This window comes from Bartonella sp. AA97HXZ, assembly GCF_042196985.1.
In the GTDB taxonomy this organism is placed as follows: domain Bacteria; phylum Pseudomonadota; class Alphaproteobacteria; order Rhizobiales; family Rhizobiaceae; genus Bartonella.
The window spans coordinates 57,672-104,738 of record NZ_JBHIRC010000008.1 but is presented as its reverse complement, the minus strand read 5'-3'; the positions used below and the strand labels follow the sequence as shown (position 1 = coordinate 104,738).

Annotated in this window: 41 protein-coding genes, 2 tRNA genes and 1 pseudogene; 25 read left to right on the top strand and 19 right to left on the bottom strand. The window is 35.9% G+C overall.

Annotated features, from left to right (window positions below; genetic code table 11):
* The 4 genes from ACFINE_RS06090 to ACFINE_RS06075 all read left to right on the top strand — a co-directional run.
* Positions 1-381, top strand: a 381-nt coding sequence (locus ACFINE_RS06090; RefSeq protein ID WP_375621394.1) for a phage tail protein, incomplete at its 5' end; no start/stop codon positions are given.
* Positions 378-632 carry a tail protein X gene (locus ACFINE_RS06085; protein WP_375621393.1) on the top strand — a complete coding sequence of 85 codons (255 nt, stop codon included), beginning with the start codon at positions 378-380 and terminating at the stop codon, positions 630-632. The genes ACFINE_RS06090 and ACFINE_RS06085, both read left to right, overlap by 4 nt.
* Positions 632-1,654 carry a phage late control D family protein gene (locus ACFINE_RS06080; RefSeq protein WP_375621396.1) on the top strand — a complete coding sequence of 341 codons (1,023 nt, stop codon included), beginning with the start codon at positions 632-634 and terminating at the stop codon, positions 1,652-1,654. The genes ACFINE_RS06085 and ACFINE_RS06080 overlap by 1 nt, the downstream gene beginning before the upstream one ends.
* Positions 1,611-3,074, top strand: a complete 1,464-nt coding sequence (locus tag ACFINE_RS06075) for a replicative DNA helicase (RefSeq protein WP_375621392.1) — start codon at positions 1,611-1,613, stop codon at positions 3,072-3,074. The genes ACFINE_RS06080 and ACFINE_RS06075 overlap by 44 nt, the downstream gene beginning before the upstream one ends.
* Before the next feature lie 175 nt (positions 3,075-3,249).
* Here the strand turns inward: ACFINE_RS06075 and ACFINE_RS06070 are convergent.
* Positions 3,250-3,326: transfer RNA gene (locus ACFINE_RS06070), tRNA-Met, on the bottom strand.
* A gap of 164 nt (positions 3,327-3,490) precedes the next feature.
* On the opposite strand from ACFINE_RS06070, the gene ACFINE_RS06065 reads away from it, so the two are divergent.
* Together ACFINE_RS06065 and ACFINE_RS06060 are read left to right on the top strand one after the other, a co-directional pair.
* Positions 3,491-4,447, top strand: coding sequence for a Gfo/Idh/MocA family protein (locus ACFINE_RS06065; protein WP_375613400.1), 957 nt, complete (start codon positions 3,491-3,493; stop codon positions 4,445-4,447).
* A gap of 49 nt (positions 4,448-4,496) precedes the next feature.
* Positions 4,497-5,615: a DegT/DnrJ/EryC1/StrS family aminotransferase gene (locus ACFINE_RS06060; RefSeq protein WP_375621391.1), complete on the top strand. Its 1,119-nt coding sequence runs from the start codon at positions 4,497-4,499 to the stop codon at positions 5,613-5,615.
* A 324-nt stretch (positions 5,616-5,939) separates the two neighbouring features.
* Here ACFINE_RS06060 and ACFINE_RS06055 read toward each other — a convergent pair whose 3' ends face one another.
* The 3 genes from ACFINE_RS06055 to ACFINE_RS06045 are packed head-to-tail and all read right to left on the bottom strand — an operon-like array spanning position 5,940 to position 7,206.
* The gene (locus tag ACFINE_RS06055) at positions 5,940-6,206 is read right to left on the bottom strand and encodes a hypothetical protein (RefSeq protein WP_375611955.1); all 267 of its coding nucleotides are present in this window, start codon (positions 6,204-6,206) and stop codon (positions 5,940-5,942) included.
* The gene (locus ACFINE_RS06050) at positions 6,196-6,582 is read right to left on the bottom strand and encodes a hypothetical protein (RefSeq protein WP_375611956.1); all 387 of its coding nucleotides are present in this window, start codon (positions 6,580-6,582) and stop codon (positions 6,196-6,198) included. Before ACFINE_RS06050 ends, ACFINE_RS06055 begins: the two co-directional genes overlap by 11 nt.
* A gap of 27 nt (positions 6,583-6,609) precedes the next feature.
* Entirely contained in the window at positions 6,610-7,206 is a 597-nt protein-coding gene (locus ACFINE_RS06045) for a DUF1134 domain-containing protein (protein ID WP_375613340.1), read from the bottom strand.
* Positions 7,207-7,420: 214 nt separating this feature from the next.
* On the opposite strand from ACFINE_RS06045, the gene chpT reads away from it, so the two are divergent.
* A complete protein-coding gene (gene chpT, locus ACFINE_RS06040; RefSeq protein ID WP_375621390.1) occupies positions 7,421-8,059 on the top strand; it encodes a histidine phosphotransferase ChpT in 639 nt (212 codons plus the stop codon).
* 223 nt (positions 8,060-8,282) lie between these two features.
* Here chpT and ctrA read toward each other — a convergent pair whose 3' ends face one another.
* Positions 8,283-8,984: a response regulator transcription factor CtrA gene (gene ctrA / locus ACFINE_RS06035; protein WP_273790819.1), complete on the bottom strand. Its 702-nt coding sequence runs from the start codon at positions 8,982-8,984 to the stop codon at positions 8,283-8,285.
* Between the two features lie 564 nt (positions 8,985-9,548).
* Here ctrA and ACFINE_RS06030 point away from each other — a divergent pair.
* Entirely contained in the window at positions 9,549-9,935 is a 387-nt protein-coding gene (locus ACFINE_RS06030; protein ID WP_375606932.1) for a flagellar export protein FliJ, read from the top strand.
* A 139-nt stretch (positions 9,936-10,074) separates the two neighbouring features.
* Here the strand turns inward: ACFINE_RS06030 and ACFINE_RS06025 are convergent, their stop codons facing one another.
* Positions 10,075-10,350 carry a DUF1153 domain-containing protein gene (locus tag ACFINE_RS06025; protein ID WP_273790817.1) on the bottom strand — a complete coding sequence of 92 codons (276 nt, stop codon included), beginning with the start codon at positions 10,348-10,350 and terminating at the stop codon, positions 10,075-10,077.
* 45 nt (positions 10,351-10,395) lie between these two features.
* Here ACFINE_RS06025 and ACFINE_RS06020 point away from each other — a divergent pair, with 45 nt between their 5' ends.
* Both ACFINE_RS06020 and mnmA read left to right on the top strand, forming a co-directional pair.
* Positions 10,396-10,608 carry a hypothetical protein gene (locus ACFINE_RS06020; RefSeq protein WP_375621389.1) on the top strand — a complete coding sequence of 71 codons (213 nt, stop codon included), beginning with the start codon at positions 10,396-10,398 and terminating at the stop codon, positions 10,606-10,608.
* 131 nt (positions 10,609-10,739) lie between these two features.
* Positions 10,740-11,963 (top strand): tRNA 2-thiouridine(34) synthase MnmA, encoded by a 1,224-nt coding sequence (gene mnmA, locus ACFINE_RS06015; protein ID WP_375621388.1) that lies wholly within the window; start codon positions 10,740-10,742, stop codon positions 11,961-11,963.
* 277 nt (positions 11,964-12,240) lie between these two features.
* Here the strand turns inward: mnmA and ACFINE_RS06010 are convergent.
* A pseudogene (locus tag ACFINE_RS06010) lies at positions 12,241-13,050 on the bottom strand (TrmH family RNA methyltransferase).
* Positions 13,051-13,817: 767 nt separating this feature from the next.
* On the opposite strand from ACFINE_RS06010, the gene ACFINE_RS06005 reads away from it, so the two are divergent.
* Positions 13,818-14,726 carry a cation diffusion facilitator family transporter gene (locus tag ACFINE_RS06005; RefSeq protein WP_375621387.1) on the top strand — a complete coding sequence of 303 codons (909 nt, stop codon included), beginning with the start codon at positions 13,818-13,820 and terminating at the stop codon, positions 14,724-14,726.
* 711 nt (positions 14,727-15,437) lie between these two features.
* Here the strand turns inward: ACFINE_RS06005 and ACFINE_RS06000 are convergent.
* Complete coding sequence (locus ACFINE_RS06000; protein ID WP_375611962.1) at positions 15,438-16,277, bottom strand: DUF1460 domain-containing protein; 840 nt, start codon at positions 16,275-16,277, stop codon at positions 15,438-15,440.
* 527 nt (positions 16,278-16,804) lie between these two features.
* On the opposite strand from ACFINE_RS06000, the gene ACFINE_RS05995 reads away from it, so the two are divergent.
* Positions 16,805-18,025 (top strand): MFS transporter, encoded by a 1,221-nt coding sequence (locus tag ACFINE_RS05995; protein ID WP_375621386.1) that lies wholly within the window; start codon positions 16,805-16,807, stop codon positions 18,023-18,025.
* A gap of 888 nt (positions 18,026-18,913) precedes the next feature.
* On the opposite strand, the gene carA is transcribed toward ACFINE_RS05995, so the two are convergent.
* Positions 18,914-20,110, bottom strand: coding sequence for a glutamine-hydrolyzing carbamoyl-phosphate synthase small subunit (carA, locus tag ACFINE_RS05990; RefSeq protein ID WP_375621385.1), 1,197 nt, complete (start codon positions 20,108-20,110; stop codon positions 18,914-18,916).
* A gap of 214 nt (positions 20,111-20,324) precedes the next feature.
* Here carA and ACFINE_RS05985 point away from each other — a divergent pair, with 214 nt between their 5' ends.
* Positions 20,325-20,822, top strand: coding sequence for a GatB/YqeY domain-containing protein (locus ACFINE_RS05985; RefSeq protein WP_375621384.1), 498 nt, complete (start codon positions 20,325-20,327; stop codon positions 20,820-20,822).
* A gap of 678 nt (positions 20,823-21,500) precedes the next feature.
* Here the strand turns inward: ACFINE_RS05985 and ubiC are convergent.
* The 4 genes from ubiC to ACFINE_RS05965 all read right to left on the bottom strand — a co-directional run bounded on the left by ubiC (position 21,501) and on the right by ACFINE_RS05965 (position 27,254).
* Positions 21,501-22,007 carry a chorismate lyase gene (gene ubiC, locus ACFINE_RS05980; protein WP_375621383.1) on the bottom strand — a complete coding sequence of 169 codons (507 nt, stop codon included), beginning with the start codon at positions 22,005-22,007 and terminating at the stop codon, positions 21,501-21,503.
* A 1,159-nt stretch (positions 22,008-23,166) separates the two neighbouring features.
* A complete protein-coding gene (locus tag ACFINE_RS05975) occupies positions 23,167-23,418 on the bottom strand; it encodes a GlsB/YeaQ/YmgE family stress response membrane protein (protein ID WP_375611967.1) in 252 nt (83 codons plus the stop codon).
* Between the two features lie 857 nt (positions 23,419-24,275).
* The gene (locus ACFINE_RS05970; RefSeq protein WP_375621382.1) at positions 24,276-25,967 is read right to left on the bottom strand and encodes a Na/Pi cotransporter family protein; all 1,692 of its coding nucleotides are present in this window, start codon (positions 25,965-25,967) and stop codon (positions 24,276-24,278) included.
* A gap of 69 nt (positions 25,968-26,036) precedes the next feature.
* Positions 26,037-27,254 (bottom strand): mechanosensitive ion channel family protein, encoded by a 1,218-nt coding sequence (locus ACFINE_RS05965; protein WP_375621381.1) that lies wholly within the window; start codon positions 27,252-27,254, stop codon positions 26,037-26,039.
* A 134-nt stretch (positions 27,255-27,388) separates the two neighbouring features.
* Between ACFINE_RS05965 and dnaG the strand changes: the two genes are divergently transcribed.
* The 3 genes from dnaG to ACFINE_RS05950 all read left to right on the top strand — a co-directional run bounded on the left by dnaG (position 27,389) and on the right by ACFINE_RS05950 (position 32,808).
* Positions 27,389-29,326, top strand: a complete 1,938-nt coding sequence (gene dnaG / locus ACFINE_RS05960) for a DNA primase (protein ID WP_375621380.1) — start codon at positions 27,389-27,391, stop codon at positions 29,324-29,326.
* A gap of 393 nt (positions 29,327-29,719) precedes the next feature.
* The gene (gene rpoD, locus ACFINE_RS05955) at positions 29,720-31,735 is read left to right on the top strand and encodes an RNA polymerase sigma factor RpoD (RefSeq protein WP_375611971.1); all 2,016 of its coding nucleotides are present in this window, start codon (positions 29,720-29,722) and stop codon (positions 31,733-31,735) included.
* A gap of 611 nt (positions 31,736-32,346) precedes the next feature.
* On the top strand, positions 32,347-32,808 hold the full coding sequence (locus tag ACFINE_RS05950; protein WP_375621379.1) for a YcgN family cysteine cluster protein: 462 nt from the start codon (positions 32,347-32,349) through the stop codon (positions 32,806-32,808).
* A 29-nt stretch (positions 32,809-32,837) separates the two neighbouring features.
* Here the strand turns inward: ACFINE_RS05950 and ACFINE_RS05945 are convergent, their stop codons facing one another.
* A complete protein-coding gene (locus tag ACFINE_RS05945; RefSeq protein WP_375621378.1) occupies positions 32,838-33,581 on the bottom strand; it encodes an SIMPL domain-containing protein in 744 nt (247 codons plus the stop codon).
* Between the two features lie 170 nt (positions 33,582-33,751).
* On the opposite strand from ACFINE_RS05945, the gene ACFINE_RS05940 reads away from it, so the two are divergent.
* Positions 33,752-33,828: transfer RNA gene (locus ACFINE_RS05940), tRNA-Ile, on the top strand.
* A 1,697-nt stretch (positions 33,829-35,525) separates the two neighbouring features.
* Entirely contained in the window at positions 35,526-35,708 is a 183-nt protein-coding gene (locus tag ACFINE_RS05935) for a hypothetical protein (RefSeq protein ID WP_375611974.1), read from the top strand.
* Here ACFINE_RS05935 and ACFINE_RS05930 read toward each other — a convergent pair.
* Entirely contained in the window at positions 35,632-35,946 is a 315-nt protein-coding gene (locus tag ACFINE_RS05930) for a helix-turn-helix domain-containing protein (RefSeq protein WP_007347852.1), read from the bottom strand. The genes ACFINE_RS05935 and ACFINE_RS05930 overlap by 77 nt on opposite strands.
* A 609-nt stretch (positions 35,947-36,555) precedes the next feature.
* On the opposite strand from ACFINE_RS05930, the gene ACFINE_RS05925 reads away from it, so the two are divergent.
* From ACFINE_RS05925 to ACFINE_RS05910, 4 genes are all read left to right on the top strand, one after another.
* Positions 36,556-36,681: a hypothetical protein gene (locus tag ACFINE_RS05925; protein WP_375611975.1), complete on the top strand. Its 126-nt coding sequence runs from the start codon at positions 36,556-36,558 to the stop codon at positions 36,679-36,681.
* Positions 36,682-36,696: 15 nt separating this feature from the next.
* A complete protein-coding gene (locus ACFINE_RS05920) occupies positions 36,697-36,951 on the top strand; it encodes a hypothetical protein (RefSeq protein WP_375611976.1) in 255 nt (84 codons plus the stop codon).
* Between the two features lie 305 nt (positions 36,952-37,256).
* Positions 37,257-37,568, top strand: a complete 312-nt coding sequence (locus ACFINE_RS05915; RefSeq protein ID WP_375611977.1) for a hypothetical protein — start codon at positions 37,257-37,259, stop codon at positions 37,566-37,568.
* A gap of 52 nt (positions 37,569-37,620) precedes the next feature.
* The gene (locus ACFINE_RS05910; RefSeq protein ID WP_375621377.1) at positions 37,621-37,791 is read left to right on the top strand and encodes a hypothetical protein; all 171 of its coding nucleotides are present in this window, start codon (positions 37,621-37,623) and stop codon (positions 37,789-37,791) included.
* A 530-nt stretch (positions 37,792-38,321) separates the two neighbouring features.
* Here ACFINE_RS05910 and ACFINE_RS05905 read toward each other — a convergent pair.
* Both ACFINE_RS05905 and ACFINE_RS05900 read right to left on the bottom strand, forming a co-directional pair.
* Positions 38,322-38,501: a DUF1508 domain-containing protein gene (locus ACFINE_RS05905; RefSeq protein WP_142416545.1), complete on the bottom strand. Its 180-nt coding sequence runs from the start codon at positions 38,499-38,501 to the stop codon at positions 38,322-38,324.
* A 388-nt stretch (positions 38,502-38,889) separates the two neighbouring features.
* On the bottom strand, positions 38,890-39,429 hold the full coding sequence (locus ACFINE_RS05900) for a helix-turn-helix domain-containing protein (RefSeq protein WP_375621376.1): 540 nt from the start codon (positions 39,427-39,429) through the stop codon (positions 38,890-38,892).
* Between the two features lie 357 nt (positions 39,430-39,786).
* On the opposite strand from ACFINE_RS05900, the gene ACFINE_RS05895 reads away from it, so the two are divergent.
* Entirely contained in the window at positions 39,787-40,839 is a 1,053-nt protein-coding gene (locus ACFINE_RS05895) for a DUF475 domain-containing protein (protein WP_375621375.1), read from the top strand.
* 450 nt (positions 40,840-41,289) lie between these two features.
* Here the strand turns inward: ACFINE_RS05895 and pncA are convergent, their stop codons facing one another.
* Together pncA and ACFINE_RS05885 are read right to left on the bottom strand one after the other, a co-directional pair.
* A complete protein-coding gene (gene pncA, locus ACFINE_RS05890; protein ID WP_375621374.1) occupies positions 41,290-41,898 on the bottom strand; it encodes a bifunctional nicotinamidase/pyrazinamidase in 609 nt (202 codons plus the stop codon).
* Between the two features lie 46 nt (positions 41,899-41,944).
* Positions 41,945-42,481 (bottom strand): hypothetical protein, encoded by a 537-nt coding sequence (locus ACFINE_RS05885; protein ID WP_375611982.1) that lies wholly within the window; start codon positions 42,479-42,481, stop codon positions 41,945-41,947.
* A gap of 160 nt (positions 42,482-42,641) precedes the next feature.
* Here ACFINE_RS05885 and ettA point away from each other — a divergent pair, with 160 nt between their 5' ends.
* Positions 42,642-44,291 (top strand): energy-dependent translational throttle protein EttA, encoded by a 1,650-nt coding sequence (gene ettA, locus ACFINE_RS05880; RefSeq protein WP_375611983.1) that lies wholly within the window; start codon positions 42,642-42,644, stop codon positions 44,289-44,291.
* Positions 44,292-44,932: 641 nt separating this feature from the next.
* Complete coding sequence (locus tag ACFINE_RS05875; protein ID WP_375621373.1) at positions 44,933-45,871, top strand: ArsR/SmtB family transcription factor; 939 nt, start codon at positions 44,933-44,935, stop codon at positions 45,869-45,871.
* The last annotated feature ends 1,196 nt before the right edge of the window (positions 45,872-47,067 follow it).

Here is a 47,067-nt window from a genome sequence, read left to right as displayed (position 1 = left end):
TCTGCCTCATGGGTTTGTATGGAGCGTTTTGGCAGGTCCCCCAGTTTGCAATTTACCGGCTATGGCAATGATGCAAAAACCATTCATGGGGTGTTGTTTCCAGAAGAGTTTGGTGATCGTGTAGCCATTGATGCCATCACTACAACTATCCGAAGAGCAAAGCCGGTCCAGATGCTTCGTTGGATTAATGATACGACCTATAGTGTCCTTCTCCATGGACCCGTAGTAATCACCAGTATCACAAAAGACCACGACTATATCAGTCGCTCTGGTCAATCTCAGCGCATCCGCTATTCCATTACGCTCTTGCCCTTTTTTAATGGCGGAAAACCACAAGGACAATACCAAGAGGGACAAATCCAAGTGGGACAAACTCTATGAAGATACCAGAAAAGCATGTTGTTGTAGAGCTAGAGGATATGAGTCTCGATCTTATCTGCTTTCACCATGCCATGGCAGTGTTCAGAGACCGGAGGCAAGCTGGTTTACTCAAAGGCTATTTAGAAGCCACACTGGAAGCTAATCCAGAGATTGCCAAATATGGTGTGTTTTTACCGCGGGGCTTAAAGGTCGTTTTGCCTGAATTTGTGTTGTCTAATCCCCAAAGCATGGTGAAGCGGTTATGGGATTAATGCGTACACACCCCTTTATTGTGGTCAAGGTGGGAGACAAACCTGTTCATGAGGTTTTTTACCAGCGTCTTTTAACCGCAACCATTACGGACCATGCCGGGAATGAAGCCGATACATTTGAAGCAGAGTTTGATGATCGTGGCAATGATTTAGAGGTTCCCTCAAGCAACAGTGCGCTACAGGTGATCTTTGGTTATGAGAACAGCATCAGTGCCTTTATGGGGTGTTTTGTTGTGGAGTCAGTGGTCAGTTGTGGTGGCAGTGATGGAGAGATTTTGCGCCTTTGTGGCAAAAGCGCCTCGATGCGTAAAGAACTCAAAGAACAAGCGAGTGAACATTTTGATCACAAAACTGTTGGTGAGATTGTTGAGACACTTGCCAAACGCCATGGCTATCAAGCAAAGGTCAGTCCTCAGTTCACTCAACAAACTTTGCCTTATGTGATTCGTACAGATCAATCGGCTGTTGATTTTTTAACCCGCCTTGCCGATCGCATGCGGGCACGTTTTTTGATCAAGGACAATAAGTTTTTATTTTTAAGCGGGGACAATTTACCAGCACTCGACATCCATAAGCACGACTGTTCCAACTGGGAATTCACGTTAGAGCCACGCACGCAATATGGCACCATTGAAGCTTCTTATTTTGATTGCTCAAAAGGGCAGCAATGCCAAGTCAAACATCAGACAGGGTTTAGCGGTCCCGTGCGGCGTCTTCGCACTTGTTACACTTGTGAGGAGGAAGCACGAGCTGCTTCTGCTTCCGAGTCGGACAGGTTGTGTCGTGCTGTGGGCAGTGGTTCTTTGACCCTTGAGGGACGCCCTGAAATCATGGCGGATCAACCTCTCATCCTTCAAGGGTTTTGTGGGCAAATCAATGGGCCATGGAAAGCCGCAACCGTCACCCACCGCTATGAAAAACAAAGCGGATACACAACAGAAATCACACTCGAGGCACCAAACAAGGGAAAAGAAAGCAATGAGAACACTGAACATGCTAAAAACAGAAAATCCAAGAGATAATTTTGCTTCTTCTTTTCGTCAACTTCCCCATAATATTGAAGCTGAACAAGCATTGCTTGGAGCTATCCTGATTAATAATAATGCACTCGATCGCGTTTCAGACTTTCTCAAAGCAGAACATTTTTTTGAAAGGCTACATCAAAAGATCTTTGAGATTGTCTTACAAATTATTCAAAAGGGTCATCTTGCAAACCCAATTACAATCAAGCCCTATATCCAAATGGAAAAAAAAGTTGGAGATATTACTGTATACCAGTATGTTGTTCGCTTAGCCACAGAGGCAGTCACTATTATTAACGCTGAAGATTATGGACGCGTCATTTACGATCTGTTTATCCGACGCTCTTTGATTAATCTTGGCAATGAAGTTGCCAATACAGCCTTTGATGCGCCTGTCGAACTTACACCTTCTCAACAAATTGAAACAATTGAAAATCAATTATTTGAGTTAGCCGAAAAAGGAAAATATGGAGGTGGGTTTGAAAACTTTGATACAGCCATTGCAAAAGCACTTAACATGGCAAGCGCTGCGAAAAAGCGTTCCTCACAGCTTTCAGGGATAGCTACCCATATCAAAACCCTTGATGAAAAAATGGGGGGGCTACAGCCATCCGATTTGATTATCATAGCTGGACGCCCTGGAATGGGGAAAACCTCTCTGGCGACCAATATTGCTTTTAATATTGCCAATGCTTGCAAGCGTCATGATAACAGCCAAACCAATGAAGGGGGTATTGTAGGTTTCTTCTCACTTGAAATGTCAACTGAACAGCTTGCAACTCGTATTATCTCAGAACAAATAAAGGTTTCTTCTTCTGATATGCGTCGTGGTAATATCTCAGAAGAGCAATTTACCAACATCATTTACGCAATGCGTTCCTTACAAACAATCCCTCTTTATATTGATCAAACGGGGGGTGTATCCCTTGCACAATTGGCCGCCCGTGCAAGGCGTCTTAAACGACAACATGGTTTAGATGTCTTGATTATCGATTATATCCAACTCATGACAAGCGGTTCAAAGCGTTCATTAGAAAACCGCGTTCAAGAAATTACAGCCATTACCACCGGATTAAAAGCACTTGCAAAAGAACTCAATATTCCCATCATTGCTCTGTCACAACTTTCGCGTCAAGTTGAAAACCGAACCGATAAACGTCCACAACTCTCCGACTTACGTGAATCTGGTTCAATCGAGCAAGATGCCGACATTGTTCTGTTCGTTTATCGTGAAGAATATTATCTCAAAAATGAAGAACCCAAAGAAAGCACTGCTGAGTATAACAAATGGCAAGAGGCAATGGAGCAAGCCAAGGGTAAAGCCGAGGTTATTATAGCAAAGCAACGCCATGGTCCGACAGGAATCGTCCCCCTTGCATTTCAATCCGACTTTACACGCTTTAGTGATTTGGAAAAATAGGAGCAGAAAAATGCGTTAAAGAGAGCTTTAAATACCCTTTGAAAAGCATTTGAAGACCCTTTGAGAACCCCTTAAAAACTCTTTGAGAAAAAATAAATTGGTACAAAACCTAGTGGCAAAATATACAAAACCCGCTGGCAAGCTACAGTAAGCTACACACACAATAAAAAAGTAATGGTAGCGGAGGAGGGATTTGAACCCCCGACACAAGGATTATGATTCCTCTGCTCTAACCTACTGAGCTACTCCGCCAAAATAAGCAATCATAATTGTCAATAATTACATCTTTTGCGGATATAAGGGGTAGAATAGTAAGATGTCAAGCATCGTTTTTAAGCTTTTCTCTTGTCATTCTATTTTATCCTCGATATGTAAAAGTGTAATTTTCATATGATAAAGTAAGGTAAGGCATGAAAATGGTGCCACGTGTAGCGGTTTTAGGATGCGGTCATTGGGGTGAAAATCATATACGGACACTCCACTCTCTCGGGGCTTTAGCAGCAGTTTCTGATATTGATAATGATCGTGCTGCTAGTTTTGCAACACTGTATGGTGTAGAGGTTGTTACACCAGATGATCTTTTTACTCATCGAGATATTGATGCGCTGGTATTAGCGTTGCCGCCACAATTGCATACGCAAAATGTGCTCCGTGCTGTTAAAAATGGTAAAGATGTTTTGGTGGAAAAACCAATAGCCTTGAATGTTTCTGATGCTAAACGCCAAGTTCAGGAGGCTGAGGCCTATGAGCGAGTTTTTATGGTGGGCCATATTTTGCGTTTTCATCCAGCTTTTGAAAAAATGTGTGAATTGGTGAAAAACGGAGATGTGGGAGATGTGCGATATATTTATTCTCATAGATTAGGCTTTGGAAAATTTCACACACACAGTGATGCTTTATGGGATCTTGCCCCTCATGATCTTTCAATGATTTTGGCGTTGACAGGATGTGAACCTTCCGAAATTCGCGGTGAGGGGGCTGCTGTCGTTGATCAGATTTCTGATTTTTCTCATATTCATATGATTTTTCCAAATGGTGTGCGTAGTCATCTTTTTACTTCACGCTTGAGTTCTTATCGTGAGAGGCGTTTAATTGTTGTTGGAACAAAGGCTATACTCGTTTTTGATGATATGGAACCGTGGAGTCGTAAATTGGCAATGCACCATTTTGCCGTTTGGAAAGAAAATCAAGAGTGGGCTTTTAGCATGGATGAGCTGAATTACATTGATGTTTGTGAAGATTTGCCGCTTACTTGCGAATTACGGCATTTCCTTCATTGTATTGAAACGCGTCAATCACCTCGTACAAATGGTGATGATGCTATTGCGGTTTTACGGATTTTAACAGCTGCTGATGTCAATTATAATAGATAAAAGAGATAGGTAGCGCTTTTGCATTCTTGTGATGATCAATGGAGTTAATATGCAATTCATCGACCTTGGGGCGCAGCGTGCGCGTATTGAAGATAAAATTAATTCTGCAATTGCGCATGTAGTCGCTAGTGGTAAGTATATTTTGGGGCCAAAAGTAACAGAATTTGAAGAGAAATTGGCAGAATATCTTGGCGTTAAACATGTGATTGCATGTGCTAATGGAACAGATGCTTTGAAGATGCCTCTTATGGCTAAAAATATTGGTCCAGGCGATGCTGTTTTTTGTCCTAGTTTTACATTTTCAGCAACGGCTGAAGTGGTTGCTTTGGTGGGGGCTAAACCTGTTTTTGTTGATGTTTTACCTGATACATTCAATATTGATGTTGAAAAACTTTCTCACGCTATCGAAATGGTAAAAAAAGAGGGACGTCTAAAGCCAAAAGCTATTATTGCCGTTGATTTATTTGGACTTTCTGCTGACTATGTGCAAATTGCTCAAGTGGCTGCAAAGGAAAATCTTTTTGTAATTGAAGATGCTGCTCAATCTATGGGGGGGAGAAGCGGTAATACTATGTGTGGTGCTTTTGGTGATGTGGCTGCTACAAGTTTTTATCCTGCAAAACCATTAGGATGTTATGGCGATGGAGGCGCTATGATGACCAATGATGATCATTTTGCAGAACTTTTACGCTCTATTTTGTTTCATGGTAAAGGTGAAACGCAATATGACAATGTACGTATTGGTATGAATTCGCGCCTAGATAGCATTCAGGCTGCAATTTTACTAGAAAAGTTTGCGATTTTTGAAGATGAAATGGAAAAGCGTGTGGAAATTGCTCAACGCTATTCCAATGGCTTAAGAGATATTGTTACAGTTCCAGAAATAGGAGAAAATATTCGTTCTGCTTATGCACAATATACGATTAAGGTAAAAGAGCGGGATAAATTAAAAGATTTTTTACAAAAAAATTCTGTCCCTACAATGATTTATTATAAAACTCCTTTACATCAACAGCCAGCTTATAAACACTTCCCTTATGTAAAAGATTCCCTTTCTGTTTCAGAGTCTTTAGGAGAGTGTGTTTTAAGTTTACCAATGCATCCTTACTTGACACAAACGGATCAGGATATGATTATCAAAAAAATAAGAGATTTTTATCACTCTTGAGAGCGTGTTTTTATCCTTAAAATTATGGTCAAAGCTCTATTGGTGATCCATCTTAGAAGGTATTTTTTGTTAAAGTGTGTGGCCAATATTTTGGTATTATTTCCTTTCTAGTACCTATGAAATGTTGTCCTTTAGAGCGGTGATATGATTAGAAAGTGAAGCTTCTAGACAAGAAGATATTTTTTAACAGAACGGTATGGGCTAAGAAACTTTGTCCTTTAGCTTAGCAAAAAAGTCACGTTTAGTAAAAAGGATTTGGGTTACGAACGTGACAATGAACCTTTGTTGATTTTACTCTTCATTTAAGGTGTTTTAAAAGATAACTTATTTAACAGGGCTTTTGGAGAGAAAAGTTATTTTTTGGCGAATACGTGATGCTAGGTCATTTTTGCTTTTGGATTTTTGAATCAATGTGTTGATGGGTGATGTATTCCCCTCTTGTAGCGCTATTTGAGCTGCCAATGTTGCTGCAAGTTCTTTTGTTTCTTCTCGGAGTTCTTCTAGCAATTGGTGGTTAGCGGTCGTGTCCAGCTCATGAGTTTGGATTTTTTGTAAGCGTTGCTGATAGTGTGCGACTTTTTCACGCATCATTTGTCTTTCCTTTGGAAGTGTGTAGTGTGGCGATATTTTGTTTGATTGCTATCGCTTCTTTGGTGAGAGTATCTTTTGTGGGGAGGCATAGCCGATAAAATTGTTCTGTTACTTGGCTCAGTTGTATTTTTTGTTGGACATATTTTTTTTGCAAAAATTCGTACTTTTGTTGGTTGTTTGCTAATTCTACAGCATGTTGTGCACGAAGAAAATCGTGATTTGCTTCTATTTCCGCGAGTGATAATGGCATTTTCGCACAAACATCTTTATACGCAAAATGAACGGCTTTACGCCAAATAAAAGGAGATAAAAGCACCAGTAACCAGGAAGTGAAAGCAACTCCAAGTATAAAAAAAAGAAATGATTGAATAAGCATAATACCCCTTTTCAAATAAGAAACCGTTTAAAACGGATTCCATGTCGGTCTATGTGTTAATTTTAAATATCCTATATTGATACCAAGGCGTGCGCCGACTCCTGTACGTATTGGGATTAACAAGGTATTATGGTATTTTAGGACATGAAAACCAACACCTGCAATTAAATAGGCCGAACCTGAAATACCACCATAGCGTCTCCATAAATTATTTATGCCATTAAGATTGTAAACTAAGATCATTAAACGGGAGCCTTGGCCGCCAAAATCCCATCCTACTGAGGGACCTTGCCAAAAAACTTTATGTTGACCATAGCTTTTGGTAAAAACCATTCCTTCGCCATAGGTTAATCCAGCAAAAAAGGCACCAGAAGCTTCTTCTCCTAAAATATAGGCATTGGGATAACCGTATTTTGAAAAAATATTTTGAATTGCAACAGCCAGACCACTGGCTGTTTTTCCAAAAAAAATATGACCAGAATCAATAATTTCTTGGAGTGAATAATGAGGTTCGTTTTGCTCTATTGGTTTTAGTCGAGCTTGTGTAGTGTTTATGGTGATGAATAAAAGGAAGATTAAAGATATAATATTTTTGTACCAGTATTTGAGCAGAGAGAGAGCCATGGAGTTTTCTCCTTTTATTAGTGATAAACAAAAAGATAATATTAGAATTTTCATTCTATTCAAATAAAAAATAAGATATAAGGTTATTTAAATTCTTGAATTTATTTCTGAATTTTTTAGCATGATTGTTAATGTTTCCTATTATGCATCAGATGTTAAGAGTTTTTCTTTAAAATAAATTTTGTTTTTTTGAATCTAGGAGTTTTCAATCATTATGACGTTAGATATTTCTTTGAAGCCTATGGATCTTGCTGCTTTGCTTTGTAGTCGTATTTGCCATGATTTGATTTCACCTGTGGGGGCTATTCAAAATGCAATGGAGCTTTATGATGAAGGAGGAGCTGAAGAAGATGCTTTACAATTGGTGCGTTTATCCGTTGCGAGTGCTGCTGCACGTCTACAATTTGCGCGATTGGCTTTTGGTTTTGCTGGTGCAAGTGGAGGACAAATAGATACACGGGCTGCAGAGCAGGTTGCTCAACAATATATGAAAGAAGAAAAAGCAACGTTAAAATGGCAAGCTTCTTCTTTATTGTTAGAAAAAGATGAAGTTAAACTTTTGCTTAATTTATTATTGATTGCAAACGCAACAGTTTCTCGTGGTGGTGAAATTGTTGTTATGATTTTGCAAGAAGAAAATAAACGTTCTTTTCGATTTGAGGTTTTCGGTAGAACTCTCCGTATACCCCCTCATTTTCTTGCGTTATTTCGTGGAGAAGTTCAAGAAGAGCTTATTGATGCACATGTCATCCAATTTTATTACACAATGTTACTTGCTCAGATGACAGAGATGAAAATAAATATTGATGAAAGTGATGGTTGTATTGTTTTAGAAAGTGTAAAAAAGCTTTGAATAAGAGAGAAGCGCTTAAGCTGTGTTGGGAAAAGTGGCTTCGATTGAACTTATGAGCGATAAGGTTATATGTGTAAATTGGGTGTGGTTACTTCTTAAGCTTTAAGCGCTTTCTATATGAGATTTTTAGTGCGCGAGTTCTCTACTTTTAATAGAGAAAAGATCCCGGGAAAAAATCTCGGCCCGCTACACTCCGAGATTTTACAATGTGCATGTTCACTGCTTAAGCGGTTTTTCGTACGTTCTCTTCAACTGGATCACGTAATACATAACCACGTCCCCAAACTGTATCAATGTAATTTACACTGGAAGAGACTGCTTCCAATTTTTTCCGCAATTTACAAATAAAAACATCGATAATCTTTAGTTCTGGTTCATCCATTCCACCATAGAGATGATTGAGAAACATTTCCTTGGTAAGGGTGGTACCTTTGCGTAAAGAGAGAAGCTCTAACATTTGGTATTCTTTACCGGTTAAGTGAACAGGGCGCCCTGCAACTTCGACAGTTTTTGTGTCAAGGTTAACGGTGAGATCCCCGGTAACAATAACCGATTGTGCATGTCCTTTTGAACGACGAACAACTGCATGGATACGTGCAATGAGCTCATCCTTATGAAAAGGCTTCGTCATATAGTCGTCTGCTCCAAAGCCAAAACCACGAACCTTGTCTTCAATGGCATTCATACCAGAAAGGATTAGGACAGGAGTTTTTATTTTTGCCAACCTTAGAGTCCGCAAGACATCATACCCTGACATGTCAGGCAAATTCAGATCAAGCAAAATGATATCATAATCATAGAGTTTTCCTAAATCGATACCTTCTTCACCCAGATCAGTGATATAAACATTAAAGTTTGCCGACTTTAACATCAACTCAATGCTTTGAGTAACTGCTCTATCATCTTCAATTAATAATACGCGCATTTTAGATCCCTCACTTTGCTCCTTCACGAATCATAAGGAGCATTTCTATTTTATATCAGTTAGCAAAACCACTGTTATAAAAACAATTCATTAAATCAAACACTTATAAAAAAGCGTTTATGAACATTTCAGTAGTACGCGTAACAATCACTACTAAATTCCCCACTATCCATGATAGTGGTTAACAAAATATTTTTATTTTTGAAAGAGGCTACAAAATTATTTTAGAAAAATCTTATATTTTTTAACATAATAAAAAAGGAGGGCTTTTTCTATAAACTTTAACTTAAAAAAATTTGTAAAAGAGCTTTATAAATTACTTTTTTACAATTTCAGTGTTTATTTACTGAGCTTTAAACCTCTTCAGTTTATAATGGGGGGAAAAGTTAAAGAAATAGTTATTGCTCTTTAAAGCAGATTGTATTTTCAGATGCTTTAATGCAAGGCAAAAATTATTATAATTTCAAGTTAAGAGACTGTTTTTGTCGGATAGATATATAACTAAAAGATATTTATTGGGTGTGAATACGAGTTTTGAGTTGGCGCAATCAAGGAGTAGTGAGTATGAAGCCACGAGAAAATATGGTGCGATTGAGGATGTTTCAAGTGCGTGGAAAGCGCCGTGAAATTGCACAGCTTGAGATGATGATCGCAGAATTTGAACGAATGGTGTTAGAGTTGGAAGCACAGATTACTCATGAAGAACGTAAATCTGGAAACAATGATGTTCACCATTTTGCTTATTCTGCTTTTGCGCGTGCAGCGCGGCAAAGACGTGATAATCTGATCAATTCAATTCGTGATTTAGAACTTCAAAAAACAAATGCTGAAATTGCTCTCCATGAAGCTAATACAGAGCTGCAACGTGCACAGCTTTTGGAAGCACGAGAAAAGAAGATTGCTGCGGATGATAAGGATATTTTGATTCAATCTAATTCAATGGTTGGCTAATTTAATGGCTGGATGATAAAAGCAATTATTGAAAAATCCATTCTTTTAGGTTTATCTTTTGGATATAGTATAAAACAGCCAAACTTCTATCAAGTTTGGCTGTTTTATAGATTGCTTTATGTTATTAATCAATGGCAACTTAATGCCTATAGTGTTGAATCTTGGTCGTTCGTAATCCCGCTAAACCGTGTTCATCGATTAAACTTTGCCATGAAAGAAATTCTTCTACAGTCAAAGTATAACGGTGGCATGCTTCGTCAAGACTTAACAATCCACCTCTGACAGCCGCAACAACTTCAGCTTTGCGACGAATCACCCAGCGCCGTGTTGTTTGCGGCGGTAGGTCGGCAATTGTAAGCGGACTTCCATCTGGCCCAATAACATATTTCATTTGTGTTTTTATCAAGTTGCTCATTCGTATCCTCTACCTTTAGTCAAGGACTTGATTCGTTTATAGAGCATGAAATTTAAAAAAGAGCTAAAAGCGCTGAAAGAAAAAATTAATAAAGTGATTGGGTATGTAAAAGAAGCTCAAGTTGAAGTGTGTAGAAGAGATTCTTGCAATATTTTACCGGATTTTTCAAAAGAGAAAAAAGGTTTTCTCCTAAACGATTACCATTATGCCTTATTTCCATCATTCTTTTTTTGTTTGCAGCAGCTTTTAAGAAAGTAATGCCTATGGTTGTGGAAAGGATAAAAAAATAATATAAAGACAATCAATCGTGTAAAAGTGCTAAAGAGCGTGCATCAGAATGTCAACATATGGCTAGCCATTAAACAGAGCATTAAATAGAGAATGAATACATGTTTTTAAACAGTCTTGATTTACCAGGACAACCTGAGGATTCTCGCATTGTTGTTGCAATGTCGGGGGGGGTTGATTCATCGGTTGTTGCAGGTCTTTTGAAAAAGGAAGGGTATAATGTTATTGGCATTACGTTGCAGCTTTATGATCATGGGGAAGCAACGCATCGGGTGGGGGCGTGTTGTGCAGGACAAGATATTGAGGATGCACGCCGCGTTGCAGAAACATTAGGAATACCGCATTATGTTCTTGATTATGAAAAGCGCTTTCGCGAAGCTGTTATTGATCCTTTTGCAGAAAGTTATGCTCATGGAGAGACCCCAGTACCATGTATTGCATGTAATCAAACGGTTAAGTTTGCTGATTTATTAGCAACCGCACGCGAATTGGGGGCGGATGCTTTGGCTACGGGACATTATATTCGTTCGCGTTCCAACGGAGCGCATCGAGCACTCTTTCGTCCTCTCGATAATGATCGTGATCAGAGTTATTTTCTCTTTGCAACGACACAAGAACAGATTGATTATTTGCGTTTTCCACTTGGTGACCTTCCAAAAGCCCGCGTTCGTGAAATGGCAGCAGAAATGGGCTTTGTGGTTGCCAATAAGCATGATAGTCAGGATATTTGTTTTGTTCCACAAGGAAAATATTCAGATGTTATCGCAAAACTGCGTCCAGAAGCAGCTAATCCTGGCGTTATTGTCCATATTGATGGAAAGATTTTAGGTAAACATTCGGGAATTGTTAATTATACGGTTGGTCAACGTCGTGGTATTGGGGTGTCAACGGGTGAAGCGCTTTATGTAGTTTATCTCGATGTGGAAAATGCACGTGTTATTGTTGGACCGCGTGAAATGTTAGAAACGCATAAGCTTTTTTTACGTGATGTGAATTGGCTTGGTGATGAGTCGTTAGATAATTTCCCTTCTCAAGGTATTGAGGTGGCTGTAAAGGTGCGTTCAACGCGTCCTCCTCACCTTGCGCGCTTACATTATAAAGAAGGTATTTTTTCTGTTGATTTATTGGAATGTGAAAATGGTGTGGCACCAGGGCAAGCTTGCGTTCTTTATGATGGAAATGGTCATGAGGCGCGTATTCTTGGGGGAGGATTTGTAACACATTCAGAACGTGCAGCTGATACTGAAATGATGTTGAAGCGCGTTTTATGCAATCTCGAAACAAAAGATCCTGTTTCCTCAGAACTAAAAACAACAGCTTTATAAAGCATAGTAGATTGATTTATAATGATATTTTTTAATCTTAAACTTGAATGAGAGACTTCCGGAAGATTTTCTCATTGAAAGTTTGTTTTATGATTGAATCCATCAAAATTATATCTTCTGCACGTCATAAGCGGGGTTAGGGTGTGGAAAGTGATGAAAAAAATGTAAAAATGTTTTTTATCAATGCTTTCAAAGGCTAGGGAACGGCAATATTATTGGAGACTGGTAGATAACATACAACATTAGGTATGTTCTATAACTTGAAGTGTTATCATCTTTAGTGGTCAAAGTTGGTAAAATGAGCAAGTGCAATACCTGAGGCTGTGGCAACATTAAGGCTGTCAAAACCGTCAGTCATGGGAATACGTAAGGTGTTTGATTGTTTTAGTATGTGGAGTGGTAAGCCATCGCCTTCTGTTCCAAAAATAAGTGCTATTCTTTTGCTTTTGTTGGCTTGTTTGAGAGTGTGTGAGGCAGAAGGGGAGAGTGCATAAAGATGAAAGTTTTCATCGTTTAGAGCAGCTATAATGTCATCTATATCAGCGTTTTACGTATAGGGTACTTTTAAAGCAGCGCCGGCAGAAACTCTTATTGATTTGCGATAAAGTGGATCGCATGAGGTTTTGTCGACAATAATGCCATTACTGGCAAAGGCTGCTGCATTACGAAAAATTGATCCCATATTATCGTGATTTGAGATACCACATAAAACAAGAATCAAAGCTTTTTCTGGAAGATATTGTAAAAAACTTTGTAAGGATGGCAGTATTTTGCGTTTACCAATACCCAGAACACCACGATGAACATGGAAGCCGGTGATATTATCCATAACTTTTTGTGGAACGCAATAAATGGGACATAGGGGCTGTGTTTTTTCTAAAAGCGGTAGAAGTCCAGAGAGACGGTTTGCTACGATGAGCAGTGAGATGGCAGAAAACTCTTTCGAATGTAGTAATGCGGACAATGTTACTTTGCCTTCAGCAATAAATTGATGTTGCCGTCCAACAAGATCTTTTTCACGGATATTATGATAGGCTTTTAGGCGTGGATCATCTGTTTCATTGATTGTTATGATATTCAAATGCATGCGAGATTTTTAGTGCTTTTTTCTTATGATTTCCAGATGTTAGAATTTGTTTTATTTAAAAAGAAGAGATAAAAAAATATTTTTTAAAACTTATGGTAGAATTTGTATTGACAATATGCAACCATAGGTATAATGTAAAAATACTGATACGGAATCATATATTTTTTCTCGTATCGGGTGCAGTGTCTTGGGTCCCCGCTATTTCCCAAGTTCTGTATGCCCTTAGTTTTTAAGGGAAAAGAATCTGGGTCCCCAATGCCCAGATTCTTTTTTTTTGAGGGTAATCATTGTTCTTCTTTTTATATCTAAATTTTTCAGTAAATCATATTTTAAAATCCTGTTGACCTGTAAAGTTACCGTAGAGTGCTAAGATATTTTTTCTAAGGTGCAAAGATGGCTTATAGATGGGTTATAATGCACATCATAAGACTGAAAAATAATGCATGATCATGATAGATTTGAGCAAAAACAAGTTTTTCGTTTATGAGAAGTGAGATGGCTTTAAGTTATTCAGAAAACGATTAATAATGAAGGTTATGTGTTTGATTGCTCTTGGGAAAGCTCTTTTTTCTATTATTTTCTCTCTTCTTTATTTATTGGTGCTGTTCGTGTAACTGAGCAGTTTTTACGATAATAATGGTGAGCTGAGGCGTTTATTGTATGATGAAGCTTCTGTAATATTGAGGAAAGATCGTCGTTATGCCAAAAGTATAATGATATGGTTGAAAATATTAATTCCCTATTTCGTGAAGAAAAGGATGAGGTTCATGGATGTAAAAATCAATATACAAAGCTTAACTTTATACTCTATTTTTATTGCGTGTATTGTTTTTGCTTTGAAATATTGGGCATATCACATCACAGATTCGGTTGCACTTTATTCTGATGCATTGGAATCAATCGTTAATATTCTTGCGTCATTGGCAGCATGGTGGGCTGTTAAAGTGAGTATGAAGCCAGCAGATCATGATCATCCCTTTGGGCATCATAAAGCGGAATATTTTTCCGCAATTCTTGAAGGGGTACTCATTATTATTGCGGCAATTGTTATTTTAAGAGAAGCATGGATAGCTCTTTCTACCGTTAAATTGTTGCAGAAACCTGGAATATGGCTTGTTATTCATCTTATTGCAACTGTCATAAACTGTATGTGGGGAATGGTTCTTATTGGGCAGGGAAAACTCCATCGCTCACCGGCTCTTAAAGCTGATGGAGTACATTTTATAACTGATGTTTTTACGTCGCTTGCAATTTTAATTGGTTTGATTGCCGGTTTTGTCGGAGGATGGGGAGCTTTAGATCCAATTTTAGCGATAATCGTTGCCGTTAATATTCTCTTACAGGGCTGGAAGGTGATTAGAAATGCTGTTCAGGGATTAATGGATGTTGGCGTTGAATTGAATGAAAGCATGCGGATTCGTGAGCTGATTTCTGCAAATGCATCGGGTGCGCTTGAGGTCCATGATTTGCGGACGCGTGTTGCTGGGAGGGTTACTTTTATAGAGTTTCATTTGGTTGTGCCTGCTATAATGCAGGTAGGAGAAGCACATAAAATTTGTGATAAAATCGAAGCTGTTCTTCAAAAAGAATTTGATAATGTGCGTATTTCTATTCATGTCGAGCCTGAAGATGAGGCAAAATTGCCTCCTGGTACAACGGTGATCCCTTTTATATAAAAAGATTTTTTCAAATGGGTTGTCATGTTACGAACATTAATTTTTTACGGTGTGGCAACTCATATCTCTTGAAAATACGATGATGCTCTTTTGTTGATTGTATTTTTGCATCAATAAAGGGGAAGATTAAACAGAGTCTCTTAAGGCAAGATTTATTTCGTACACTGTCATTTAAGGTGTGGTGAGATAAGACCTATAAAATTTGATCTCTTAAGCATTTTTTGAGTGCGCGGTCAATGCCGAGCAGTAAGGCTTGCTGGTGGCGTTTAATTGAATTACATGAAATGGTTATCCGCTGAAATTGGCTTAAGAAGATGTATTGTTTACGGGGCTGTCAAGAATAGATCTCTTGGTTTTGAGGGCGAGAGGAAATAGAGCTTAATTATAAATTTTATATAAAATACTTTGTGAGACAATAATCATAACATACCTTATTTTACTTATGCTTGCAAAAAAATATTTTTTATATTCATAAAGATTAGAATGGCGGTGGTCTATAGATAATTCTTAGCTCGAGCATATGAAAAGAAAGTATGATACAAGAAATAACAGAGTTTTGCTTGCTTTCAGCCTTCAGTCAGTAAAGGTAATTATAACCGCCATTCTTCAAATATGATTTTATCCGTGTAGATTATACAAAGTTAGACGTTTATCTGAATAGCTTCAGTATATCTATTAAGAATAGAAAAGCTATTTCATATCGCTATGATGTTATTCAAGGGCTCTTAAAACGACGATTCCTGGTGTTTTTGCAACATAATCCATAAAAGGGGTATCGACGACTTTTTCATTTTCTTTGTGTGAAGGAGCATGTCGTAACATCGGCCCTTTATCTGTCATGATAAAGAAACTCACATGTGTTACATCCAATCCAGCAAGTTTTGCATAAATACCAATGAAATCCCCTGATTTTAAACGGCTTATAACCTCTTCATTAATAAAGTTACTTGGAATATACGTTATTGTGCGTTTCACAACTGGAAGTCCAGGAAGATAGCTTTCACCATCAGCTTTTTTGTTGAGATATTTTTCTATTTTTACCGCATGGGGACTTATTTCAGCGGTAATATCAGTGGCGAGTTTATATTCTCTATAAGCCCAATCCGTAAAAAAATGTTTCCGATTTAAAAAATCAACATTACCGTTAATATAACGCGTTTTTATGACGTTATTTATGAATTCTGTTTGGGATGTTGATTTGCGCAATGCTTCAACATAATCCATACAAGTGAAGTTATCTAAGCTTCTAAAATCAATAATCAGTTTTTCTGGTGTATTTTCTGAGCCATGTAACATATTAGCTTTGTAAGGTGTTCCTAAAAAAGCTTCAGAAAGAAAGTCAATCACGGCTCCTTTTTCGTGATCATTTATTTCTGAACGCTTTTTGAGAAGAGCATTTAATTTATTTAAAGTATAGGGATCTAGCTCTACGCTGGTTGTTTGTTGTGTTTCTATTTTATTTTCTATCCCCCCCTCTTGTGAATAAGAATTTTGGACATCACGTCCTATCACTAGCATTAAAGTGAGAATTAATAGGGATATTTTTTGCATTTTACACACCATTTTTAAATTTAACAATTCACGGACAACACGTACTAAAAGAACTGTTTTCTCATGCTTATTAGATTTTAATGTATTAATAACATATAATATTGATTGATTCAATAAATATAATCAGTTTTTACAGTATTAATATATTTTACGATGATTATTAAATATTTAAATTATTATATGGCATTGATTTATCTAATAGAGTTGATGTTTTAAAAATTAGCAGTATGATAAGTTGTAATAATGTATTATAAAATTATTTTGACATTCTATGTCTTACGAGTAATTGTTTAATGATTTATTCTCATAAGTATTTTTTTAAATTAATATAAAATATATTTTTTATATTTTGATAATGATATATCAAGTAAAAAATAATTTTATATTTTTATCTTGACTCTTTTTGTAATTTTTAATTTTTTATTATTTCATATATGAAAATTATACAGCATAGAATACTTTTAAAAGGAAAAGGGAGTTAAAAGAGAGCGGGGGAGTCATTGTATGCGTAAAATAGTGTGTATGTTATGCAAGACCAAATGCTCAATCCGAAATTTGTTCAGCGTGGGCTCATTTTAGTGTTCATCACTTTATTGTTAGATATTCTTTGTATTGCGATCATTTGTCCTGTTTTGCCTGAATATTTTTCTCAATTAACTGGAAAAGAGGTCAGTACATCTTTTGTAGAAAGAGGAAAATTACTTGCAGCTTATTCAGTGATGCAGTTTTTGTTTGCTCCTGTTATTGGCAATCTCTCTGATCGTTATGGTCGTCGTCCTATTTTGCTTCTCTCTATTATTTGCTTTGCTCTTGATAATCTCATATGTGCTATAGCATGGAGCTATTCTATGTTATTTATCGGGCGTCTTTTGTCAGGGATAAGTGGCGCTAGTTTTGCAACTTGTACAGCTTATCTTGCGGATATATCTGATGATAAAACCCGTACACGCAATTTTGGTTTGTTAGGCATTGCATCCGCATTGGGGTTTATTTTAGGATCTTTTATTGGTGGTTTTTTAGGTCAGTTTGGTCCGCGTATTCCGTTTTATTTTGCTGTTGGTTTTTCACTCATTAATTTTATTTTTTCTTGGGTTATGCTTCCAGAAACCCTTTCTTTATGGAATAGGCGCTTTTTTGATATTAAGCGGGCAAATCCCTTAGGTGCTTTTTGGCACCTGAAACAATATCCGATGGTTCTTTGGGTGTTATTGGTCTTTTTTCTTTATTGGTTTGCGGAATCTGTATGGTTAAGCATTTGGGCTTTCATTGCAAAAGAACGCTATGATTGGAGTTCTTTTTCTATTGGACTCTCCTATAGTGTTTTTGGGATAGGCCAATTTATTGTAGTCGCTCTCATTTTGCCTTATTTTTCTAAACGATGGAGTGATTGGCATATTGTTATAGTGGGGCTTTTGTTTGCCTCTGTTGCTATGCTGGGCTATACATTCGCGACGCAGGGGTGGATGGTTTATATGGTTTGTATGTGTACAATGCTTGAATATCTTGTTCATGCACCTATACGTGCTATTGCTTCAGCGCAGGTACCGACAAATGTACAAGGAGAACTGCAAGGAGCGATGACATCTGTTATTTCGTTGAGTTTAACATTTGGTTCTGTTTTTTATGTGTTTCTTTTTGAATGTTTTACAGATAAAAATGCACTGTTTTATTTTTCTGGTGCTCCTTTTGTTGGAGGCTTTTTTCTTCTTGTCGTTGCGACAGTTATTTTTGCCTTGCGGGTACGTTAATTTGTTGAGAGGGGCTGGTACGTACTATTTTGCTAAAGAATGCACAAGATAAACAAAATGTATCATTTTATAGGCAGAAAGTTTTTGTGATATTTGTTTCACAAAGTGTTGTATAAAATATTGATATATCCTTCTCATTTAGTAAAAATAATTTTTTTATTTTGTGATATTGTTTGTAGAGGGGGAGTCCGTATTTTTTCTATTGCTTGCAAATTAATATCCAGTGCTAATGCAGCAGCATATTGAAAACAAAGATTAAAACGTATCTGAGTTAGATGTATCAGTATTGTATGAACAATTCCAAATTTTATATGGCAAATTGGAAGTAAAATATTGCTTATATTTGTTGGCATAACTTCTGGAATCGAAAGAAAACCTCATTTTGAAAGAATATAAAGTTGTAAAATTGAAAAGATGTTTTCTGTTTTGCTATTACTTTTTTATTCGGCTTTACAGTTTTCAAAACCATCTACGGCAATATCTTTTAAAAAGTAGAGATTTGTTGCATTGTCTCACACTTTAATTTTTTTATTCTTTAGGAGGAATTATGCTTCTCATGCACAATAGAATGCTTAAAATTGTATTGTGAATCCAATGCTTATTTGAAGGTTAGGCACTTTTTTGAATGTTAGACACTTTACTTTTTTTAAAAATAGTTTTTATCGATACACTTATCTTGCTTGGGGGGAGAAGCCAATGATTTTGATGGATACGACCTTAAGAGAAGAGGAAGGAGAAAAATTTAAGCTATTCAGTGCGCTCTTTTTAGTTTCAGAATGATAAATAATAATACAACTTCAATAAGTTGTAGGTATAAAAATAATATAATTGTGCGTAGGAAGATGATATAATTTAAAGGAGAGAAGTTAAAAGGTGAGGCTTTTTATTTTAAGATATTTTTTTATAATTCATAATGAGATCACAAAAATGCTGAAAGAGGTAGTGGCTATCTTGTGGTCCAGGAGAAGCTTCGGGGTGATATTGAACAGAAAAAACAGGTTTTCCAATGATTCGAATACCACAGTTTGAACCATCAAAGAGAGAAATATGTGTTTCTTGAACATGTTGTGGTAAAGAGGAAGAATCTACGGCAAAACCGTGATTCATCGATACAATCTCAACTTTTCCAGTGTTAAGGTCTTTAACTGGGTGGTTGGCACCATGATGTCCTTGGTGCATTTTCACGGTTTTTGCACCAACCGTAAGAGCGAGAAGTTGATGACCAAGACATATTCCAAAAATTGGTAAATTATGATCAATTAATGTTTTAATCGTTGGAATGGCATATTGAGCTGTAGCTGCGGGGTCTCCTGGTCCATTAGAAAGAAAAACGCCATCAGGGTTCATTGCTAGAATTTCTTTTGCAGTTGTGTGGGCAGGCACAACAGTAATGCGGGCTTTTTGTGTTGCCATAAGGCGAAGAATATTACGTTTAATACCGTAGTCAATTGCAATGATATGAAGATTGTGCACATTGTTTGTACCGTATCCTTTATTCCAACTCCATGGTTTTTCATTCCATTGCATTGATGATTGAGATGTCACGTCTTTCGTAAGGTCAAGATTGACGAGACCTTGCCATTTTTGCGCACGTTTCTTTAAAGAAGGAATATCAAAGTTTCCATTAGCATCGTGTGCAATGACAGCATTTTGTGCACCTTTTTCACGAATAAGAATTGTGAGTGCACGTGTATCAATACCACAAAGTGCAATAATTTTACGCGTTTTAAGCCATTGATGAAGATTTTCATTGGATCGATAATTTGAGGGATGTGTAATGTCTGCTTTGAAAATAGCGCCAACAGCACCATGACAATTGAGAGGAGAGAGATCTTCAATATCTTCGCTATTTGCCCCTACATTTCCTATATGAGGAAAAGTAAAATTAACGATTTGTTGTGTGTATGACGGGTCTGTGAGGATTTCTTCATAGCCTGTGATGGCGGTGTTAAAACACACTTCAGCTTCAGCTATACCTGTAGCACCTGCTCCTTTGCCTTCAATAACGGTTCCATCTGCTAAGACTAAGAGGGCTGTCGGTTTTTTGATACTCCAAGGGTGGCTGGGTGAAGTCGCTTGTATCATAGTATGTATCCACAATTTATTCTCTGAAAGGTATAATGATCAACTTTACACAAAAATCATACCTTTAGCGGATGCTGTGTATATTATTCTGGTAACGTTTCGCTTGAAATAGGCAGTATAAGTACATTCCATGAAGAGGTAAAGTCTTGTTTTAGCTTTTCGAAGATCGAGTCCTTAATTATTTTTTTATTCTCCATTGCAAGATGGATAAAGATTGGTTAAAAGGCATCTTCTTCTTGAACAAAAATTGGATAAATTTATGTTGCGTAACCAGATTGATGGGGCTCTTAGGGCTGCTTTGAAAGCGCAAGATAGTGCGCGTCTTGCTACACTTCGTTTAATGAATGCTGCAGTTAGGGATCGTGATATTCTTTATTATGATGAAGGGAAGCTAGAAGTGGATGATCAGCAGATACAGTCTGTTTTCACTAAAATGCTTAAACAGCGTGAAGAATTGATGCGAGCCTATAAAGAGTCTGGTTGCTTGGAATTGGCAGAGAGAGGACAAGCAGAAATAGAAGTTATTCGTGAATTTCTTCCCTATCAACTTAAGGAGATGGAAATAGAACAGGTTCTTTGTGAAGCTTTGGCACAAACAAAGGCAGAAAAATTACGCGATATCGGTAAGGTGATGGCATGGCTTAAGGAACGGTATGCGGGGCAAATGAATTTTTCTAAAGTGTGCAATAGTCTTCGTCAAAAATTGCAATAGATCTTGTTAATTCAAGGGGATTGGAAAATATTTTTTATTGTGCGTCGCCTTTGTAAGTCAGTAGGATGTTGATAAATATCATTTATTTTTTATATACATACTATTATCAAAAAAATATTTTTTTGATATCAACGAAATTTTTTTGGCTCTTATAGAGCAATAAACATTCTTTTAAGTATTATATTTTTCTGTTCTTCAAAGCTGTTAGACCATTAAAAAACAAAAAGGTTATAGAGTTTTTACTTTTTAAAAAAAATCTATTATTCGCACTGTTAAAAATTTTTAAACAGGATGATTAAGTTAATTGATACAGATTTCCAATTTTGGCGAGTGTATTATTGTCTTTTTTGCTGTTTCAAAGCATTTGTTTGATAAAGAGTTACCGTATTTTAGAGTAGTGATTATTCAGCAAGAAATTTAAATATAGATGGTTTTATCAATATGGTGTGTATCTTTTTAATTCAAGTGCTGGTTTTAATGATAAGAAAATCAGAATTTTAGAACGTTTTTTCTAGGGAAGAGATTTTTTAAGCTGAGTTGATGAAATAAAAGGATATTTTGAAAAGAAATCTTTGTTTTTAATGTGTTCTTGAGATAATTTTGAAATTCTTTTCTCTGATTAAATCCCTTATAAGCTATATGAAATCTATAAGTTATGCAGAATAAAATGAGTAACCTCTATTTGTGGGGATACAGTGGTGAATCTGTTAAAAATAGTTCAGTTAGCAACAATGGCTTACCCGTTAACCGCAAACGGGAACGGCGTGCCCATAGCGCACCTTGTTGACCAATATGAATGTAATCGCGGGTTAATTTGTCATTGTTAAATAAATAATGTCCTAGAGGTACAGTTCCCAAATGCATCAAGGCTTGATTGTGTAGGAGGGTTTCTTGTGGAATTACAGTGCGTCCAAGGAGCCAAGGTTTATTATCTCCCATTAATATGATTTCGCGTAGCCAATAACGCGCACTTTCGGGGAGATGCTCTGCTTCTTCTGTTAATTTATCTTGCGTAATAAAACATTCGCGTTGTGGTTGAACTTGGAGGCAGGTACAATATTTCTTTAATCGAAGCGTCATCGAGCCCGATTCCATGAGCCAATCGCGAACGTTTTCTGGTATTGGAGGATTTTGATCAGAGAACCACGTTAGAGGCGGTAAGATGGAATCTTCAAGATCAGACATCGTTTTACTCCACAGCTAAAGTCTTATTCCATATGTTATGTTGGGTTAAATAGATAGCTCTATTGTAATACAAGGAGTATAAAAGCAGCAAGATTTTAACAGGAAGATATCAAAGGGAAAGTCGATTGCAAAGGTCTTTAAAAGAAGATATGCGGGAAGTATATATTATAGGATTATTTTCATTAAAAAAGCAAAATAAGGTATTATGTTTTATCCAAGGCGCTTTCACAATGCGTTACGGAAATTTCTTTATCGCATGAGAGCAATGGGAAAAATGTTTCGTGCTTTAAAATTCGTTTGTAACGCATATAAAGAAGAGCTAAAAATTCATCTATGCAAGATGATATAAAGAGGAAATTTTAAGAGGAACAAAACTTTATTTTATACTTTAGAAAGTGAAGAGATATTCAAATCTTTTGAATTGAGATGTAAAGGAGATCGTATTCTTTATAATAAAGAAGTTTATATTAATGCATATATTTTTGCAAACTCTAAAATATATTATATTATTAAAATTTTGAAATATTACATCACATAATGTTTATTAATTTTATAATAAATTTGCATTAATATTATTAATTTTTACTTATATATTTTTATTATTAAAAATAAATTTAAAAAAAACACATTATAATTTAATTTTTATATTTATTTTAGATACTATTTTCTTTCATAGATTAGAAAAAAATATTTATCATTTTATTCTTGCCGTCTCTCTTTATTTCTTAAGAATGTAAAAAAGCGCTTCGAGTTTTTCGGTAAAAAGGGTATTGTTGATAGAGTGTATAGGTGTTAAGCATTATACGGTAAAATCTTTAATCATCGTTAGTGATTTTTGTAACCTTATGAATTGTTATTACAGTGAGATATGCTGGATTTGCGCACGTGGTACAAAAATCAGTTCGTATTTTGTTAAAATAACGCAACATATCTCTCCTCTGATATGCGTAAGTTTATATAGGTATGAAATGGTGCGTTATAAAGTTCTTTACTGCATTTGGTTTTATAATACGGTGATGGTGTATGCCTAAAATCACAGCTTAAGCATCTCACCATCATATCAAAATTGGTAACAACAAGTTACAGGGGAATATTTTAAACTCTGCTCGTTGTTTCCTAGTTTTGTATTGAATCCCAAAAGGTGTAAAAAATAAATACTCTATGATCGAATTTTTTGTCCTATCCATATAAGAATACAGGCTCCTATAAAACCTGAAATAAGATAGCCAAGCCAACCAGCAAAACTTACACCTAAAAGACTAAAAAGAAAGCTTGCTAGCGCAGCGCCAATAATCCCTAAGATAATATTTAACAATATTCCTGTTTGGCTTTTCATAATATACTGTGCTGCCCAACCTGCAATCCCGCCGATAATAATAGCAGCAATCCAACCGATGTTTGCATTTTCCATGATACCCTCCTTTGCCTGAATTTAAATTGTAACTAGAGTAAACTTTGTAAAAATCAAGGTTTATTCCTTTTTTAACCAGTGGAAAGGATATTTCTTTTAGATATTTTACTTATTACTTTCCTTTATATAAAAATAACATTCACATTTATATCATAATAATACTTAATAAGTATAAATATACAACATATTTTAATTTATAAATAAATTAATTAATTGATAAATATGAATAAAAGAAGAAAATATTAGTAGAAATGTTCTAAGAACTCATAAAGTGTATTTATAAGCTTTTTAAATCTCTCTCTTAAATTAAAAAAACAATTGTGATTAAAGCAATAAGTAAAATGGATATTTAAAAGTTTGGAGCTTGCCAATTGATATCAATGATGTTTGAAATGAAAACTGTTTCGTTGATACGTTATAGCATGGCTGTATAGGTTGAACCTCTACCAATCTTGATATAAATGTTGCATTTTTGTGGGGTTTTGTATTTCTTATAGAGTATTTCTGTTTCGCTGCTACTGTGAAGCGGTTCCCTTTTTACAAGGCGGGTTTAGGTTGGAACTATCATACTCTTGACCTACTCTTTATGTGTTTAACAGTCTTGGCTTTGAGATGGTTAGGCATTTTTACATCTTTCTTCAAGAGTTCTATTCTACATGCTGCTTTGTTTGTAATGTGCAAGCAAATGACTTTGAGCAAATCATCATGAATAGATTTTAAATGAAAGAAACTTACGATGAAGAAAGCTCATTTAAATTGTCGAATAATAAGACATTATTGATTAGATCAATATCTTGACCATATTCAAAATTGAATAATCGATGTGATGTGTGTTTTATTCAAGTTATTTGAAAAGTTTAAGTTTTTTCTGCTTGTTCTTCAGCAGGGTTGCGTAGACGAGAACTTTGAAGAAGTCCCTGTTCTTCTAAAATGGGGTAGATCATTGAGGTCAAAAGAGAGTTGATTTGTTTAAGGTCGCGCACAGTGTCGAGATGAAGACTGGATGATTCTACATTTTTGAGATCCCCTTCACGCAGACGTTTAAAATGTTTTAAACTCATCTCTTTTTCTAAGTTTCGTAGCTGATCTTTTTTTTGTACCAATAGGTGTGCAGTGTGTGTATCACGTGAGACGAGAACGTTAAATGCTATATGCGCGTTGGCTAGTACAATGGCGTGGAAACGAAGGAGGTCATTCCAGCCCTCGCTGCTGAACTGTAAACCTTTTTGTTGTTTCTTTTTAACCAGCATCAACATATTATGAATAATGATATCCCCTGCTTGGTCTAATTTTATACAGGCGCCTAGAAGTTCTTGCGTTTGAAGAGCTTCTTCGTCAGATAATTTTTGTCCCGCTAATCGGGCAAGATAAAGTTTGATGGCGATATGTTTTTTGTCCAATATGGTGTTGAGTTGGTTGAGTTCACGAATAATATTGGGATCAGGCTTTTCATAAAGTCCCATAATTTTTTCTAGCATGATGTCTACAAGATCACAAATATGAATGACTTCACGCATGACATTCGAGAGGGCGAGAGTTGGGCGATCAAGAACACTGTCATCAAGAGCTGTTTGATCGGATAAATTGAGTGTTTTGTCGGCTTGCATTTTTTTTGCACTTATATTCACGATCTGAGTGGTTAATTTTAAAACCCATTTTGAAAGAGGTATTCCAGCAAGGAGAATGAAAACATTAAAAATGATATGGGCGTTGATCACTTGAGTAGGGGCGTTATTGCCAAGCCATGTGATGGGAGGGTGAAAGGAGAGAAATAAGATAAGTATAAGGATTGACCCTGCCCCACGCATGAGTAAATTTCCTAAGGGAACGAGGCGGGTATTAGGAGAGGCGTTGCGCGTTAAAAGTGGTGCTATAAGAGAAGAGCCAAAGTTGACACCAAGAACCATGACAACACAGAGTTGCGTATGGATAAGATCGTAGTTGGCAAAATTGACCAGCAAAATGATTCCTGCAATGGATGAATGTAAGAGGTAGGTTAAGCCAGCAGCCAACAAAAAAGTGGAAATAGGATCGGTTGAAAGATAACGAATGATGCTAGGTAAAATTTCGCTTTCACGTAAAGGTTCTGTCGCGGTACTTATCATCTCTAAAGATAAAATCAAAAGACCAATACCGATGACAATACGTCCTATTTGACGCCATTCACGTTTTTCTGTTGTCATGAAGATACAAGTGCCAATTAAAAGACACAAGGGTACAACAAGAGTGAGGTCATAGGTGAGAATTTTTACAACGATTGCTGATCCTAATTCTCCTCCACGTACAGCCATAAGTCCTGCTACTCCAGAGACAAAACCAGATTCAACGAAAGAGCCAACGAGGAGTGTTATTGCTGTAGAGCTTTGTAAAATCATTGCTGTAAAAAGCCCAAAACTTACGGCAAACAATGGTTTTGAAACGACGTGGCACATTTTATATTTAAGTCTGTCACCATAGGCGCGTTCAACTCCTGTGCGCACCATGCGTGTGGCCCAGAGAAGTAAAGAAATAGCGCCGGCAAGATGAAGGAGTACCAATGAACCATTCATGATACTTTATTCTTTCTTTGTTGTTGTGAATGTGGTTGCCTCAAATTAATAAATTGAAGTTTATTGTTTTTATTTCACTTTTGCTTTTAATACTTGATTAAAATCATAACCGCTTGGATTTTGAAAAACCTTTAGACCGAAACAGGGTAGAATGGAATAAAGGTGATCAAAGATATCACCTTGAATTTGTTCATAGTCGATCCAAACGGTGGTGTTCGTAAAGCAATAGATTTCTAAGGGTAAACCATTTTCTGTAGGAGGTAATTGTCGTGCCATATAGGTCATATTAGGGTTGATGTTTAGATGCTGTTGTAGATAAGCAAAAACATAAGCACGAAAAGTTCCAATGTTGGTTAAACGGCGCGTATTGGCTAAGACATCATGATTTTTATCTAATTGAGCGTTCCATTGTTCGATTTCTGCTACTTTTTGCGTGAAATAATTTTCTAATAAATTAAATCGGGAAAGATATTTTTGCTCTTCTTTTGTGAGAAAATGGATACTTGATTGATCAATAAAAAGGGAGCGTTTGATGCGTCTTCCACCCGATTCTTGCATTCCACGCCAATTTTTAAAAGGGTCGGTCACAAGTTTACGGATAGGAACTGAGGTGATGGTGTTGTCGAAATTTTGAACTTTAACAGTATGCAAGGCAATTTCAATAACATCACCATCGGCACCGAGATTGGGGATTTCAATCCAATCACCAACGCGAACCATATCAGTAGATGAAATTTGAATACCGGCAACGAGAGAGAGAAGCGTATCTTGAAAAATTAACATGAGAACCGCGGCCATTGCACCAAGACCAGAGAAGAGAATAAGAGGGGAGCGGTCAATCAATGTAGCGACCATTAAAATTGTTGCAACAGCAAAAAGTGCAATTTTAGCAATTTGAATATAACCTTTTATTGGTTTTAGTCGTGCTGTTGGTCGTTGTTCGTAAAGGATGTTAATGACATTGAGACAGGAAGAAATTGTCAGGACGACAAAGAAGATAATGAAGGCGTTGGCAACATTACTGATGACAGTGCTAAATGCATCGGGCAATGTTGAGATAAAATTAACACCAATTGAAAGAATAAAAGCTGAAATGATATCCGCTATGTATTGAATAGCATTATTAATATCGATCGTTGTATTTTGGGGGAGAAAAGAAGAGAGTTTTTTTGCTCCGTGAATAAGTAATTTTCGTCCTAGAAAGTTCACTAAAAGGGCAGCTATGGTAAGAATAACAAGCCAAGAAATAGCCTCTAACCAAGGATATTGAGCAATAAATTCGATCACTTTTTATTCTCCATTTCTAAAAATATATGCAGTTGAGGGTTTAAAATTTTACAACTGCTTAAGAGGAAGTATTGGAATTATGCTCTAAAGTCGTTAAATATGCAAAAAAGAATTTTCAAACTCTGTGAGAGATAATGCGTTTTCCGCCCGATTTCCTTAATGAACTGCGTACGAGACTCCCAATTTCAACAGTGATTGGTCAACGGGTGGATTTTGATCCTCGAAAAAGTAAGCCTTCACGGGGAGACTTTTGGTGTTGTTGTCCATTTCATGGTGAAAAAACGCCAAGTTTTCATTGTGATGATCATAAAGGGCGCTATTATTGTTTTGGTTGTGGTGTAAGTGGAGATATTTTTACCTTTTTGTGTGAGCTTGATGGATTGCACTTTTCAGAAAGTGTAGAGCGTTTGGCTGATTTTGCGGGAATGAAACTCCCTATTTTGGATTCACAAAGTCATAAACGTCAACTGGAAAAAGCTGACCTTTATGATGTGATGAAAATTGCCACAGATTTTTTTCAATATAATTTACGCGATAAAGGAGGTATACAAGCACGTCGTTATCTGGATGCACGTGGTGTTACACCAGAGCTTGTAGAGCGTTTCCGCATTGGTTTTGCACCGGTAAGGCGTACGGCTTTGAAAGAAGCTTTAGGTACACGGGGCATTTCAATAAAGCAAATGGAAGAATGTGGGCTTCTCTCAGTGCATGAGGAGAGCGCGGATTCTTATGACCGATTTAGAAATCGCATTATGTTTCCTATCGAAGATTTGCGTGGACGTGTGGTGGCTTTCGGAGGGCGTGCATTAGAGAAAGAGACACGAGCAAAATATCTCAATAGCCCTGAAACAGTGCTGTTTCATAAAGGAAATATACTTTATAACGCGGCAGCAGCTCGCAAAAATAGTCGCTTTGTTGGCGATGAAAAAATTCATTCACTCCTTGTTGTTGAGGGGTATATGGATGTCATTGCATTGACTAAAGCTGGTTTTGAAGGAGTTGTAGCACCCTTAGGGACAGCATTAACGGAAGCGCAAATTGAGCTTTTATGGCAGATGGGGAAGGAACCTATTTTGTGTTTTGATGGTGATGATGCTGGTTTAAAAGCTGCTTTTCGTGTTGCTGATCGTGTGTTGCCTCTTTTAAAGGCTGGGGTTTGTGTACGCTTTGTTTTGTTGCCACAAGGGAAAGATCCTGATGAAATTGTTTGTGCTGGTGGAGCTCAGCTTTTTTCTTCTTTTTTGCAAAAAGCTATTCCTTTGAGTGAGCTTTTATGGTGGCGTGCTACCTATGGAAAGCATTTTGAAATTCCAGAGGCACGAGCAGCGCTAGAAAAACAACTAAAACAACAAATTTTTACGATTAAGGATGAAGATGTCCGTCGTTATTATTTGCAAGATGTAAAAAAACGCCTTTTTGATTTTTTTCGTCCCTCTTTTTCAAAACAAAAGGGGGAAGGGCGATATGGTCAATCTTCACCAAATAGGACCTTTAAAGATCAAACCTTTTCTCTGTTAGCAAATTCTGAAATAGTACGAAATTCTTCGCAATCTATCCCTTTGCGTGAAGCAGTGATTTTACTCACTTTAGCTTACTATCCTGAGTTGTGGTATGAAAATTTTGAAATTCTTTCTGAGTTAGAATTAAAAAATACTCAATTGATAATTGTTCATCAAGCTATGTTGGAAATTCTTGGGGACCAACAGCTTCATGATAAAGAGACGATGGTTGCGTTCTTAGAAAAAAGAGGGCAAAAGGCTCTGTTAGAGCGTATGAAACATCTTGTGCAAAATATTGGTATGCGTATTATTCTTGGTGGAGCCCCTATAGAAGATGCGCGTGCTATATTAAAACAAGCTGTCTACTTGCATCTTCAAGAACACCACCTACATAAGAGGTTACAGGATATTGAAGAGCAACTTGTAGAAAATCCTAAGAGTGAGGTTTTTGATCTGCTTCGTGAGGTAAAAAATGAGCTGGAGCAGATGCAGGCAACAGAAGCGTTAATTGAAGGATTTGGAAGTTGGTTGGATGAAAAAATAGACGGGAATACACAAGATACGATAAAATGATTCGCTTTTTTAATGCGAATCAGTCACTTAAATTTTAGATGAGGAAGTTTATGTGGAGTGACATTTTTATAAAGATGACAATTAAATTTTAGGAAAAGCGGGTAAATTTTAGGAAAAGCGGGTAAATTTTAGGAAAAGCGGGAAATTGGTTCTTACGATAGGGTGCAGAGATTATCTCAGAAGGGCTGAGAGGTGTCGGGGAAACTTCTGGAGTTTTCCCGCGTTTTTGTCTGGATGTCAAGTTTGTCTGGATGTCAGGGCGTATACAGAATGTATTCTTTCCAATGGTAATCTCTTAACAGGAAGTATATATGAGTAACTATTGGTAGATTTTAGTGAGAACAAAAAAACTGGTCACATGGAAACTGTGAAGTGATCGAGTGGAGTTATGGTATGGCAACAAAGGTTAAACAGAAAGATAATGCAGAAGTAACAAACCAAGCGAGTTTGGATAGTCCTCTTCTTGATTTTTCTGATGATGCCATCAAGAAAATGATTAAACTTGCCAAAAAAAATGGTTACGTAACAATGGATGAACTCAATGCAGTTCTTCCTTCTGACGAGGTTACATCCGAACAAATTGAAGATATCTTGGCGATGTTCTCTGAGATGGGGGTTAATGTTGTGGATGATGAGGATGAAGTCGAGTCTGAAAATTATGAAGAAGAAGTTACGGTAGAGGGGGGTGATTTAGTAGAAGCCTCTAGCCACGCAATTGCAACGACAACGAATAAACGCGAAGTAACAGATCGTACGGATGATCCGGTGCGTATGTATTTGCGTGAGATGGGAGCTGTTGAGCTTCTTTCGCGGGAAGGCGAAATTGCCATTGCTAAGCGTATTGAAGCAGGGCGTGAGACAATGATTGCAGGACTTTGTGAGAGTCCTTTGACTTTTCAGGCTCTTATTATCTGGCGTGACGAGTTAAAAGAGCAGCGTATTCTTCTTCGTGAAATTATTGATCTTGAAACGACTTATGCTGGTCCAGAAGCAAAGCAGGCTCCTGTTATTGAGCGAAGTGAAGTTGATAAGACCGTAGAAGAAAAAATGTCTTCTGGTATACGTAATATGGGGGAGAGCGCAGGAGAGAGAAACATTGAAGACGATGATGAAGAGGACGAGGACGATGTTAACTTATCGCTTGCTGCAATGGAAAATGAACTTTGTCCTCAAGTTATGGAAACATTGGATTTTATTGCTCAAACCTATGTAAAATTACGAAAATTACAAGATCAGCATGTTGAAAGCAGTTTGGCAGAGCGTAAAGAGGGGGCCCTTACATCTTCTCAGAAGAAGAAATATATTCAATTAAAGGGTGAGTTGATTCAAGCAGTAAAATCTCTTTCTTTAAACCAAAATCGTATCGAAGCTTTGGTTGAACAGCTTTATGACATTAATAAGAGATTGATTCATAATGAAGGTAAGCTGAAACGGATTGCCAATAGCTATGGCATTGGCCATGAGGATTTTTTAAAAGAATACCAAGGGCGTGAATTGGACGCAGATTGGATGAATTATATTGCTGCTTTGCCTACACCTGGTTGGAAAGAGTTTTCGGTGCGTGAAGCAAAAGAAATCCAAAAACTGCGAAGTGAGATACAAAATCTTGCGCAAGAAACGGCTATTTCGATTGGTGAATTTCGTCGGATTGTTATGCAGGTGCAGAAAGGTGAACGCGAATCAACAATTGCAAAAAAAGAGATGGTAGAATCTAATTTGCGTCTTGTCATTTCAATTGCAAAAAAATACACTAATCGTGGTTTGCAGTTTCTTGATCTTATTCAAGAGGGTAATATCGGTTTGATGAAGGCTGTGGATAAGTTTGAATATCGGCGCGGCTACAAATTTTCAACTTATGCAACATGGTGGATTCGTCAAGCTATTACACGTTCAATTGCTGATCAGGCACGTACAATTCGTATTCCTGTTCATATGATTGAAACAATTAATAAAATCGTTCGTACCTCGCGTCAGATTCTCCATGAAATTGGACGAGAACCAACACCAGAAGAATTATCTAGCAAGCTTTCTATGCCGTTAGAAAAAGTACGAAAAGTTCTTAAAATTGCAAAAGAACCTATTTCTCTCGAAACGCCTGTTGGTGATGAAGATGATTCCCATTTGGGTGATTTTATTGAGGATAGGAATGCGTTATTACCAATTGATGCAGCTATCCAAGCTAATCTGCGAGATACGACAACACGCGTTCTTGCTTCATTAACACCACGAGAAGAACGTGTTTTGCGGATGCGTTTTGGAATAGGGATGAATACCGATCACACATTGGAAGAAGTGGGACAGCAGTTCTCAGTTACAAGAGAGCGTATTCGTCAAATTGAAGCAAAGGCACTTCGTAAATTAAAACATCCTAGCCGTTCACGAAAATTGCGCAGTTTTCTCGATTCTTAAATAAAAGAATTCGTGTGCATTTTAATAACTCCCTCTTTCTTCCTAATGAAGGGGGGAGGTGCTTCATGTTGTACTTGGATGCTTTCTTGAGAAAAACATAGGAAGAATTTGAACAATCTAGAAAGTTTTCGATGTTTAATGTTTTTCTTAGTTTTGGGGCTTTATACTTCTCTGTCTCAAAAGAATAGATATAGGGCAAAGGGTGGTTATGGAGTAGAGAGTAGGGGGGCTTTCAAGAAATGAACGATAAAAACATTACCTTGCGTATAGCGCGGCTCGTTTTTAAGAAATGAGATCTATTAGGAATAAACTTATATTGCAACATACGGACTTTTTGATGAAAAATGTATATTCTTTGCGGAATTTTTCTATCATTTTAGGTGACGCATTTTATTCTTCGTTAAGTTTACAAAGAGATGTTTCAATAGGTTATGTTCATTTATATGCGCTATTTTTGAATATTCTCTTTTTATTCAGATAGCTTTTAAGAACATGGTTTAAAGTATACATTAAGTTGAATCTTTTTAAGAGACAGAAATAGATAAAATTATAGAAATTAAACGTTTCATTTTTTATAGATCGTCTTAATTAAAAAAGGTGTGTCTGAGTTTATGAGTGGAGAACTTCCCTTTTGGAAAGTAAAAAAATTAGAAGAGATTTCCATTTCTGAGTGGGAGAGCCTTTGTGATGGCTGTGGCTGTTGTTGTCTCCATAAAGTTGAGGACGATGATACGGGTGACCTTTATGCAACCAGTATTGCTTGTCGTCTTTTAGATGGGGAAACCTGCAGGTGTCGAGATTATGCTCATCGTAAATCAATTGTACCAGATTGTATATCGCTAGATATTACGACAGTTAAAACAGTGCGTTGGCTCCCAGAAAGTTGTGCTTATAGATTAATTTATGAGGGAAAAGATCTTCATTGGTGGCATCCATTGGTATCAGGGGATTGTCAGACGGTACATACAGCGCATATTTCTGCACGCGGACAAATAGAGATTTACGAAGACGAATTATTATCTGAGGAAGATTATCTTTATCACATTACTGGTCTTCTACGTGAAGGCCAGTAATATGATTTTTTATACAACTTGTTTGTGACTTAATCGATCGCAAAGACTACAGTGACGCTCACGTTATAATTTAATTCACCACCTGCAAAATTTGTATTTGCGTAGCTTACATCTGCTGCTCTACTCATGAGACGTGGTGTTGGGTGATAGTAATCATCCTTTTCATTGATTTCAATAATTTTTCCTAATTTTAAATCGGCTGCTTGCGCTATCGTTTGCGCTTTTTCAATGGCTTCAGTAATGGCTTTTTTACGTGCTGCTTGATAAAATGGCTTTGTATCTGCGTTGGTAAAAGTAATGCCGTTAACTGAATTAACACCTAGTGTCATCGCTTGATCAAAGATTTTACCAGCATTGGTAAGATCACGAATGCGCACGGTTAAAGAATTTGAAACATGATAGAGTTTTTCATTATTCTTTTTTTCGTGGTGTTTATCAGAGGTCGACTGATAAATGGATAAGCCTGATGTTTGCAAATCATTTGCTTGGATGCCATTGTTTTTAAAAGCGTTTATAATATCATTGATGGATTGATTATTGGAAGCTAATGCCTTTTGGGCAGTTTTGTCATAGGTAACAACGGCTAGATTAATAATGGCCATATCCGGTGTTGCTTGACTTTCTCCGATTGCTGTCACTGTAATCGTTGCATTTTTCATTTTATTTTCTTCAGCATAAGCACGTACAGTCAACGATGTGGCTAAGAGTGTAAATGCTAATATAACTGTTTTAACCCGAGAACTCTTCAGTGGTTGAATTTTCTTTTCTATCATATCTATACCTTTATATTTGTCAGTTAATTATTCTCTCATTTTTAAGAGTTTTTGTAAAGAAATTAGAGCACTGAAAAAAAAACCAATAGAAAAGAGAAAAAGATGGGTTATAATCTTTGTCAGCTCTTGTATCATAGGGCATTTTAGTTTAGAGAGAAACAACCTATTTAGGGCCTGTAGCTCAATTGGTTAGAGCCAGCGGCTCATAACCGCTTGGTTGGGGGTTCGAGTCCCTCCGGGCCCACCAATAGGGAAATGTACAATAGAAAAATGGATCGCTTATATAAAAGTTTTGAGATTCTACCTTTTTCGTTTTTTATTTATTTTCCTGTTTGTTTTAGAAGCTTTTGGTCGTTGTTTGTTGCAGTTTTGTCTCTCAGTCGCTTTAATATGATGGTATGTTTTCTTAGTCTCATCAAAGAAGTTCTCTCATTTGCAACCTTTTAGCATTTGGATTAACTGATATGGGTCGCTATTTACTTTCTTAATTCATATACTGTTTTGTACTTTTTCTATATGGTGTTCTTCATAAAATAGAAGGCTAAAAGCTTCATTGGATAAGTTTATTTATACTTGTTCTGCAAATAAACAGACCTCAATAAAACCAATTTTAAAGATTGTACCTTTTCAGAACAAATGGCTCAAAAAACATTTAGTGTAAATTTGCTTTTTTCTAAGTGATGTTAATGTCTTTTAGACGTTCGAATAGCATCATTGTGATGAAAGGTTAGTGTATAAGAGAATGTGATCTATGGGCATTCATATGTATCATGGGGGCAACGATGATAACATTTGTTGATATTTTCTTTTTCTCAAGAAAGGAATTCTATTTAATATTTTGAGAAATATTGTTCATAGTGACGGTGGCGTGTTTTCTGAAAAGAATTTTATTAATTGTTCTTTGAAAAGTCAATTGAGTGATTGTTTCTATCGCTTTGCATCATCCAGATTCTATTGTAATAAGCATTTTATTATTCTGTAAGAAATGTTTTCTATGATATTGGAAAATTTGTTAAAATGCCATTTTCTGTTTTTGTGTATTTTTTGCTTAATGTTTAAATTATAGAGTTTTCATGTGATCCGAATTATTATTGAAGAGCAGATGTCTTTTTTGATTTTACTCTGATAAGGAATTGGCAATATTGCGGTAACCCTAGCACTTTTTTGTATTGCTAACATTTTTCTCGTATTGATCGTATAGAGAGTTTTATCTTTATTATGAGTTTTTTCTCTTATGAAAAATTATTGGCAGGGAGGGTGTTTTTTTGGAAAAGTATACTTCTTCTTCAAAGTCATACTTTGAAAATATAATTCTTCATTTGCATAAGGGGATTTCTCTCTTGTTGTAAATCTGTATAAAATTTACGTACAAAGATTGTGCGTGATGATTCGTTTTATTTTTTAATAGTATCATTTTTGCTTATGATAGAGACTTATATTAGTATTTACAAGGTGCGTTTAGAGGAGAGGTTACCTGTAAATGTGTTACAGAGTTTTAGGTAGTGTGGCTCTGTTTATAAGAATTTATTCCTATAACATTGTTATATTCTTACTTTGCAATATTGTTAAAAAAACATAGATGGTGCTATGTAGAATAAATTGTGATGTATTTTTTTCAAAAAAGCTTTTTCGTGTTCTCTTATATAGAGTTCAGGAGTGTCTTCAGGGATATTTTCACATTAGTTTTTATTGGTCCGAATCGCAAGATCTGCGTAACATTATTCGCGTTTTTGATAGATTATACCAATTTTCATAAGAAGGTCTGGATCGTGTGATGCTTTCTGTTTCACTATGGTACATGACTAATAGAACTTCATCTGATTTTGTAAAATAAGTTTGTACACAATTGCTTCCATACTGCCTATTGCAAATATTTTTTTCTAAGGTATGAGATATATTTTGAACGCTTTAGCGTTATATAGTGTGACTACATGGAGTATGACTATGAAGAATGATAAAAAATTTGAAACAACTTTATCTGATATTATTGTGAAATGGGAGTCTTTATCGACGTCTCAAAAGCAAGCGATATTGGATAAAGTAGAAAATGCTACAGATTCTGCTCATTCAACAGAACATTTAAGGCTTCAATCTTCTTTTTATCTCCAGACGAAATCAAAGTTATGAGTTTTAAGTCTTCATCGGAGATGTTGAAACCAGTTATTACATATATGGCACTAGCATTTCCCAGTGTATTCAAAATAGCCATGAGTTTATCTACAGAAGGTCTCTTGCCTCCATTTATCATTTGTTGGACGTAATTTTGTCCACAGCCTGCAGCTCTGCTTATTTCAATCATTGTTCGTCCGTCACTTTTTATCAATTCAACTAAGCGTTGGAACCAATCTTTTTCAGTCTTTGTCATTTTTAGACCTTTACATATTTACGCTATAGCGTTAATATTGCGTTGCGAATCCAGAATATATGATACAAGGAGCGTGAAAATATCCATGTGTAGCTCTTCGCTAAGGAAGCATATAGAGTTGTTTTTAACTAATAACAAAATGTCCCCATACACTTTCAGATTCGAATCAATAAAAATGGTTGCTTAGTTCCACGGTTGTGAAAAAGTAAATGTGTATACCAGAAAGGGCGATACACACTCGTATGTTTATGAGATTTCACTATGATAGTATACGTAGCAGCATTATAAATCAAGATATACCCCAACATCAGAATTTGTAAAAAAAATTCTGCGTTGAGGTAGTGTGTGAATATAACGAAGCTTTAGAGCCTTAAGAGATAGGATAATGGCTGTAGAAAAAATGTAAATTGCATAGACAAAGAATACTGATTTCTTCTTTATTGTAATAAATTAGATCACTATCAGATGGTATATCGTATATATGCGTAAAAAAATGGGAAATATCAAAAAAGTGATCTTGGATATTTTATTAAACAGGAAGGTAATCTGATCCACAAAGGTGGTTGTTTGGTAGAATTGTACATTCGATCAATGCCCTTATGGGGATGAATGTGTTTTTATGATGCTGCGGTTTATAATGAAGTCTGTGTTTATAATGATGTTGTTATTGATAACAATGCATTAACATATGGTTGTTTAGTGGTTCGTAAGAGTTCGCATGTTTATGAAAAATAAGAACTTTATCGTTATTTGAATATGAGTGGAGATGCATATGTTTATGCTAATGCGGTCTTTTTTGATCAAGTTTTGAATGCTCAATGTATTGAATTTTGTGGTGATACTCGTGATTTTAGAAAGGCTCGAGTTTATAATGATGCTTTAGTTTGTGGTGATGTAAAGATTTGTGGGAAGGCAAAATTTTACAGAAATGCTGTGCTTTGTGACACTGAAGATTTTTGTAATAATGAAAAACTTTCATATATAGCCGCATTCCACATGGCGTAAAAAGGAAGATAGGAACGATTTGGGCAAGGCTTGTATGATTGGATTGCGTCGTTAGTTTTATTTGACGTTCCTTATTTTTTGTATTTTGTGTCAATAAATATGTCGCAAATAATTGGTGTGAGTGTAGATTTAGCCGCTTTCAGAGATTTGTTTGCGTCATTTATCAATGCTTTAATGGAGAAAATAAGAACGCCGAGAGTGATTGTTCACACTTGGAACATGCGATTTATTGCATTCTTTTTTTGATTGAGGATGAAACAAATTGGTCAAGATGATCACTTGAGCGACAATTAAGGGAGATCCAAATGAGTGTAAACGAAATTTTATTGGGAGCAATGATTGTTGTTTTGTTGTGCAGCGGGGTTATATTTCGATTTTCTTTATATTATCGCAGTCAAGTGAAAATTTTAAAAGAGGAATCTAGAAGAATAAAGCATGAGTTTTTAAGAGATACTATGAAGATGACTGAAGAACGAGATAGGGCTATTAGAGAGCAAAGTATGGTGATTAAAAGACGCGACCAAGCAATTGAAAAACTGAAAAAACAAATTAAGCAATATGAAAAAAATGAAAAGAAATATAAAAAAATGCTTAAATCTGAAGATGATAAAGAGTGATTGTATTCATATTTTGCATTAAAGGGTTTGGAAATGTGTTAGGAAGATTGGAATGACGAGAGAGATAAACTTTAATGAAGCCAATTATGGTGCTGATGGAGAGATTGTATTGGAAGAGAATATTCAAGTTTACTCTGATTTTATGACAACATTTAAGTTTATAAGACAGAGCGTCGTTGATCATAAAATAAGAGTTTATGATGATAAACCAGTTTATAGGTAGGCTAGTTATTAAAAAGCGCGTCTATACAATCCAGCAATTTTATATTATTGCTGGAAACAGTTTTGCACGTTCTTTTTAGATGTAAGGTATAAATGCTACGATAGTTTCAGCTAATAGGTATAAAAAATTGCATGATAATAGAAAGAAAGAGATATTTGCTTTTTATGAAGATGAAATGGGTAAGTCAGTTATGATTATCAGATACAGAAGAGGAATATGAACGTAAAAGATATTAATATCTTGTAGAGTAAATATATTTCTCATTGATGATTTATCTTCTCTTCATGTGCGTTTATTTTTTATGAAAAATACAAAACTTAAGAGATTTTCTTTTTGATAAAGGCTATAGAGATTTGAGTATGATTGAAAATAAACATATAATCTGTAAGAATATGAATGTTCTTTGTGAGTGTCAGAAATAATACAAAAACTTCCTCTCATTGAGGGCAAATCAATCACTTTTCATTTGTCACAAAAGTAACTACCATACCATTATACAAAATAAACGCTTGTTTTAATGGTAAAGAATGTTAGGACTGTAGTTCTCTAATAAGAGCCTTATGTGTAATTTCTTTTATTTGCTCAATATTGATTAGGATATCTTGTTTTGTTGGATAACCTTTACTAGAAAAAGCAATTTTTTGTGCATCTCCTGAGATTAAACGCCAGTACCATTGATTGTGAACTCCTTGAAACACCTCAAAATACATGCTTCCCACCTCATAAAATAGCTGATAATTTTCAGGATAAATATTTAACTAATCCACTTGTAAACATTAATGTATGTCTCTCTAGGAAGTCGTCAATATATTCCCCTTAAATTTTCTGACCTTAAAAAATAATTTCTATGAGAGCTATTATTCTTTTAACAAGAAAAAAAATATTGTCAATAAGACATGAATGAGAATTTTATACTATAAAATTATTTTTTTTAATTTAAAGACACTATACTTTCATTTACAATGCAAATATTTTTCTGTCGTTACAGAAATAAAGTCTATAAATTATATAAAACTTCACCAGCATGGATAAAGTAAAAAATACTTTTTTCCATACTGGTGTTTAATCATTTCTTGCTTTTTCTTTTGAAATAGACGTTTATTGATTAGCTATAACCTCTTTTTGGGATACGCTTCGAATGAGTAAATCAATGAATAAGCTAAGGGTATAAGAATTGGCCATTTTAGCTTTCATATCGATAAGAGAGGTTGTAGTTTTAGGGTTAAAACCATTTGATAAACCTTGTCTTGACAAATATTGCTGCAATTTTTCATAAGAACTGTCGATTTTTTCTTGATTTAGTTTTTCGCTACGATCACTATCGGCAAGTGTTTCTTCCAGTCCTTCGATTTTTTTAATAAAATAATTCCAGTCAAAATCACCTTTTGTATATTCGGTGTCAAACATTTTTCCTTGTCCAGTTAAAAGCCAATTAATATTGACACCATATAACGTGCGGTATGTTTGTAAGACACTAAGATTGGGTTCTCTCTCTCCACGCTCATAAAAAGCAATGGAATTTTTTGTCATGCTAAAACTTTTAGCTAAGGTTTCACGTGATGGATCGCCTAAAGCAAGACGTACATAACGTAAACGTTTTCCAAATATGGTTTTTGATTCAGTTTCAGGACGTGCCACGAATTATCTCCCTCGGTAAATCATCATGGTATAAATCATTAAATAATAAAAGCACACTATGTATTAATATTCTATGATATAATGTCAATATTATAGCTTTAATTTCTTGTTTTTTTTTATTTGTGTAGATAGAAAGCAATCTTGTACTTATTGTATTGACAATTGATATTCACTTCAAAACAAAATTCCTTGTTGCTACATTTGTCTCTTGCTTTTTTTGAGAGAATTTTCATGTAACTTTACCATATATATTCTATACACCTCTGCATTAATAGATGCAACTTTAAAGAGATGCAAACTTTGGATTGGTACTGGGTGTGCTTAGATGAAGTAGAAAATAAACTTTGAGGAATGATCATGGCCCTATTACGCTATTTTGGGTTTGCTTTTTTTTTCACGATTATTGGTGTCTTTTTAGGAGGGGTTATTGGTTGGTTTGAAACGGAAAGTATTACTGGTTTTCTTAAATATTTTTTTATTTGCTTTGTTTTAGGAATTTTGGAAATTTCTTTATCTTTTGATAATTCTATTATCAATGCGCGTGTTCTTAGTAGAATGAGTCCATTGTGGCGTCGTCGTTTTCTTATATGGGGCATTTTGATAGCTGTATTTGGGATGAGAATTGTTTTTCCATTATTGGTGGTTGTCGTTGCTGTTGGGATTAATCCAATTGCGGCAGTCAAATTAGCGATATGGGAACCACATCGATATGCTGAAGTTTTAACCGATGCGCATATGGGGATTGCTGCTTTTGGAGGAACTTTCCTTATGATGGTTGGCTTAAAATATTTTTTTGATTCTGAAAAAGAAGTGCATTGGCTTAATATTATAGAGAGACCTGCTCAAAAGTTTGGGGCGCTTGTTGGAATTGATATTGCAATTGTTTTGATTTTGATCTTATTTGTTTCAGCTCAGATTGATGCAGAAAATAAAATAACTTTTTTATTGGCAGCACTTTATGGACTTTTGACCTTTATCGGTGTTGAAGTTGTCGGTCATCTCTTGGATACTCCTCAAAAGACTTTAACAACAGTAGCTCACGGGGGAGTAGGGGCGTTTCTTTATTTAGAAGTTCTTGATGCTAGTTTTTCTTTCGATGGCGTGGTTGGTGCTTTTGCCTTTTCACACAACCTTTTTATTATTGCGATAGGTCTTGGTATCGGAGCATTTTACGTTCGTTCTATGACAATTATGTTGGTTGAATCAGGAACATTATTGCATTATCGTTATTTAGAGCATGGTGCTTTTTATGCAATTCTAGTTCTTGCAGTGATTATGTATCTGCAAACGATTATATCGGTTCCTGAAGTTTTAACAGGACTTGTGGGAGTCTGTATTATTGGAATGGCATTATATTCTTCGATTCGTTTTAAGCATCGTCAATTAGATAAACATGTTGTATCTAAGTAATGGAGATTTCTTCCTTTTTCACACTTTTGTTTATCGCATATCTTTGAATAGAAAGAGGTCTTTTATGCAAAATAAAATACTATTTTATTGCTTATTTGTGTTTTTTTAAAGTTGAGTTCATTGCATGATACTACCCATGAAGCCAATAATGTACAATCTCTAGGATACTTTTTGACCTAAATATAAGATAGAAAGCTGATGTTATACTTTTTACCAGCTTTCAATATTATGACAAGCTCTTGCATTTAATGGGTCATAAGAAGCATTCTTACTGTTTTTTTGAATGATTTATTCATACATTGATTCTCTTTGTAACGTGTAAAAGAATGTTTTTGAAACAGGTTTGAAATGAGAGAATTTACGATATTCTGGACTCTTACTTAAATATGTGCAAAATGATTTATCCTTTATAAATCAGTGTATTATAATGGTAGATTAGAGAAGGATATTTTAAGAGACCATTAAAAGTTCTATACCGGCTTCGTTCATTGTTTTAAGCATAGTGTTTAGTGATCCGTTTACATCAATACCAGCACAGGCATTTAATGAAACACTGACTTTAAAACCGCATTGTATAGCGTGAAGAGCAGAAAATCCGACACAAAAATCAGTTGCTAAGCCACACATAATGAGCTTAGTAAAACCATGTTCTTTGAGATAAACTTGTAAACCTGTTGGTGTTTTTTGATCATTTTCAAGAAAAGCAGAATAGCTATCCATTTTTTGATTATAGCCTTTTCTAAGGATAAGTTGTGCCTTTTCTGCTCTAAGAGATGGATGGAATTCTGCTCCTTGTGTTCCTCGTATGCAATGATCAGGCCAAAGTATTTGAGGACCATAGTCAAGAATGACTGTATCATAGGGCTTTTTTTCAGGATAACAGGAAGCAAAGCTGCAATGGTTTTTGGGATGCCAGTCTTGGGTTAAGATAACGTGGTCAAAATGATTTATGAGATTATTGACGGCGGGTAAAATAGCATCACCTTGAGGTACGGCAAGTGCTCCACCTAGTAAGAAGTCATTTTGAACATCAATGACGATTAAGGCTTTTTTTTCCATAAATATATTCCTATACGAGATGAGCTTTTATCGTATTTTTAAAAAGCTATATGTCGTCTTGAAGTTTTGAAATGATGTGCTGGATATTGATATTATTTTTATAATTATCAAGCCAAAAGAGGGGGATGGATAAGTTTTTACAATTGGTTTTATAGTTTTTTACGAATTGTAACCACGTACCAATGGGAAGTGCGCTGTAGTCATTTGTTGCTACGTGTTGATGCAAAGCTTTCATGATCATTGGGCTTGGGACGTCAGATCCCATAAGGCGGCGGTCGTTTTGTAAACGTAATTTAAGCCATATCAAGGCAAGGGGTGAAGTCCATTGCTTTCCGTAGCAAAAAATCGATGAAAAAAGAGAAGGATTTTTTACTGCGTAATATAAAGCCCATAAAGCGAGAAAAGAAGGCGCATAGAGAATTGCTTTTCTTTGTGGTATCATATTACATTGATAAGTCGGTTTAATACGATAAAAATACAATGTTATATCTGGTATGGAAAAGAGAGGCAATGTTTGATAACAGGTTTCAGGTACAGCTAAAAAGATTTGCTTTTTGCTCTTTAGGGGGATGTTTTTTTGCATTCAGGACCATACTGGGGCTTGTGAGATTAGAAAAAATGTACCAATATAAAGCGAAAGCTTTTGATACGACGTAAGTGCTATTTACTGTACAGTTTCAAAAAGCAAAAGCAGTTTTTTCAAAATCCTAATCTTTAATATCGCATAATATAAAGAGAAATTTATGGCACGTCAATTTATCTATCATATGGCTGGGCTTAACAAGTCTTACGGCAATAAAAAAGTTCTAGAAAATATTCATTTGTCTTTTTATCCAGATGCGAAGATCGGTATTTTAGGGCCGAATGGTGCAGGGAAGTCAACTATTTTACGTATTATGGCTGGGCTAGATAAGGAATATACGGGAGAAGCATGGATTTCTGAAGGAGCACGCTGTGGTTATCTACCACAAGAACCTTTGCTTGATGCGAGCAAAGATGTGCGTGGTAATGTGATGGAAGGTGTTGCAGATAAACAGGAAGTTCTTGAGCGTTATAACGAATTGATGATGAATTATAGCGAGGAAACGGCTGATGAAAGCGCACAGCTTCAGGACATTATTGACAGTCAGAATCTTTGGGATTTAGAAAGTCAAGTGGAAATGGCTATGGCTGCTCTTGGCTGTCCGCCAGCCGATGGGGATGTAACAAAACTTTCGGGTGGTGAGAAGCGGCGTGTTGCACTTTGTAAATTGCTTTTGTCAAAACCTGATTTATTACTTTTGGATGAACCGACAAACCATTTAGATGCTGAAACGACGGCTTGGCTTGAGAGGCATCTACGTGAATATCCTGGGGCTGTGCTTTTGATAACCCATGATCGTTATTTTCTCGACAATGTAACGGGTTGGATTTTAGAATTAGATCGCGGTAGAGGTATTCCTTATGAGGGGAACTATTCTGCTTATTTGGGGGCTAAAGCCAAGCGTTTGGCTCAGGAAGGCCGTGAAGAGGCAGCGCGTCAACGTGCTTTATCACGTGAGCAAGAATGGATTGCTTCTAGTCCAAAAGGGCGACAAGCAAAGTCAAAAGCTCGGATTAAGGCTTATGATGAGTTGGTTCAATCAGCACGTGAGCGCCGTCCTGGAGAGGCGCAAATCATTATTCCTATTGGAGAAAGATTAGGACAAGTTGTTATTGAGGTTGATAATCTCTCTAAAGCTTATGGTGAACGTGTATTGATTGATTCTCTTTCTTTTAAACTTCCTGCTGGTGGCATTGTCGGCGTTATTGGGGCCAATGGTATGGGAAAGTCGACCTTGTTTAAAATGTTGACGGGACAGGAAAAGCCCGATTCAGGTCAGATACGTATCGGTGAAACAGTTCACATGAGTTATGTGGATCAGAGTCGCGATTCCTTGGTGGGGGATAAAACTGTTTGGGAGGAAATTTCTGGTGGAAATGACATTATTAAATTAGGCAAATATGAGATGAATAGCCGCGCTTATTGCGGGGCTTTTAATTTCAAGGGGGCAGATCAGCAGCAGAAGGTGGCAAATTTATCAGGAGGGCAGCGCAATCGCGTACATTTGGCGAAACTTCTAAAAGAGGGGGGGAATGTGCTTCTTCTTGATGAACCGACAAATGATCTTGATACTGAAACATTGGGTGCATTGGAAGATGCATTGGAAAATTTCGCTGGTTGTGCAGTTATCATATCGCATGATCGTATGTTTCTTGATCGATTGGCAACACATATTTTAGCCTTTGAAGGTGATGGTCATGTAGAATGGTTTGAAGGTAATTTTGCTGAATATGAGGCTGATAAAGTTCGTCGTCTTGGGGCGGAATCTCTTAATCCTAAGCATGCAAATTATAAACCTCTTACACGCTAGAATTTTTTATCTTATCGCAACTTTGTTAGAATAATAGTGTATTTTATTGCGTTTGTTATTTCATAAATAAAGTGTGTGTGTGTACTCTGTGGGAGTTTTTATTCATTGAAAAGAGTAAGAGACACTTTATGAAATTATGACCTAAATAGGGTTATTTTTTGTAAAACTGCAATGAAAAGGAGGGGATGAAGCGTATAGTATTACTTCTACAAATGCCTTGGTCATTGAGCATTATCATCTTTACTTAATAAAAATGCAAGCTGGCATTATCATGTTATTTTTTCTCAATAGTATGCAGTTCTTGTTTTGAGGTGGGCATAAAAGGCATTTTTATCCATCTGTCCCCTCCGTTTATGAGCTGTAAGAGAATGATTTGGATTGATTTATCATGAATAGATTTGAAATGAGGAAAATCTACGGTATTACGGTTTTTTATTCAAGTTAAAAATGAATTATTATTATAAATCAATGTATTCTCATTATAACGAGAAGCAGGGAGATAAGATCTGTTTGTTTTTTACATTAGCCTATTTTTTTCATAGTATGATAAAATAGAGAGAACAAAATAGATGAGAATATGCGTTGTATGCTTGACTTTTTTCCTATAAACAAATGTTTATAGGAATGTTTAGGGGATAATTATGAAAAAAAGTGCAAGTTTAGATGCAATGATTGTGCTGCTGAAAGCGGTCGCAGAAGTAAGCCATTTACGTGTTCTTAGGCTCTTACATCATGAAGATTTAACAATTCCTGATTTTATTTTTATTCTTGATCAGTCGCAAGCGTGTATATCACGATATTTACGTTTATTGTACGAAGCACGATTGATTGAGCGTTATCAGAAGGGGGATAGCCTTTATTTTAAGCTTTGTCATGATTTTTGGGGTAAAGACATTGTGATGGGTATTCTTTCGGCTTTGCCAAAGAATGATGTGTTGTTAGCGCATGATTTAGAACGTTTGAAGGATGTTAAAAAGCAGCGTCAAAAAACGAGGAAGAAGCATTTCTTACAAAATGCGTTGCAACGGGATGTATTACGGTCATCCTATATGGCAGATCATCGTGTAGAAAACTCTTTACTTGAAATCATTGGCGATAAACCATTTCAGACGATGCTGAATATTGGAAGAGGTGGAGACTCTATCTTAAAATTGTTTTCTAATCTTTATACGCATGCGGTTCAAGTTGTGCTTGATAGCAATGTTTTTCACTTGTCTGTTGGAGATACAACTTTTGATTTAGTTATTCTTCATTGGGTTTTACATTTTCTTGAAAATCCTGAAATATTCCTTCATGAGATATCAAGTGTTTTGCGTCCTCATGGCCGTTTATTGATTGTGGATTTTGGTTATCATGAAATTGAGTCTTCATATTCTGATCAAGTGCATATGCGTTTTGGATTTTCGGCTTTACAAATAGAACAATGGCTTAAAAATGCGGGACTTGTTCTAGAACAAACGGTTTGTCTTACTCCTATACAAAATGAAAACAGTGAGGAGGGGATTGCTACGCTTTGGCTTGCTCATGATCCGCGTTTATTGGTTGACGATATCAAAGATAAACAAGTAGATTTTGCATAAATCGCGTTTGTTAACGTGCTTTATACTCTGATTTTTCTCAAGGAATAGCGTAGAGATAAAACTTTATTCAATCATTGATGAGCTATTGTTTTTTACATTTGTATTATGTTTTTATATGGAAGTATTGGTGTTTTATAGCGGCGTGTAGGCTGTATAATGAAGCACCTTCTATAGAGTTAAGCCTACGAGGATCATTATTTAAGGTGTCTTGATATTATATTTTATTAGCCAATATATTGATTTTAAAAGATCATTGATTTTTTTAGACTCAATAAGAGGTTTAAATACAGGAATGTTGTTTCATTTCAAATTTCCTGTTTCAGAATCCGAAAGAGTCTGTTTGTCTGCTACAAAAGAAGGTATTTATCTTAATGATACCGTTTGTAAAAGAAAATACATTTTCTAAATGTGAGAGCGGCTGCAATATGATATAATGCCGCACAATATAATCATAGTGAAGGCTCATACCTTTATAAATATCAGAGATGGTGGTGCCCAATAGATCTTAAAATATCTCTTTAAAACAGGTTTTTAGATAAGGAGTACCTTGGAACTTTTAGTGAGGGGTGCAAAAAGATGCTCTAAAAAGACGAAAAAGTAAAAGGGTAAGACAATGCATTATATTCATAAAATAAGATCGGCGATGATCTATGGATAGTTTGTGGCTGAAAGTAGGAAAGAAAAGCGTGATATTACACTAAAGTTTCGTATCTCTTTATCATGAGAAGTTATGAAGATTATTAAATAAGTCCATTGTTTTTGCCAAAAGTATTTTCTTTCTTTTTATGTTTGCCGCTCATCTTATGACGCAGTCCGTGGTTATAGCGTAAAATTGATAGGGCACCATCGTCTTTAGTTTAAGTAAAAGTTGTAAGCCGGCATCATCGTTTTATGTTTTTTATCCATATGCTTCTTCTTGTTTGTGATGTGCGATAGTATGGCTATTCATTAATTCAATAGACGAAGATTGAAAATATGGGAATCTTACGTTCTTGAGGTTTCTCATGTAAATTGTAAAATGATGAGTTGTGATTGTAAATTAATGAATTGTTTACGTTAGAAGAACAGAATATAAAAATTTTTGAGCATAGAAACTACTGTGTGTATTATTTTACGGGATCATTTAAATGATAGAGATTAAGAGAAAATGTCTGCATTGATTTCGGTTTGTTATGTTAAAATGCGTTAGAGACTGT

What these genes read in the sequence shown, in the direction of transcription:
- ACFINE_RS06085 (WP_375621393.1), top strand. Translation starts at nt 378, where the DNA reads ATGAAGATACCAGAAAAGCATGTTGTTGTAGAGCTAGAGGATATGAGT.
- ACFINE_RS06080 (WP_375621396.1), top strand. Translation starts at nt 632, where the DNA reads ATGCGTACACACCCCTTTATTGTGGTCAAGGTGGGAGACAAACCTGTT.
- ACFINE_RS06075 (WP_375621392.1), top strand. Translation starts at nt 1,611, where the DNA reads ATGAGAACACTGAACATGCTAAAAACAGAAAATCCAAGAGATAATTTT.
- ACFINE_RS06065 (WP_375613400.1), top strand. Translation starts at nt 3,491, where the DNA reads ATGGTGCCACGTGTAGCGGTTTTAGGATGCGGTCATTGGGGTGAAAAT.
- ACFINE_RS06060 (WP_375621391.1), top strand. Translation starts at nt 4,497, where the DNA reads ATGCAATTCATCGACCTTGGGGCGCAGCGTGCGCGTATTGAAGATAAA.
- ACFINE_RS06055 (WP_375611955.1), bottom strand. Translation starts at nt 6,206, where the DNA reads ATGATGCGTGAAAAAGTCGCACACTATCAGCAACGCTTACAAAAAATC.
- ACFINE_RS06050 (WP_375611956.1), bottom strand. Translation starts at nt 6,582, where the DNA reads ATGCTTATTCAATCATTTCTTTTTTTTATACTTGGAGTTGCTTTCACT.
- ACFINE_RS06045 (WP_375613340.1), bottom strand. Translation starts at nt 7,206, where the DNA reads ATGGCTCTCTCTCTGCTCAAATACTGGTACAAAAATATTATATCTTTA.
- chpT (WP_375621390.1), top strand. Translation starts at nt 7,421, where the DNA reads ATGACGTTAGATATTTCTTTGAAGCCTATGGATCTTGCTGCTTTGCTT.
- ctrA (WP_273790819.1), bottom strand. Translation starts at nt 8,984, where the DNA reads ATGCGCGTATTATTAATTGAAGATGATAGAGCAGTTACTCAAAGCATT.
- ACFINE_RS06030 (WP_375606932.1), top strand. Translation starts at nt 9,549, where the DNA reads ATGAAGCCACGAGAAAATATGGTGCGATTGAGGATGTTTCAAGTGCGT.
- ACFINE_RS06025 (WP_273790817.1), bottom strand. Translation starts at nt 10,350, where the DNA reads ATGAGCAACTTGATAAAAACACAAATGAAATATGTTATTGGGCCAGAT.
- ACFINE_RS06020 (WP_375621389.1), top strand. Translation starts at nt 10,396, where the DNA reads ATGAAATTTAAAAAAGAGCTAAAAGCGCTGAAAGAAAAAATTAATAAA.
- mnmA (WP_375621388.1), top strand. Translation starts at nt 10,740, where the DNA reads ATGTTTTTAAACAGTCTTGATTTACCAGGACAACCTGAGGATTCTCGC.
- ACFINE_RS06005 (WP_375621387.1), top strand. Translation starts at nt 13,818, where the DNA reads ATGGATGTAAAAATCAATATACAAAGCTTAACTTTATACTCTATTTTT.
- ACFINE_RS06000 (WP_375611962.1), bottom strand. Translation starts at nt 16,277, where the DNA reads ATGCAAAAAATATCCCTATTAATTCTCACTTTAATGCTAGTGATAGGA.
- ACFINE_RS05995 (WP_375621386.1), top strand. Translation starts at nt 16,805, where the DNA reads ATGCAAGACCAAATGCTCAATCCGAAATTTGTTCAGCGTGGGCTCATT.
- carA (WP_375621385.1), bottom strand. Translation starts at nt 20,110, where the DNA reads ATGATACAAGCGACTTCACCCAGCCACCCTTGGAGTATCAAAAAACCG.
- ubiC (WP_375621383.1), bottom strand. Translation starts at nt 22,007, where the DNA reads ATGTCTGATCTTGAAGATTCCATCTTACCGCCTCTAACGTGGTTCTCT.
- ACFINE_RS05975 (WP_375611967.1), bottom strand. Translation starts at nt 23,418, where the DNA reads ATGGAAAATGCAAACATCGGTTGGATTGCTGCTATTATTATCGGCGGG.
- ACFINE_RS05970 (WP_375621382.1), bottom strand. Translation starts at nt 25,967, where the DNA reads ATGAATGGTTCATTGGTACTCCTTCATCTTGCCGGCGCTATTTCTTTA.
- dnaG (WP_375621380.1), top strand. Translation starts at nt 27,389, where the DNA reads ATGCGTTTTCCGCCCGATTTCCTTAATGAACTGCGTACGAGACTCCCA.
- rpoD (WP_375611971.1), top strand. Translation starts at nt 29,720, where the DNA reads ATGGCAACAAAGGTTAAACAGAAAGATAATGCAGAAGTAACAAACCAA.
- ACFINE_RS05950 (WP_375621379.1), top strand. Translation starts at nt 32,347, where the DNA reads ATGAGTGGAGAACTTCCCTTTTGGAAAGTAAAAAAATTAGAAGAGATT.
- ACFINE_RS05945 (WP_375621378.1), bottom strand. Translation starts at nt 33,581, where the DNA reads ATGATAGAAAAGAAAATTCAACCACTGAAGAGTTCTCGGGTTAAAACA.
- ACFINE_RS05935 (WP_375611974.1), top strand. Translation starts at nt 35,526, where the DNA reads ATGAAGAATGATAAAAAATTTGAAACAACTTTATCTGATATTATTGTG.
- ACFINE_RS05930 (WP_007347852.1), bottom strand. Translation starts at nt 35,946, where the DNA reads ATGACAAAGACTGAAAAAGATTGGTTCCAACGCTTAGTTGAATTGATA.
- ACFINE_RS05925 (WP_375611975.1), top strand. Translation starts at nt 36,556, where the DNA reads ATGTGTTTTTATGATGCTGCGGTTTATAATGAAGTCTGTGTTTATAAT.
- ACFINE_RS05915 (WP_375611977.1), top strand. Translation starts at nt 37,257, where the DNA reads ATGAGTGTAAACGAAATTTTATTGGGAGCAATGATTGTTGTTTTGTTG.
- ACFINE_RS05910 (WP_375621377.1), top strand. Translation starts at nt 37,621, where the DNA reads ATGACGAGAGAGATAAACTTTAATGAAGCCAATTATGGTGCTGATGGA.
- ACFINE_RS05905 (WP_142416545.1), bottom strand. Translation starts at nt 38,501, where the DNA reads ATGTATTTTGAGGTGTTTCAAGGAGTTCACAATCAATGGTACTGGCGT.
- ACFINE_RS05895 (WP_375621375.1), top strand. Translation starts at nt 39,787, where the DNA reads ATGGCCCTATTACGCTATTTTGGGTTTGCTTTTTTTTTCACGATTATT.
- pncA (WP_375621374.1), bottom strand. Translation starts at nt 41,898, where the DNA reads ATGGAAAAAAAAGCCTTAATCGTCATTGATGTTCAAAATGACTTCTTA.
- ACFINE_RS05885 (WP_375611982.1), bottom strand. Translation starts at nt 42,481, where the DNA reads ATGCAAAAAAACATCCCCCTAAAGAGCAAAAAGCAAATCTTTTTAGCT.
- ettA (WP_375611983.1), top strand. Translation starts at nt 42,642, where the DNA reads ATGGCACGTCAATTTATCTATCATATGGCTGGGCTTAACAAGTCTTAC.
- ACFINE_RS05875 (WP_375621373.1), top strand. Translation starts at nt 44,933, where the DNA reads ATGAAAAAAAGTGCAAGTTTAGATGCAATGATTGTGCTGCTGAAAGCG.